Below are 55421 nucleotides of genomic sequence, written 5' to 3' on the forward strand. Positions count from 1 at the left end.
CCCCCCCCCCGGGGGGGGGGGGGGGGGGCCGGCGGCCCCCGCGCCTCCCGTCCGTTCGTGGCCGATTCGTGACTTGCCTGCTGCCGGTCTGCTTGTGCATACTCGGTATGGGCATACGGAGTATGCCTCCGACGGTACGAGGGGGAAGTCATGAGCGTACGGATGGGCGTGCTCGCGCTGCTGGTGGGAGGACCCGGGTACGGGTACCAGCTCCGGGGGGAGTTCGAGCAACGGACCGGGGGGAGCTGGCCGCTCAACATCGGCCAGGTCTACACGACGCTCGACCGTCTGGAGCGCGACGGTCTCGTGGCCCGCGGCGACGCCGACGACGACGGACACGTCGTCTACACGGCGACCGACGCGGGTCGCGAGGCGGTCGCCCGCTGGTTCAGCGAGCCGGTGCCGGCGAAGCGCGGGCGCGACGAGCTCCCGATCAAGTTCGCCCTCGCGGTGACCGTGCCCGGTGTCGACGTCCCGCGGCTGGTGCAGGTGCAGCGTTCCGCCGCCCTCGGCACCCTGCAGGACCTGACGCGGCTCAAGCGCTCCGCCGACCCCGCGACCGACCTCGCGTGGTCGCTCGTCCTCGAGTCGATGGTGTTCCAGGCGGAGGCCGAGGTGCGCTGGCTGGACCACGTCGAGTCGGCCGTCACCCGGCACATGCCGCCACCCGCCTCCGTCACGGACGTCGCATCGGTGCGCACCGCGGAGCAAGCACGATGACCGCCCCGCTCCTCGAGCTCGACGCCGTCAGCGTCCAGTACGGCGGCGGCGCCAACGCGGTGACCGCCCTGGCAGGTGTCGACCTGCGCGTCGCGCGCGGTGAGATGGTCGCGGTCATGGGCACGTCGGGCTCCGGCAAGTCCACGCTCCTCGCCTGTGCCGGGACCCTGCTCCCACCCACCTCCGGCGAGGTCAGGATCGACGGTGAGTGGGTCTCCGACCGCCCGTCCCGCGAGCTGTCCGCGCTCCGTCGCCGGATGATCGGGTTCGTCTTCCAGGACTTCAACCTGATCCCCTCGCTGACCGCCGTCGAGAACGTGGCGCTCCCGCTCGAGCTCGACGGCTGGAAGGCCAGCAAGGCGCGTCGCGCCGCGGAGCTCGCGCTCGAGAACGTCGAGCTGTCCCACCGTGCCACCGCCTTCCCCGACGACCTGTCCGGCGGCCAGCAGCAGCGCGTCGCGATCGCCCGCGGGGTGGTCGGCGAGCGTCGACTCGTGCTGGCGGACGAACCGACCGGTGCCCTCGACTCGCAGACCGGCGAGGTCGTCCTGCGGATGCTCCGCCGGCACGTCGACAACGGGGCCGGCGCCCTGCTCGTCACCCACGACGCACGGCACGCCGCTTGGGCGGACCGGATCGTGTTCCTGCGGGACGGTCGGGTCGTCGACGAGACGGTGTACGCCGGCGTCGAGACGCTCGTCGGTCGAGCGGCATCGTGAGCGGCCGTCGGCGCAGCGCCGGCGACGATCGGGAACGGGTCGAACGACGCGGTCCCCGGGTGTCCCGGACCGTCGTCCGGAGCCGCACGCGCACGCCCGTCGCACTCGGCCCCGCCCTCCGACTCGGTCGTCGACTGGCCTTCGCCAAGGCCGGCCGCGCGGTGCTGATCCTGTCGCTGATCGGCATCCCCACCGCGGGCTTCGCGGCAGCGGCCGTGGTCGTCCAGTCGACGCTGCCCACCGTGCAGGAGCAGCTCCGGTACGACCTCGGCCACGCGGCGGCCCAGATGCGGCTGTCCGGCCCGGACCTGCCCGGGATGCGGCAGGACCCCGTGCAGTGGCAGCTGACCGACTCCGCACCGGACAGCCCGGTGACGACCGCCGACGAGGACTCGCCCTGGGCCGACCTGCTCGACCACGTGCCCGCGGGCGCCGAGGCGATCCCGGTCCGGACCACGCAGGTGGTCGTCGCCGGCCCGGAGGTCCCCGTCGCCGTCTCCGCGGACGAGGGAGCGACGTGGTCGCCCGCCCTCGACGGGCACTGGCACGTGCTCTCCGGCCGTGCACCGACCGCGCCGGACCAGGCGATGGTGACCCCCGCGACGCTCGAGCGCCTCCACCTGACCGTCGGCGACACCCTGACCGTGACCGATCCGGTGCGCCAGCGGTTCACCGTCACGGGCACCATGCGCGACGCCGCCTCCGGACCGGATGCCGAGGGAGTGTTCCTGCCGTCGGGGTCCCTGCCGGCCGAGCTCCCGTACTCGGTGCAGCGCAGCGGGTCAGACACGACCGTGTACCTGCCCGAGGTCGCCCCGACGTGGTCGGAGATCCGCGCGCTCAACGCGCACGGCATCGTCGTCGAGTCCCGTCCGGTCGTGCTCGACCCGCCAGCGGACCGGCTCGAGGGCGTCCCGACCGGGACGACCGTGGACGCGTACCTCGGAGCCATGGCACTGGTCGGGGTGTTCGCCGCCTTCGAGGTCGCACTGCTCGCGGGTGCGGCGTTCCTGGTCGGCACCCGGGCGGACACCCGCACCTACGCGATCGTCACGAGTGTCGGCGGTGGGCGGGGCTTCGTCCGTGCGGTCGTCGCCGGTTCCGGGCTGGTGCTCGGTGCGGCGGGTGCGCTGCTCGGCACCGCGCTCGGTACGGGGCTCGGCGTGCTCGCCTTCCACCTGCTCGACGACGGCAACGTCGGGACCTGGCCGGGGCTGCACGTGCCGACACTCGCCCTCGTGACGATCGCGGCGGTCGCCGTCGCCGCCGGACTCGTGGCGGCCCTGGTCGCGGCCCGTTCGGCGACTCGGGTCGACGTCCTCGCGGCCCTCCGCGGTTCCCTGCGCCCCGCGGCGGCCCGTCCCCGGACGGAACGTCGGCGGCGGGTCTGGGTCCCCGTCCTGGTCGTCACCGGGACGGTGATGACCCTGGCGTGCGGTGCCGGCGTGCTCCTGCTCAACGACCGACCCGTGCAGCAGGACCGTTGGGCGGTGCTCGCCGGCGTCGGGGTCGCGCTCGGGCCGTGCCTGGTGCAGCTCGGCGTCGCCCTGGCGTCGCCGTGGGTCCTGGCCGGCGTCGCACGGCTCTCGGCGCGCCTCGGCCTGTCCGCCCGGATCGCCGCGCGGGACGCCCGGCGCAACCCGGTCCGCACGGTCCCGGTGCTCGCGAGCGTGATGAGCGTCGTGTTCGTCGCCTCGGTCGTGATCACGTGGAGCGCCTCGGAGCACGCCCGGTTCGTCCGGGGGTACGAGTACACGACCGCCGTCGGGGTCGCGACCGCGACCGTCTCGCTGACCGACCCCGACGGGTACGGCGACGGGTACGACGCCGCCGTCACCGACCGGGCGGCGCGCGTGCTCTCCGGAGCGTTGGACGGCGTCCGGCTGCACGTGCTCGCCGTGAACCGCGAGGACGCCGGCCAGGAGTCGACCACGATCACCACGCCGCACGACTTCGTCCGGCGGGACTGCCCGACCTCCGACACGACCGGCTGCGCGACCTTCCTGCAGAGCGTCGGGAGCGGTGAGCCGCACATCGCGGCGGGGACGCTCGACGACTACGCCCTGCTCACCGGGCACCGCCCGTCCGCCGAGGTCCGACGGGCGCTCGCGGACGGCGAGGCCGTGTCGCTCTGGCCCGAGTACGTCCACGACGGGGCGGTCCGGATCGACAGCTTCCGGGACCGCACGATCGACGACACCGCACTGCTCGAGGACACCCGCCCCGACGCCTCGACGACGATCCCGGCCGTGGTCGACGTGCAGACGCCACGGATCAAGATCGGGGTCTTCATGACCCGGGAGACGGCAGCGGCACACGGGGTCCCCCTGGTCGACGGCCTGCTCGCGATGCACCTGCCCCAGGACCTGACCCCGTCCCAGTACGACGAGCTGTCGTCCGCGTGGCAGAGCAACGGCGGCGCGGACCGGGAACGATGGGGTGGTCCGGGCTTCGCCTACGAGCGCGGACCGGTGGACGAGCAGGCGACGGTGCAGGCCCTCGTGCTCGCCCTCGCCGCGGCGGTGACGATCGGCGCCACGGCCGTCGCCGTCGGGCTCGCCCGGTCCGACGGTCGCCGCGACGACGAGGTCCTCGACGCGATCGGGGCCGCCCCGGTCCTGCGCCGACGGGTGTCCGCCTGGCAGGCAGCGATCCTCACCACCGTCGGCGCGGTCGTCGGCACGCTGCTCGGGTTGCTGCCGATCCGGGCGCTCACCCTGCGGTTCGACGGCGGTCCGACGGGGACCACGCACCTGCCGTTCGTAGCCGACTGGCCCGTGCTTGCGCTCCTCGCGCTGGGACTGCCCGTCGTCGTCACGGTGGGCACGTGGCTGGTGTCCGGCCGGGGCCGTCGACCGGCGGTGCGCCGTGCGCACTGACCGCGAACCTGTGAGCCGCCCAGAGGACCCTCAGCCACGCCGCCGGTTCCCCAGGTCGGGGGACTGGTCCGCGCGGTCGATCCGCGGGATACCTGTACCTGTGACCCGCACCACCCGCCTCGCCCTCGTCGCGAGCATCGTCTCCGCCTCCTGCATCGTCGGCGCCGGCGCCTTCGTCCTCTCGTCGACCCACACCGCCAGCGCCGACGACCGCCCGGTCGCCGCGGCGGTGGGCACGCGGGTCGAGCGGAGCGCCGAACTCCCCCGGCCGAGCACGCCGGACCAGGTCGTCACGGGGGCCCTCGACACCCCCGCGCTGTCCGACGCCGTGCCGTTCGCGTACGCCGGGGACTCGATCACCGCCCGACCCGACTCGTGGCTGCACCAGCTCGAGGCGGACGACCGGCTGCACGCGGTCGGCGGCTACGCCCACAGCGGGTACCGCGCCGACCAGGTGCTCGCCGAGATCGGTCCGGTGCCGCAGGCCCGCGTCCTCGTGGTCGAGGTCGGCACGAACGACGTCAACCAGGCGGTCCCGACCGAGCGGACGATCGCGGGCGTCGACGCCATCGTGCGCAAGGTCGGGGCGGAGCGCGTGCTCGTCGTCGCCGGGCCGCCCGCCGACTGGACGTGGAGCCGCTGGGGAGCCGACCGACGCACCGGACAGCTCGTCCTGACCGACGCGCTGCACGCCGACGCCGACCGGCACGGGTGGGCCTTCGTCGACCCCTTCCGGGCGATCCGCGCCGCGGACGGCGCCTACGTGCCGGGCACCTCGCCCGACGGCATCCACCCGACGGCCGAGGCGAACCGCGGCGTCGCCGCGGCGATGGCCGACGCGATCGAGCGCACCGCGCGCTGACCGCGACCACCGACGGACGGAAGGCCCGTGGCGACCCCGCCACGGGCCTTCCGGCCGTACCGGATCACTCGGGCAGCGGCTCGGCGTACGTCCGGAAGTCCCCGCGCTCGGTGTGGATGGTCCAGAGGCGCTCGGCGATGGCCGCACCGGAGTGGTCGTCCTGGCCGTCGTCGATGCCGAACGGGATGATCAACTGGCCGACGTGCACCTGCTCCTCGGCGACGGCGTCGTGCAGGAGCTGCGCGTAGGCGCTCTCCCCGGCGAAGGCGACCGAGGTCCCGGTCACCCGCGCGCCCGGACGGACCGCGCTGCCGCCGTTGACGAACAGGATCGTGCCCTTGCCGATGGCCCGCATGCCGGGCAGCACCTGGCGCACGGCGTTCACCGAGCCGTAGACCGAGAACTCGATCGGGCCGACGAGGTCCTCCGCCGTGGTCTCGAGGACCGGACGCATGTACTCCTTGGCCGGCAGCGGGCTGTACTGCAGCACCTCGATCGGGCCGAGCTGCTCGGTGGCGGCCTCGAGGGCGGCGCGGAGCGAGTCCCCGTCCCGCACGTTCGCGGCGAACCCCTGGGCGCGGTACCCGGAGTCGCGGAGCTCGGCGGCCAGCGAGTCCAGCCGGTCCTGGTTGCGGGAGATCAGTGCGATGTCGAAGCCCTCGCGGCCGAAGCGGTCCGCGACGGCGAGCCCGAGGCCCTTGCCGGCGCCGACGATGGCGATGGTGGTCATGGATGGTCCTCTCCGACCGGGAACGATGTGCTGCCGACGGTAGGCCGGTGCGCGCAGCGGTGAGGGGTTGTGCCGGGAACCCCCAGGGCTTTCCCGACCGCAGCGTGTGGACTCGCACCACGACCCGGGAGGAACACCGTGGACAGCACCCGCACGACCCGCAGCACGCTCCGCAGCCGCCGCACCTGGTCCGCCGTCGGGCTGGCCGCCGTGACCGCCCTCGCCCTGGCCGGTTGCTCGGACGACCGGGGCGCGACCGACTCCGGCGACGCCGCGCAGAGCAGCACCGCCAGCCCGCCGTCCGACCTCGCGGCCGGTCAGGTCGCTCCGGACGGTGCCACCTCCGACGTCGTCAGCGGGCTCGAGTCCCCGTGGTCGGTCGTCCCGGTGGGCGAGGACGGTGACGCGTTCGTCAGCGAGCGGGACTCCGCCCGCGTGCTCGAACTGCGCGCGGACGGCTCCACCCGCGAGGTCGGCACGGTCGCCGGCGTCCGGCACGGCGGCGAGGGCGGACTGCTCGGCCTCGCCCTGCACGACGACGACCTGTTCGTGTACTCGACCGCCGAGGACGGCAACCGGATCCAGCGCTACGAGCTCACCGGGGACACGGGCTCGTGGCGGCTCGGTGACGCCACGACCGTGATCGACGGCCTGCCCGCGAACACCTTCCACGACGGTGGCCGGATCGCGTTCGGTCCCGACGGCATGCTCTACGCGAGCGTCGGGGACGCCGGCAACCGGTCCGAGGCGCAGGACCGCGACTCGCTCGCGGGCAAGATCCTCCGGATGACGCCCGACGGCGCGGTGCCCGACGACAACCCGTTCGACGGCTCCCCGGTGTGGTCGCTCGGCCACCGGAACGTGCAGGGCATGGGCTGGGCGGCGGACGGCACCATGTTCGCCGCGGAGTTCGGCGAGAACCGCTGGGACGAGCTCAACGTCGTCGAACCGGGGAAGGACTACGGCTGGCCCGAGGTCGAGGGCACCGGTGGCGAGGACCGCGGCTTCGTCGACCCCGTGCAGCAGTGGTCCACCGACGAGGCGTCGCCGAGCGGGCTGACCGTCATCGGTGACACCGTCTTCGTCGCGAACCTCAAGGGCGAGTCCGTGCGGGGTGTGCCGGTGTCCGACCCGTCGACCGCGACCGAGTACTTCGCCGGGGACTTCGGCCGCATCCGGACGGTGCTGCCCGGGCCGGACGACACGCTCTGGTTCGTGACGAACAACACCGACGGCCGCGGCGACCCCCGCGACGGTGACGACCGGATCGTCTCGGTCCCCCTGACGACCGGCAGCTGACGACCGGCAGCTGACGGGGGTTCCGGCAGCACCTCGTTGCCGTGGCCGTGCCGTCGTAGCGTGGAGCGCATGGACCACCGTGACGAAGCCCGAGACTTCCTGTCGAGCCGTCGCGCCCGGATCACCCCGGAGCAGGCCGGCATCCGGACCTCCGGGACGCGGCGACGCGTCACGGGCCTCCGGCGCGAGGAGGTCTCGGGCCTGGCAGGGGTGAGCATCGACTACTACACCCGGCTCGAGCGCGGGAACCTGCAGGGCGTCTCCGACAGCGTGCTCGACGCCGTCGCCACGGCGCTGCAGCTCGACGCGGCCGAGCACGAGCACCTGCGCGACCTCGCACGGCACCAGAACGAGGCGCCGCGCCGGGCCGCTCGGAACGTCCGGGTCGCCGCCGTGCGACCGGAGCTGCAGTACCTGCTCGACGTCGTGACCGAGGCCCCCGCGATGATCGTGAACAACCGCCAGGACATCGTCGCCGCGAACGCCCTCGGGTGGGCCCTGCACGCCGCGCTCGTCACCGGGGACCGCCCGATGAACTTCTCGCGCTTCATCTTCCTCGACGCCCGGGCGCGGGACTTCTACCAGGACTGGGACCGCGCAGCGCACACGAACGTCGCGATCCTCCGACGCGAGGCCGGCCGGAGTCCGCGCGACCGGGACCTCGCTGCGCTCGTCGGCGAACTGTCCGTGCGCAGCGAGGACTTCCGTCGGCTGTGGGCCGCGCACGACGTCCGACGGCACTACGCGGGCGTCAAGGCGTTCGACCACCCGGTGGTCGGCCCGATCGAGCTGCACTTCCAGTCGCTCGAGCTGGCGGAGGACCCCGGCCTGAGCCTCACCGTCTACCCCGCGACGCCGGGCAGCCCCACCGCCGACGCGCTCCGGGTCCTCTCCTCGTGGGCGGCGACCGAACGGATCGCCGACCGCGCGACCGGGCGGATCGCCGACCGCGCGACCGGGCGGACCACCGAACGGGAGGACGCGTGAGCGACACCTCGTCGGTCGAGACCGCACGGGCGCTGCCGGCGTCGTCGCGCTGGGACCGTCTCCGCTTCCGCTGGCACGCCGAGCAGGAGATCCACGACCTGACCCGCGACCGGGAGCACGAGGAACGCGTCGTCGCCGAGGCGACCGTCCGCCTGCAGCCCGGACCGTGGAACATCGCGCTGCTGTTCCGTCGGGACGCCGGGTCCCACCGGTGACCGCCGCGATGACGACCGGTCGCACGGTCCTGTTCGCCGTCGCGGGCGGAGCGGCCGTCGGCAACCTGTACTGGGCGCAGCCCCTGCTCGACGACGTCGCCGCCGACCTCGGGACGTCCTCGGCGCTGGCCGGGCTGCTCGTCACCCTGACCCAGGTCGGCTACGCGCTCGGCATCCTGCTCGTGGTCCCGCTCGGCGACGTGCTCGACCGGCGTCGGCTCGTGCCGGGCGTACTGCTCGCCTCGGCCGTCGCACTGGTCGGCGCCGCCGTCGCCCCGGGGTTCACCACCCTGCTCGTCGCGCTCGCCCTGGTCGGCACGACGACGGTCGCCGGGCAGCTGCTCATCCCGCTCGCGGGCGACCTCGCCGACCCGGCGGCGCGGGGCCGGGTGGTCGGGACCATCGCCTCCGGGGTGCTGACCGGCATCCTGCTCAGCCGGACGGTGAGCGGCGTGATCGCCGGGTTCGCCGGGTGGCGCACGGTGTACGTCGTCGCCGCGGTCGCCGCGGTCGTGCTCGCCGTCCTGCTGCGGCGGGCGATCCCCGAGCTGCCCCCGCGCGAGCGGGTGGCGTACCCCCGGCTCATCGGCTCGGTGTTCCGCGCCGTCGGTGCGCACCGTGCGGTCCGCGTCACGCTCGTGATCAGCGCCGCCGTGTTCGCGGTCTTCACGATGTTCTGGACCTCGCTGACGTTCCTGCTCAGCGCCCCGCCGTACGGGTGGTCGACGACCGCGATCGGTGCCGTCGGACTCGTCGGGCTGGCCGGTGCGGTGGCCGCGCAGCGGGTGGGACGGTTGCACGACCGCGGGTGGTCGGTGCCGGTCACCGGCGGTGCGCTGGTCCTGGTCCTCGTGTCGCTCGTGGTCGCCGGGCTCGGTGCCGGGTCGGTCCCGGTGGTGCTCGTCGCCGTCCTGCTGCTCGACGTGGGCGTGCAGGCGACGAACGTTCTGAACCAGACGCGCCTGTTCGCGATCGACCCCGCCGCGCGGAGCCGGCTGAACACGGCCTTCGTCACGAGCAACTTCGTCGGCGGTGCGATCGGCTCGGCCGTGGCCGGGGTGCTCTGGAACGCCGGCGGGTGGACCGCGGTGACGATCGGCGGTGCGGTGCTCGTCGGCTTCGCGACGACCGTCTGGGCCGTCCACCGGCGCCGTGCGCTCGTGGTGCCGGAGCGCACGGCGCCCGCCTGACCCGACCACCGCGATCGCCGTGACCAACGCGCTGCCCCGGCCCGATCCGGCGCCGTCAGGGACGGAAGGACGCGTCGACCCCGAGGTCGCCGTGCTCGGCCTGCCAGCGCAGGGCATCGCGGACCGTCTCGGACGCGGTGTACGCCGGTGCGTACCCGAGCAGCCGCTCCGGCTTCTCGGTGCTGAACACCTGACTGCGCGACAGGTGCTCCCAGCTCGCGTCGGCGTGCTCGGTGGCCGTGGTCTCGCGGAACCGGTCCCAGCTGACGGACTCGAGCCGTGCCTCCCGACCGGACCACGACGCGACCAGCGCGGCGTACCCGCGCACGGTGAGCGCCGTCGGGGCGGTGGCGAAGAAGTCCTCACCGGCGGCGGCGTCCCGCTGCTCGACGGCCAGCTGGAAGAGCTGGGCGACGTCGTCGGCGTGCACGTGCGCCATCGACTCGGCGCCGAGCCCAGGGACCTCCACGACCTCGCCCGCGGACAGCCGGGTGACGACCGTCGGGTCGAGGTTCCCCAGCGGGCCGATCGGCAGCCACCCCGGACCGCTGATGTGCCCCGGGTGGATCGAGGTCGTGACGACACCCCCATCGGCGGTTTCCTGCTTGAGCATCCGGGCGATGGCGTCCTTCTGGGTGCCGTACTCACCGAAGGGCGGTGTTGCCGTCTCCTCCGTGATCGGCAGGACGTGCGAGACGCCCGCGCGCCAGATCGAGCCGCAGTGCACGAGGTGCGTGCCGCTCCCGCGGAGCGCACGGACGAGCTGCTCGGCGGACTCGAGCGTGAAGCAGACGAGATCGACGACGGCGTCCGCGGCGAGCGCCGCGATGCGGTCGCCGAACGTGCCGTCGCGGTCCTCCTGCTCCCGGTCAGCGGTGACGCGCTCGACGCGCTCCCACTCCGGGGCGTCGGCGTACGGGGTGCTGGTGCCGCGCGAGACGGCCACGACGCCGTGGCCGGCGCGGACGAGACGGGGGACGAGGAACGTGCCGATGTGGCCGGTGGCTCCGATGACGACGATGCGCATGGCGCTCACGCTAGGCGCGCGTCCCCGGGAGCGGCAGGCCCTGGTGGTGCCTCCGACGTCACGGACAGGAGGCGCGACGGACGGGAGGCGCGGGTCGTCGCCGACCCGCACCTCCCGTCACGTCGTGGTCGGGTCAGACCGTGCGGACCGCCCGCACCGACCCGGCGATGACCGCCGCGTCCTCGGCGACGGCACCGACTGCGTCCGGGAGCCCGGCGCTGCTGAGGAGCTTGCGCGCGGCCCAGCCCGCGAAGCTGCCGACGATCGCGCCGACGCCGCCGAGGATCGCACCCTCGAGGCGGAGGTCGCGGCTGCCGGTCGTGCCGAGCGCCGCACCGGCGAGCGCACCGGCGCCGATGCGCCCGATCAGCCCGACGGGCGAGATGCGCGCGGGGGCCTTCTTCGACTTGTCACCGATGAGCTCGCCGACCGCCGACGCGACGAGCAGCCCGCGGCCCAGCGGCGTGCTGAAGGCCTTCCACTGCTGCCAGTCGCCCTTGAGGGCCTTGTTGTCGTGGTTCAGGGCGAGGACGGCCAGCGGGGTGCCGCTCCGTCCGCCGCTGAGGACCCCGAGGGCCAGGGTGCGGACCAGGGTGTGCTGTTCGTGCTGCTTGCTCATGGTTCTCCCGTCGTGTCAGGTCGGACGGTACTCGCGCACCGCTCGGGGGACGCAGCGGTCCGCGTCGTTCGGAGCCGCCCCGCGTACCGTCCCGGTCATGAGCAACGTCATCCTGTTCGGCGGCCACGGCAAGGTCGCACTCCTGGCCACCCGCATCCTCACCGAGCGGGGGCACCGCGTCACGTCGGTGATCCGGAACCCCGACCAGCAGGACGAGGTCCGCGCGCACGGCGGGGACCCGAAGGTCGCTGACGTGCAGGAGCAGTCGCTCACCGACTTCGCCGACCTGGTCCGCGGGCACGACGCCATCGTCTGGTCGGCCGGTGCCGGTGGCGGTTCGGCCGACCGCACGTGGGCGATCGACCGCGACGCCGCGGTGCTCTCGGTGCAGGGCGCGGCGCAGGCCGGGGTGGACCGGTTCGTCATGGTCTCGTGGGCCGGGTCGCAGCTCGACCACGGGGTGCCGCAGGACCAGGACTTCTTCGCGTACGCGCAGTCCAAGATGATCGCCGACGCGGTGCTCCGCGACTCCGACCTGCAGTGGACCGTCGTCGCACCGAGCACCCTGACCGACGACGAGCCGACCGGGTCGGTCGACTGGGACGGTTCGGCGTCGCAGGTGCCGCGCGGGGACGTGGCGCACGTGGTGGCCGACGTGCTCGAGGACCCGTCCACCGCGGGGCGCACCATCCGCTTCAACGAGGGGTCGACCCCGATCGCGGACTTCCTGCGGGCGTAGTCACTGCGCTCGAGCTGTCGCGCGACGCGCGTTGCGCCACGCTCGTCGCGCGACGAGCGTCGCTGTGAGCGAACCGGGCGGACGAGGGTCGGGTGGGGTGCCTAGGTTCGGTCCATGACCGCAACCGGCACCGCCCCGACCCTCGTCTTCGTGCACGGCGCCCTCGTCCGTGACGGCTCCTGGTGGTGGCGCCCCACCGCCGACCTGCTCCAGGAACGCACCGGGGTCGCGAGCGTCGCCGTCGCCCTGCCGTCGTGCGGCGAGACCGACGCCGACGGGGGCGACCTGCAGGACGACGCCTCCGCACTCCGGGCGGTGCTCGACGCCCACGACGACGTCGTGCTCGTCGGGCACTCCTACGGCGGCACGGTGATCGCCGAGGCCGGCGCGCACCCGTCCGTCCGGCACGTCGTGCTCGTGTCGAGCTACACGCCGCCGGTCGGGGCCTCCCAGGGCTCGACCATGAGCGGCGAGCCCGACCCGGTCGCCGTCCGGGTCGACGACGGTCGGGTCGTGCTCGACGGGTACGACGAGGCGTCCTTCGGGGCCCGCTTCCTGCAGGACGCCGACGAGCCCCTGCAGCGCGACGCGTTCGCCCGGACGACGTCGCAGGACGCGGCGGCCTTCGGCGCGACGACGACCCGGACCGGGTGGGCCGACGTCGACTCCACCGCCGTGGTGTGCACCGAGGACCGCAGCACCACGGTCGCGCTGCAGCGGTCGCACGCGGCCCGGGCGACCGCCACCGTGGAGCTCCCGACCGGGCACCACCCCTTCATCAGCCGCCCGGACCTCGTCGTCGAGCTGCTCGAGCCGCTGCTCGCCTGATCCGGCTCAGGCGAACTGCGCGTAGAACGCCTCCGGCGCACCCTGCAGCGATGCCTTCACCCCGCGGCTCCACTCGTCGACGAGGACCTCGGCCACACCGGCCTCGACCCCGTCGAGCGACGCACGGGCGACGTCCGCCGGGTCGACCATCGAGCCCTCGTACCCGGCCATGATGTCGGTGTCCGCCGCTCCGAGGTGGAGCCCCTGCACGGTGATCCCGGCGGACGCGAGCTCGAGCCGCACGGCGTTCGTCAGGTTCCACTCGGCGGCCTTCGCGGCCGCGTACCCGCCCGACCCCGGGTACACGAACCACGACAGGGCGGACAGCACGTTGGCGACCGCGCCGCCGCCGTTCCGCTCGATGACCGGCGCGAAGGCCCGCAGCACCGACAGCGTGCCCCAGTAGTGCGTGTCCATCTCGCGACGGGCGTCGGTCAGGTCGCCGCGCAGGAGCGACCCCGTCGTGGCGATGCCGGCGTTGTTGACGAGCAGCGTGACGTCCTGCGCGGCCGCGGCTGCGGCGGCGACCGAGGCCTCGTCGGTGATGTCGAGCGGCAGCACCTCGACGCCCTCGACGTCGACGAGCTCGGGGCGACGTGCGGTCGCGTAGACCTTGCTGGCGCCCCGCTCGAGCAGCTGCGTGACGAACCGGCGGCCGATGCCCCGGTTCGAGCCCGTGACGAGTGCGACGGATCCGGCGATGTCCATGGTGTCCTCCTGCCGAGCGGGCGTCTCCCGCACCGGCTCGGCTACGGTAGGACCTGACATCAGTGTCAGGTGCAAGCACGGATCGGAGCAGGCATGCGCATCGGGGACCTCGCGGCGGCGACGGGGGCGAGCGTCCGCTCGCTGCGGTACTACGAGCAGCAGGGACTGCTCACGGCGACCAGGACGTCCGGCGGCCAGCGCTCGTACGCCGGGACCTCCGTCGAGCGGGTGCAGCTCGTGCAGCAGTTGTTCGCGGCCGGTCTGCCGAGCCGGACCATCGTGCAGCTCCTGCCCTGCGTCGACGCCGGCGTGGCCACGGCGGAGTCGTTCGCGCTGCTCGTGGCCGAACGCGACCGGATCACCGCACAGCTCGCCGACCTCGAGGCCGCCCGAGCCCGCCTCGACGAGGTCATCGCGATCTCCGAGCACCCGACGCCGGAGCACTGCCCGGCCCTGCGCGAGCCGACGACCGCCGCGGCCTGAGCCCGCGTCGGGCCCGACGGGGCTGTCGGTGGCCGGCCGTACCGTGACGGCATGCCCGAGGGTGACTCCGTCCACCGCCTGGCTGCCCGGCTCCGCAGCACGGACGGTGCCCTGGTCGCGCGGGGTGAGCTCCGCGGCGGCCCCGATGCCGGTGCGACCGTGGCCGGTCGACGCATCGTCGCCCACGCCACGCACGGCAAGCACCTGCTGACCCGCTTCGACGACGGCTCGACCCTGCACACCCACATGCGGATGACCGGCTCGTGGACCGTCACCGCCGCCGGACGCCGACTCCCCGTGCACGCCGCGCGCGAGGCCCGGGTCCGGATGGCCCTCGACGACGGCCGGACGGTGTGGGGCATCGCGCTGCCCGTGGTCGAACTGCTCCCGACCCGCGACGAGCACCGCGCCGTCGGACACCTCGGCCCCGACCTGCTGCACGACGACCCGGACCTCGACGAGGCGGTCCGGCGCTGCACCGCCGACCCGGACCTTCCGGTGCGGACGGTCCTGCTCGACCAACGCCGGGTCGCCGGCCTCGGGAACCTCTGGGCCAACGAGCTCGGCTTCATCCGCGGGCTCCACCCCGACCGGCCGATCGGCTCCGTCGACGTGCCGCCCCTGCTCGAGACCGCGCGTCGGATGCTCCGGCACTCGGCGACGACGCCCGACGCGTACCAGGTGACGACGGGCGTCCTCCGCCGCGGCGAGCGCCACTGGGTCGTCGGCCGCGCCGGGCGTCCGTGCCTGCGCTGCGGCACGCGCGTCCGGGCCCGCGACGACGTCGAGGTGGTCGGCTCCCCGCCCCGCCGGGTCTGGTGGTGCCCCCGCTGTCAGCCGGCGGCCGTCTGACGGACCACGCGCCGGACGGGAGGCTCCCCCACCGGCCCGCCCCGCGCCTCCCGTCCGGCGCACCGACCGTTCACCGCGGTGCGGCAGGATGGCCGCGTCCCCCACCCGACGACCCTCCCGGAGCAGACCGTGTCCGACCAGAAGCCCGCCGTCCTGTTCGTCTGTGTCCACAACGCCGGCCGGTCCCAGATGGCCGCCGGGTGGCTGCGTCACCTGGCGGGCGACCGCGTCGACGTGTTCTCCGCAGGGTCCGAGCCCGCGGACCGGATCAACGCGGTCGCGGTCGCGGCGATGGCCGAGGAGGGCATCGACATCGCCGGCGAGCAGCCCGCCGTCCTGACCACCGACGCCGTGCGACAGGCCGACGTCGTCGTGACGATGGGGTGCGGGGACGCCTGCCCGGTCTTCCCGGGCAAGCGGTACGAGGACTGGGCGCTCACCGACCCCGCCGGTCTGCCGATCGAGCAGGTCCGACCGGTGCGCGACGAGGTCCGTCGCCAGGTGGAGACCCTGCTCGGCGAGCTGCTCTAGCGTCCGCCGGCCCGGGTCAACGTCGGCGCGGCCCGACGACGCACGAGCGCCAGCGCCGCCGCGGCGAGCAGGCCGCCGATCACCGCGCCGATGGCGTTCGTGACCAGGTCGCTCGTGTCACAGGCCCGCCCGATGCCGAGGACGAACGCCTGCGCCGCCTCGATCAGGGCGGACAGGCCGATGCCGGCGGCGGTCACCAGCACCGGTCGACCGGAGCGGAGTCCGGCCAGGAACACGACCGGGACGAACAGGAGCACGTTCGCGATCGACTCGACCGCGGTCGGCGCGAGGGACGGCAGGCCCGCCGAGCACACGACGGCGTCCGAGGCGGAGCCCTCCGGGTACAGGGTGAGCCCGAGCACGGCGAGGAGCGCCAGCACCGCGAGCACGAGGGTCAGCCGGGGCGCCCGGGCCAGCAGCACCCCGAGGAACGGGGCGACGACGACGACCACGACGAGGACGCCGAAGACGAGCCAGGGCACCTGGACGAGCAGGGTGGAGAGCAGGGTCAGGTCCTCCGGGGAGCGGGGAGGGGCAGCTCCCGCGCCTCGTCCCACGGCTCCGACCAGCCGAGCCGGTCGAAGAGCGCGTCGAGGAGCATCGCCGTGAACCCCCAGAGCGTGTGGACGCCCTGGTCCGACCGTACCGTGAACGCCGGCCCCCGCCACTCCTGGCCACCGCGCCGCAGCGCGGTCACGCCGCGGTTCGCCGGGTCGAGGAGGTCGGCGACGGGCGTCCGGAACACGGCGGCGGACTCCCGCTCGTCGACGACCCGTACGGGGCTGGGCTCCCGCCACCAGCCGAGCACGGGCCGCACCAGGTGGTTCGAGTGGGCGAGCGGTACGGCCGGCAGGGTCCCGAGGACCTCGACGCCGGACGGGTCGAGACCGGTCTCCTCCCGGGCCTCGCGGAGGGCGGCGGACACGGTGTCCGGGTCGCCCGGGTCGACGCGTCCGCCGGGGAAGGCGACCTCACCGGGGTGCGAGCGGAGGGTCGACGCGCGGGCGAGCAGCAGCACGTCGAGGTCGCGGTGCACGGCCGGTGCCGCGGCGGGGCGCTCGCTGGGCGTGCGGTCGAGGACGCCGAACAGCATGAGGACCGCGGCCGCACGTGGATCGGGCGTGGCCGGCATCGCGGGGACGAGGGGCGCGGCCCCGGGAGCGGCGACGGCGGCGAGCGCTGCACGTGCGGCACGTGCGGTGCCTCCCGCGTCAGCCGGTCCGGCGCCGTCGGCCGGCGTCACCGGTCGGTGCCGTGCTCGGCCGTGTCGGTGCCGTCCGCGCTGTCGTCGGCGGGCACGGCGGTCCGACGGGTGCGCAGGGCGCGGATGCCGACGACGGCGGCGAAGGCGACGACGGCCAGTGCGACGAGCAACAGCAGGACGGTGTGGTGCTGGTGTCCGCCGACCGGGGCGGCTGCCTGCGTCGCGGCGATCTCGTCGGTGGTCCCCGTCACGGCGTCCGCGGTCGCCGTCGCGGTCGCGGTCGGCTCGGAGGCCGCCGTCGTGGGGCCGCCAGTCGGCGTCGCCGCGGTCGCACCCGTCGACGTGAAGCCGTACTCGCCGGAGATCGGGTGCCCGTCGACCGAGACGCTGCGCCACTGCACGCGGTACGCACCGGCGGCGGTGAGGTCGACGTCCTTCGCGATGGTCGTGCCCTCGATCCGGACGTCGCCGACGGTCCGTTCGGTTCCCCCGCCGTCGGTGACGCTGATGACGATCCCGGTCTGCAGCCCGGACAGCGGCGGCTCGGACAGGGTCAGCGTGACGCGGTCGAGGTCACCGGAGACGCTCGAACCGGCCGCCGGGTCCGAGCCGACGAGGGCGTCGTGCGCGGATGCCGGACCGGCGACGAGGACGATCGGTGCGATCGCTGCGATCGCTGCGACGACGACGCTGGCGAGGAGGGCTCGGAGACGCACGGGTGCCTTTCATCGGCTGACGACCCGGCAGGGACCGGACCTCCCGAGCGTACCCGGGCTCCTCCTCGCGGAGCCGCGATGTCAGGCCTTGCTGACGAACTGCACGTCGGACGAGCCCAGCTGCAGCTGCTCCTCGATGCCCTTCTGGTCCGTCGACCCCCACCGCTCGGCGATCTTGCCGTCGACGAACTTCGACACCTGGATGCCGCGCACGGTGAACTCGCGACCGGTCGGCTGGTGTCCCTGGAACGGGCCGGTGTGGGTGCCGTGGATGGTGAAGACGGCGGTGATGAAGTCGTCGGTGACGACGAGCGGGTCGGCCTCGAGCGTGAGGTCCGGGAAGGCCGTCGTGAACTCGGTCCAGAAGTCGACGATGCCGGCGAGACCGGGAGCCTGTCCGGGCGCCGGGTCGTGGTCGACGACGTCCTCGTGCCAGGCCTCGTGCATGCGGCTCCAGTCGCGGGCCTCGAGGATCCCCCCGAGCTGCTCCTGTGTGGCGGCGTTCGCGTCCTTGCTCATCTGTGTTCCTCCCGTGGTCGGACGGTGAGTGTCCTGACTACGCCCGCTCCCCGTGCACGACCGGGGCGTCCGCGGGACGGCTGTCCGGTCGGCGAACGCGGGACGCGACGGACGGGAGGCGCGTGGCGACCCCGCCACGCGCCTCCCGTCCGGCAGTCCGTCCGGCCGCGGTCAGCGACCGGCGGCGTAGTGGTTCGCGACCTGGGTCGCGGTGAGCTCCGTCGTGTACACCGCCGCGAAGCGCATGGTGCCCGTGAAGTAGTAGTTCGCCGGAGCGCCCGGCCACCCGCTGATCGTGTCGTACCCGACGCGGAAGTACCCGGTGTAGTTCTCCGGTGCCGTGAACGCCGTGTTCGAGGCGACGAGGGTACCGTCGAGGTACAGCCGCATGCCGTTCGCGGGCGACATCGTCGACACGACGTGGTGCCACGCACCGTCGGTCACGGCCCGCGGCGAGGTGATCACCTGCGTGGTGCCGTTGTACGAGCCGAACACGAGCTGCCCGGCGGTGTTGACGTAGATCTGCCGGTCGTGCTGGCCCGAGGTGGCGACCTGGTTGCTGCCGAAGCCGATGAGCAGCCCGCCGGCGACCGTGGTGCGGAACCAGACCTCCTCGCTGAAGGTCGTCGGGTTCACGACCGACTTCGGCGTCGACACGAAGCTGTTCGAGCCGTTGAGCTGGTAGGACGAGCCGGTGTCCCGGACGCAGGCGTTCGGGCTCGGCGTCGTTGCGGTCATCGTGCCCTGGTAGGTGCCGTTCGCGGCCTTGCCCGAGGCGTCGACGGCGGTGGTCGATCCGGACGCCTCGCCGAGTCGGTACGCGAAGAGGGCACCGGAGGCGTCGGACGCGACGGCGGCCGAGCACGTGAAGTACGGCGCCGTCGCGGCGGAGTTGCCGCTGTTCGTGACCCGCGCGCTGTAGGCGGAGCGGGTCGGCGCGAACTGGTTGAGCATGACGACCACGGCGAGGGCGAGGACGAGGAGGGCGGCGACGACGCGGCCGTCGCGCAGGGAGCGGGTGATCACGAGGCGCGCACCGGTTCGATGCGGCCGACCGACAGGCAGAGGACGAGCGGCACCAGGCAGACGGCGACGAGCGCGGCCCAGCCGACCGGGTCGAGGTCGATGTTCGACGTCAGGTGGTAGTACCCGTTCCGGCTGAGCTCGTCGATGACGACCCGGCCGACCTGGCCGTCGACGAGGTGGACGGTGTTGCCGCCGTGCGCCTCGACGCGGACCGGGAAGATGCCGGACGACACGATCGTCGCCTGGACGCCGTCGGGGCTCGAGGTGTTCGTGATCGTGGTCACGTTGACGAAGGGCTTCAGCACGAAGGCTGCGTACGAGGTGGTCAGGGCGCCGCCGGCGATGCGCAGGCAGGTGCGGGTGACCCGGTCGGTGAACGCGCTCGTGAGGGTCCAGATGAGCAGGGTGCCGACGAGCAGGATCGGTGCGGCGCGGAACAGCCAGCCGAGGTGCGGCACGAGCAGCGCCGGCGTGCCGATGACGTCGGCCTGCGTGAGCGTCCACGGGTCGGTGGCGCCGTTGATGTCGCCGCGGGTGTGGATCCCGCCGTCGGCGTCGACGGCGATGATGCGGTGCGTGTAGACCACGCCGGGGTTCGCGTCCGTCGAGAAGGTCACGACGTCCCCGACGCGCAGCGTTGCGACGTCGACCGGCATGTCGAGCACGAGGGTGCCGACCGGGGCGGCCTGGCCCATGGACGGCGTCTCGACGACGAACCAGCGGCCGCCGGCGGAGAGGAACAGGACCGCGGCGGTGAGCAGCACGGCGGCGATCGCGGCGACGGCCCAGGCGAGGGCGGTCTCGGTGCGGCTGGTGGCCCGCCCGCGCAGGATCGGCAGGTCGAGCGTGCCGCTGAGCGGGATCGCTGCGGTCTGGCTCATGTGCTGCTCCGGTGGGGGTCGGCCGCTCGGGGCGGCTGCAGGTGCGTGGTGCTGTGTGTGGGGGGGGGAGGCGGCGCTCGACCGATGGGGGGCGGGTCGAGCGCCGCCGGGGTGGACGTCACCCGGCCGGAAGGGGGGAGGCCGGTCGGGGGGCGTCGGTCCTGGGGGGTGGGGTGGGGGTGGTGCTCGCGCACCGGCGGATCGGGATCAGGGGCGACCCACCGGTGCGCCGTCCGGTGATCAGGCCGTGAAGGTCCAGGTCATCGGGACCGAGGCCGCGAGGCCCTGGTAGGTGTTGCCGGCGGACGGGTCGAGGGTCACCGCGAAGTTGAACGGGACGGTCGCACCGGCGGCCGGGGCCGCGGGCATCGTGAAGGCCGAGGCCGCCGCGCCCTTGAAGCTGGCGAGGGTGCCGCTGAAGACGGTGGTCGAGCCCGAGGTGATGACGAGGTTCATCTTGGCGCAGAGGTCGGTCGCGGTGCCGTTCTGGGCGCCGTTGTTCGACTGCGTGCAGGTGGCACCCGGGGTGAGCGTGAAGGTCGCGGCGTTCGCGGTGCCCGTGTTCTTGATCGAGATCGCGGTGTTGACGGTGTTGCCCGGCGTCATCGTCGTGCTGCCGCCGAACTTGTTGATCGTCGAGCAGGTCGCGGCGTTGGTCGAGACCGAGCCGCCGTCGGTGCTGAGGCAGGTGACGGTCGCGCCGGCGTTCTGCTCCTGCATGACGAGGGTGCCGGTGGCGGCCGAGTTGGCGTTGTTCGTGATGCTCGCGGCGAACCCCGACAGCGTGCCGGTGAGGGAGAGCGAGAGCAGGACGGCCGCGAAGATGCCGGCGAGGAGCGCCACGGGGGCGAAACGGATCCGCTTCAGCGCGGAGGTGCGGAGCTTGGTGGACACGGTGTACCTCATCGTTCGGTGGTTTGTCGGGAGCGTGGGGAGCAAGTCGTTCGGGCCGACTTGCTTCAATGATCAAGATAGTCACTCGTTCACCAAGTTGACCACTCGTATACTCACCCCAGAGCGGGGGACGCCCCGTGCCCCCCCCTCCGACGGAAGCAGACCAGTGACCCAGATCGACGACGCCGACCTGATGACCGCGTTCGCCGCCGTGGTGCGGGCGAACGCGAGCCTGGTCGGGCAGTTGAGCGCGCGTGCCGGCATCCACGAGAACGCCCTCCGCGCCCTCGTGCTGATCAGCGACACGGGGTACTCGACCCCCACCGAGGTCGCCGGGTACCTCGGGCTCACGTCGGGCGCGGTGACGAACATGGTCGACCGCATCACCACCGCCGGCCTGGTCGAACGGGCGCCCAACCCCGACGACCGCCGCGGCTCCCTGCTGCGCCTCCTGCCCGCGGGCGAGGCCGTGGTCGAGGACTACCGGACCCGGTACGGCGCCATGCTCCGCGCCGTCGACGGCTCGCACGACGGAGCGTTGCACGAGGTCCTCAACGCGCTGGCGACGAGCCTCTACGAACAGGCGGCCGACGCGCTCGGCGAGCGCGCGTAGACGGCGACCAGCAGGACGGCCTGGAGGCGCGTGGCGGAGTCCGCCACGCGCCTCCAGGCAATTCTGCACTCCCTTGTTGCTTCGAACTCGAAGCAGGTGTAGCGTCTCCCCCAGATGCTTCGAACTCGAAGCACACGACGGAGGAGCACATCATGAAGGCAATCCGGTTCCACGAGGTCGGCGGACCCGAGGTCCTGCGCACCGAGGACGTCGAGCGTCCCGAGCCCGGCGCGGGCGAGGTCCGGGTGCGGGTCGCCGCATCGGCGTACAACGCGGCCGACGGCGGCATGCGCGGCGGCTTCCTGCCGATCCCCGTCGTCCTCCCCCACGTCCCCGGCTACGACGTCTCCGGCACGGTCGACGCGGTCGGCGAGGGCGTCACGGACCTCGCGGTGGGCGACCCGGTGGTCGGGTTCCTGCCGATGGAGCACGACGGTGGCGCGGCCGAGTACGTCGTCGCCCCGTCCGACGCACTCGTCGCCTCCCCGACGAGCATCCCGCTCGTCGACGCCGCCGCGCTGCCCTCGGTGGCCCTCACGGCGTGGCAGGCCCTGGTCGACGACGGCCACCTGACCGCCGGGCAGCGTCTGCTCGTGGTCGGCGCCGGCGGCGTCGTCGGGAAGTACGCGGTCCAGCTCGCGAAGCGGCTCGGCGTGCACGTCGTCGCGACCGCGAGCCCGCGCAGCGCCGAGGCGGTGCGGGCGGCCGGGGCGGACCAGGTCGTCGTCCACACCACCACCGACCTGCACGACGTCGTCGACGAGCGGGTCGACGTGCTCCTCAACCTCGCGCCGATCGAACCCGAGGCGTTCCGTGCCCTCGTGTCGCTCGTCCGCGACGGCGGCGCGGTCGTCAGCACGACGGCCTTCATGGCGACGCCCGGCGACGAGGACCGTGCCGTCCGTGCGGCCACCGTCTTCGTGCGACCGGACCGCGAACGCCTCACGGAGCTCGTGTCCCTGGTCGACTCCGGCGCGCTGCGGGTCGAGGTCACGCGGCGCATCACGCTCGACGAGCTGCCGGCACTGCACGCCGAGGCCGAGGCGGGACGCATCGCGGGGAAGGTCGTCGTGACGGTCTGACCGCGCGTCGTGGCCGACGGGGTCCAGCGGTGCACCGCTGGATCCCCGCATGCCCCAGACTGGAACGATGCCCCAGCTCCCCGTCGTCTTCGAGGTCGGCTCCATCATCGCGCTGGTCGCGATCCTGCTCGTCGACCTGCTCATCGTCGCCCGGCGGCCGCACGTGCCGTCGCTGCGGGAGTCCGGAGCGTGGGTCGGCGTCTACGTCGGACTGGCGCTCGTGTTCGCCGTCCTCATGCTCGTGTTCGCGGGCGGGGACGCCGCCGGGCAGTTCGTCGCCGGCTGGCTGACCGAGTACAGCCTGAGCATCGACAACCTGTTCGTCTTCGTCATCATCATGGCGCGCTTCTCGGTGCCGAAGCAGATCCAGCAGGAGGTGCTGATGCTCGGCATCATCATCGCGCTGGTCCTGCGGGGCATCTTCATCCTGGTGGGCGCCCAGCTCATCGAGGACTTCTCCTGGATCTTCTACCTGTTCGGCGCCTGGCTCATCTGGACCGCGATCCAGCAGCTGCGCGAGGACGACGACGCGGAGCAGCAGGACAGCGCGCTCGTGCGACTGCTCCGCCGGCGGGTGCGGATCACGGACGACTTCGACGGCATGAAGTTCCGGGTGACGCACGACGGGGCGAAGCACTTCACGCCGCTGCTCATCGTGCTCATCGCGATCGGCACGACCGACCTGCTGTTCGCCCTCGACTCGATCCCGGCGATCTTCGGCATCACCGAGAGCGCGTTCATCGTCTTCACCGCGAACGTCTTCGCCCTGATGGGGCTCCGGCAGCTGTACTTCCTGCTCGGCGGGCTGCTCGAGCGCCTGGTCTACCTCAAGTACGGGATCGCGCTCATCCTGGCGTTCATCGGCGTGAAGCTCGTGCTGCACGCCCTGCACGAGAACGAGCTGCCGTTCCTGAACGGCGGCGAGGGCTTCGCCTGGGCACCGGAGATCCCGACGTGGGTGTCCCTCGTGGTGATCCTCGTCGCCATGGCGGGTGCGACCGGGGCCAGCCTGGTGCGGATGCGGCGCGACGGGGAGCTCAGCCGGCGCTGATCGCGCGGACGGCGAGCGCGGAGCCGAGCATCATCTCCATCGCCTCGCCGACCAGGCGGTCGCCGTCGCCGCGGGCGATGCGCCGCGAGGACACCAGCGACGCGATCCCCTGCACGGTGGCCGCGAACAGCATCTTGAACGCATCTCGGGCACCTTCATCGAGGTCGTCAGAGCGTGGACCCATCGCACTGTCGAGCACCGTGAACAGCTCCGCGGCCGCCTCGGCGACCCGGGGTGGACCGCCACCCGCCTGCGCCTTGGCCTGGAACATCAGGTCCATGAGGGCCGCGTCGTCGATGGCGAAGTCGACGTAGGCCCCGGCCACGCGGAGGAAGCGTGCGCGCACGTCGTCACCCGGCTCCCCGAGCGCCGCGCGCACGTCGGCGGTGAGCCGCTGGAAGCCGGCCTCGGCCAGGGCGTCGAGCAGCGCCTGCCGGTCGACGAAGTGGCTCCGAGGTGCGCCGTGGCTGACCCCGGCCCGCCGCGCGAGGTCGCGCAGGGAGAGTCCGTCGACGCCGGACTCGCGCAGCACCGCCGTCGCCTCGTCGAGCAGCACCGTGCGGAGGTTCCCGTGGTGGAACGGTCGCTCGGCCATGCGGTCATCCTACCGACATCTAGCCATTGACTACATTCTTGTCAGTGTCTAGATTGAATGCATGACCACGACACAGACCCTGCTGGTGTTCGGCGCGACCGGCCAGACCGGCCAGCACTTCACCCGACTCGCGCTCGAGGCCGGCCACCGCGTGCGCGCCGTCGCCCGGACGCCCGCCAAGCTCACGGCCCGGCACGACGCCCTCGAGGTCGTCCAGGGGAGCATCGACGCGGACCTCGACCTCGACGCACTGCTCGACGGCGTCGACGGCGTCGCGCTCATGATCGGCGACCGGGTGGCGCAGCAGGAGCGGCTCGTGAACACCGAGTTCGTCCGCCGACTCGTCCCCGCCATGCGCCGTTCCGGCACGCGCCGGCTGCTCTACCAGGCCGGTGGCCTCAGCGCCGCGCCGGGCAAGCGGCTCATGCCGGTGCTCCGTCTCGTCCGCTCGACGATCGCGCGGTCCTTCGACGGGCAGCACCGGGACAACGAGGCCGTGATGCGGTACCTCGACACCGAGGCCCGTGACCTCGCATGGGTGGCGCACCGCGCGGGCATCGGGTCGGACGGACCCTCGAAGGGTGTGCTCCGGCGGTCGGCGACGTGGATCAGCATCGGGACGTTCGTCGACTGCGCGGCGTACAACCTGCGGCTGCTGTTCGACGACGATGCGGTGCACTCGTGCGACGGGAGCGCCTACCGACGGGGCCGGTGAGCCACGGGGGCTCACCCGTCCACCGCTCCCCGGTCCGTCCGGTCAGCGGGGCTCGTCCACCAGGGCGACGAACCGGCTGCCGACGCCGTAGACCGCACGGCGCTCGGTGCCCGCGGCCGGGCGGGGTGCCTCGTCGAGGTCGTGGTGGTCGCAGACCAGGACCGTCCAGTCCGGCCACCACTTCTTCGGCCGCTCGGCCTCGGAGAACCCGCAGACCGCGCACTCGAGGTCGGCCCACACCCGCTTCGCGCCCGTCCGGTTCGCCCGCGACTGCACGAGCCACGCGGGCGGGTCCTGCTCGATCCGCTCGAGCTCGGCCTCGCTGACGTGCGACGGGATCCCGTGGCGGGCCGCCATCTCGAGGGGGATGTCGAGCCGTACGGCGGCGTCACGTCGGGAGAGCATCCGCCCAGGGTAGGTCGTCGCGCACGCCCGTGCCGACCACGACGGCGGGCCAGGCGGGTGGATCGGGCCGGTGGATCGGGCCGGCGGATCAGGCCGGCGGTGCGGACCGGTCCCCCGGCAGCTCCACGGCGGAGCCACCCACCGCACGCCGACGCTGCGGCGGAGCCGACGGCCGGTGCGCCTCCGGCATCGCGAGGGCACGGCGACGAGCTGCCTCCGCCCGTCCGGCACCCGACACCGCCGCGACGAACGTCGCCGACTGCAGCACGGCGAACACGGGCGGGACCAGCAGCAGCGTCAGTCGGTCGGTGGTCGCGGCCCCGGCGACCAGGAGCCCCAGCCCCCCGAGCACCCACGCGACGGGCAGCCAGACGAACCGCTCGGCGAGGACCGTCGACGGACCGATCGACCGCTCCGCGCGAGCGATGACCTCGTCCCGGTCCTCGGGCGCCATCGCCGGCGGCCGTGCGGCGAACTGGCGGTCGATGCGCTCCTGCCGGCGCCAGTCCCCCGTCAACCCCTCGGGCGGCACGGGACCCATCGCGGCCACCCGAACGAACGGCGCGACGAGGCACCCCGCGGCGCCGGCGAGGAGGACCACGGCGAGCAGGTCACGGATGCCGGACCCGGTCGACAGCGACCCCCGGACCACGTCCGCGACCACGAGGAACGCACCGACGACCACGGCCGTCGCGCCGCACACCACCGTCCGCCGTCGGAGCCTCCCCGCATCGACGAACTCCGCACGCCGCGAGCGCACCACGCGCCATCCGACCATGAAGCCACCGTCACGCACGGACCGATCTTGTCCCCCGACCCCGAACATGCGCACGGCCCGAGTGGTACAAGTAGTTAGTCGAACTAGTCAGCGGTCGAGACGAGGACGCCGATCCGGCGTCACTCCCGACTGCGGCTCCCGGGCAACACCGGCGGGCTGCGTCCCCCACACGGCACTCCAGTGCCCGACCGTCCACAACGACCAACACTGCAAAGGACTTCCCATGAGCTTCCTCGGCTTCATCCTCCTCGGCCTCATCGCCGGCGCCATCGCCAAGCTGATCCTCCCCGGCCGTCAGGGCGGCGGCTGGCTCGCCACCCTCGTGCTCGGCGTGATCGGCGCCCTCATCGGCGGCTGGATCGGTGGCGCGGTCTTCAACGTCGGCTACGACGGCTTCTTCAGCATCCAGTCCTGGATCATCGCGATCCTCGGCGCCCTCGTCGTCCTCGTCATCTGGGGCTTCATCACCGGTCGTCGCGGCAGCCGCGCCTGACGCGACAGCACGACGGACGGGAGGCGCGGTGCCAGCTGGCACCGCGCCTCCCGTCCGTTCTGTGATGACCAGGAACGGGACGCCGTCAGGACGGCGCCTCCCAGAGCTCGATCGGCAGCCCCTCCGGGTCGTGGACACGCACGAAGCGCCCGTACTCGGTGTCCCACTCCGCGCGCCGCTCAACCGGCACACCGGCCGCCTCCAAGCGCGCGACGAGCGCGTCGAGGCCGGTGACCCGGAGGTTGAGCATGACGGCCTGGTCGGCGGCGAAGGAGTCGGTGTCGGCGGGGAAGGGTGCGAAGACGGTCGCGCCCGCCTCCTGGAGCCAGGCCCTGTCGCTCCCGGCGTCCACGCCGAGGTGCTGCCGGTACCAGGCGGCACGCGCCTCCGGGTCCCGACTCCGGAAGAAGAACCCGCCGATGCCCGTCACGGTCATGGCGGCACGCTACCCCCGGGAACGGCGTGCCGGCGAGCGCACTCGCAGGTCCGTCCGGAGCAGGACGTGGGAGCATCGGTCACGTGAGTCCCGTGCAGACCGACGTCCGTCAGGTCGTCGAGTCGTCCGGGAACGACCTCGACGCGGCGCGCGCACTGTTCGAGTCCGCCTACGACGCCTCCGGGTTCCTGCCCGAACGCTCCGACCGGGCGTTCGGCTACCGGTTCCGCTCGGTCGGCGACGCCTCGCTGACGCTCGACGCCAAGCGGTTCGACGCGCGCATGGTCGGCGAGGTCGACGCGACCAGCCACTACTTCGTCAGCTGGGTGAGCGACGGTGGCGGGGTCATGGACACCGGACGCGACGAGGTCGCCCTCGTCCCCGGTCGCCCGGTGGTGTTCCCGAGCGCCCGTCCGTTCGGCTTCGACCTGGCCGACGTCCGGCAGAACGTGGTGCAGTTCGACCGCCGGCTGCTCGAGCGGGTGGCGGCGGAGATGTACGGGACCGAACCGGCACCGCTCCTCTTCGACCACGCCGCCGTCCCACGGCCGGCGGCGGTCCGGGCCTGGAACGCCGAGCTCCGGGCGACCGCGCAGGTCGTGCTCGGTCCGGTGCCGCTGACGCCGCTCGCCATGGCCGAGGCGACGCGGCAGACCGCGGCGGTGATGCTCCGCACGTTCCCGCACGTCACGGTCGTCCCGGCCGTGCCGGACGTGCCCGGCGCACGCGGCCGGGTGCAGGAGGCCATCGAGTACATGCACGCGAACGCGGAGTCGCCGATCACCACCACCGACGTCGCGCGGCACGTCGGGCTCAGCATCCGCGGCCTGCAGCAGGGGTTCCAGCGGCAGGTGCAGGTGTCGCCGAACTCGATGCTCCGCGGGATCCGCTTCGACCGGGTGCGCGCCGAGCTCCGGTACCACGCGGTCGGCGAGGCCACCGTGTCCGAGGTCGCGCGGCGCTGGGGCTTCGCCCACGCTGGGCGCTTCTCGGCGGCGTACGCGAAGCGGTTCGGGGAGCTGCCGAGCGAGACGCTGCGGCGGCGGGGGTAGTCGGTCGGCGGGCCGGTCACCCGTCCTGCGGCCCGCGGTCAGCGGTCAGCGGTCAGCGGGTCGGGCGACCTGCAGGACGACCCGTCCCACGCGGCCCGCGTCGACGTCCTCGTGGGCCTGGGCGATCCGCTCGAGCGGGAGCACCTCGCCGACCTCCAGGCGCAGCGCCCCCTCGGCGACCGCGGCCACCAGGTCGTCCATCGCTGAGCGCTTCGCCTGCTGCGGGAAGTCGTCACTGCCGAGGAACCGGACGGTCACGTTCGCGAACAGCAGGGGCGGGAACGGCAGCGTCACGCGCTCCGCGTGTGCGAAGTACGTCGCGATCACGCCGTCGTCGGCGATGACCGCCGCGTCGAGGTCGGCGTTGGCGTCGAGCGCCACCTCGACCACCCGGTCGACGCCGTCGGGAGCGATGCGCCGGATCGTGGCCGCCGGGTCGTCGTCGAGAGCGACGACGTGATCGAGCCGGGGCAGCCTGGCCGCGCCGAGGTCGGAGGACCGGCGCACCGTCCCGATGACGGTGGCACCGCCCCACCGCGCGAGCTGCGCGGCGATCCCGCTCACGGCACCGCGGACCCCATGCACGAGGACGATCCTGCCGGTGACGGGTCCGTCGCCGAAGACGGCCCGGTGCGCGGTGATCCCGGGGATGCCGAGCAGCGCCGCGACGTCGTCCGGGACCGCGTCCGGGAGCGGGGTGACGAGCGCCTCCGGGACGACCGTGTACTCCGCCGCCGTACCGGACGGCCGGTAGGACTGTGCGCCGTGCACAGCGACGCGGACGCCCACGAGGTCCGGATCCGCGCCCGCGCCCACCTGGTCGACGATGCCGGCGCCGTCACTGTGCGGGACGACCTCGGGGTGGGGCATCGCCGACCCCAGCCAGCCCTCGCGCTTCTTCGTGTCGCCCGGGTTCACGCCCGAGAAGGTCAACCGGACGCGCACCTCGCCGGGGCCCGGCACCGGGTCGGGACGTTCGCCGACGCGGAGTACGTCGGCTGCGGGTCCTTGCTCGTCGTACCAGGCAGCTCGCATGCTGTCGCACCCTTCGTCGGCGCCAGCCTACGTCCGGGTGGTCGGTCCGGTGGCGACCCCGAACCGTCCCCGCTGGTCAGTGGTCGTCCCGTGTCAGGGCCCGGTGCGCGTACGCGAGGCGTGCCACGGACCGGTCGGCAGGTAGGCGCTTGCTGATCTCGAGGGTGGCGAGCCCGTGGACCGTCGCCCATGCGACCTCGGCCGCGGTGTCGTCCTCGTCGGGGAACGCCGCACGGACGGCGGCGAAGGCACGCTGCAGCGGACCCGGTCCGTCGCCGGTCCCGAACGACAGCCCGGACGGCAGCGAGAACATGGCCTCGTAGACGTGCGGCTGTGCGGCGGCAAAGGCGAGGTAGGCCTGCAGTCTCGGGAGCGGCTCGGCCGGGACGGCCTCGAGCGCGGCCGCGATCGCGTCGAACCCCCCGAGGGCCACGGCGTCGATGAGCGCCTGTCGTCCCCCCGGGAACGCGGAGTAGATCACCGGTTGCGTCGCCCCGAGCTCAGCGCCGAGCCGTCGCATCGTGACCGCCTCCCACCCGTCGGTCTCCGCCACCGACCGAGCGGCTCGGGTGATCTGGTCACGCCGCTGGTCGAGGTCTGGAGCAGGCCGTGGAGTCATGGAGGAAGTCTAACCGTGCGCGTTAGGTAACAACGGTAGACAACGACAGCCCATCGTCGTACGCTCGTAGGAGAACAACGTTATCCAACGAAGGAAGAGCACCATGTCCACCGCCGCCCTCATCGTCGCCATCGCCGGATGCCTGTTCATCCTCTTCATCGGAGCCCGCTTCCTGATCGCGCCGAGGGTCGCGACCAACGGCTTCGGTGTCGCCGAAGACCGCCGACGCGCGTTCACCTCGATCAAGGGCGTCCGCGACATCACCTCGGGCGTCGTCCCCCTGGTGGTGCTGCTGGTCGCCGGGCCGCACGTCTTCGGCTGGGCACTCGTCGCAGCGGCGATCACGCCCGTCGGGGACGCCGTCATCGTCGTCACGAACGGCGGGACGGTCCGCCAGGCGATCGGCGTGCACGCATCGACCGCGGCCGTCCTGGTCATCGCCGGTCTCGTCCTCGCGCTCGCCTGAGACGCAGCTCGAACGTCGCCCCCGTCCACATCCGCACGACCCGCTTGGAAGGCCCACACCGATGAACACCACGCACGACACCACCGACTCCGCCGACTCCGCCGAGGACCTCGTTCGCGCTTTCTACGAACCGTTCCGCACCGGAGACACCAGCGTCCTCGACGACGTGCTCGCCGCGGACTGGATCGACCTGCCGCTCGCCCCCGGGCAGGAACAGGGCCCCGCCGGCATGGCCGCACAGATCGCGCAGTTCCGCCACGCCATGCCGGACTACACCGTCGAGCACCAAGACATCATCGTCCAGGGCGACAAGGTCGCGGTGCGGAACACCGTGTCCGGCACACACCGGGGCGCGTTCATGGGTCTCGAACCGACCGGCAAGCGCATCGAGATGCGGACGATGGACGTCCACCAGGTCCGCGGCGGCAAGATCGTCGCCACCTGGCACCTCGAGGACTTCGCGGGCCTCCTGCACCAACTGAACGCACCGGTCGACGCGCCGGTCCCGGCGGCCTGGGGCTGACACCGGAGGCCTCCCCGACGACTCAGCCATGTACATCCCAGTTGCGACGCGTCGCGCTGGTCACACACTGGCAGGTAGCCGGGCGTCGATGCCTGCCCCCGAGCGATGCGGGGGCAGGCACCAGTGTCGTCCTGGGCCGCGAGTTCGTCGTGCGAGACCTCGACGTCCGCGACGTCGCTGCCCATCCCCGCGAACATGCGCACGTGGTCCTCGCCGAGGTAGACGTCGTGAGGGACGGACCGATGACCATGTGGGTCGCGCCGTGGACGCGGGCAGGAGACGGACGGGAGGCTCCTGCCGCGGCCCCGCCACGCGCCTCCAGTGGGGGCTCAGAGCCGACGGTAGGTCGTCATGGTCTGGTCCGGCCGGTCAGCGACGTCGAACGAGGTGTACGCGAGGCGTTGCACCTGCCCGTCGGCCTGCCTGACGCGCTTGATGCCGGCCCCCGGTGTGCCGACGTCGTACCGCGGCCACCACCGGTCGGCCTCCGGGCTGGCCCCGCGGAGATCGGCCTCGAGTTCCCGGTAGACCGCGACGCCCGGATGCCGCCCGGCTCGCGCCCGGAGCCGTGCGAGGAGCCCCTGGGCCACGTCGGTCCAGTCCGGCAGGACGTCGCGTGCACCGGGGGCCAGGAACACCCACCGGACCAGGTTGGGGTGCTCGCCGTGGTCGAGTGCGCCGCGGAACAGCTCGGCCGCCGCCGTGTTCCACGCCAGCAGGTCGAAGGTCCCCCCGGTCACGTAGGTCGGGGCGGGGTCGAGGAGGTCGACGACCCGGGCAACCTCCGGATCGAGGACCTCGTCGGGGGTCGTCGGTACGGGCTCGTCGACGGCGATGGCGAAGAGGTGTGTCCGCTCCGCTCCGGCGAGTCCGAGGGCGCGCGCGATCGCGTCGAGGACCTGACGGGAGGGGCGGACGTCCCGGCCCTGCTCGAGGAAGGTGTACCAGGTGGCGCTGATCCCGGCGAGCATCGCGAGCTCCTCGCGGCGGAGGCCCGGGGTGCGACGGCGGGACGATCCCGGCAGCCCGACGTCGACCGGGCTCACCCGTTCCCGTCGCGCACGCAGGAACGCGCCGAGTTCCCGACGCTGCTGCTCGGTGACGTCGCTCACGCCGTCCCTCCCTGGTGGTCCGGGTACCAGTATGCGGCGGCTCTGGATGGTCTCCCGCTGCCTGCGGAGACTCGGGGGCATGCAGGCATGGACACTCGACGGATCCGGTTCGACACTCAGCGTCGAGGAGGTGCCGGACCCGCGCGTCCGCAGCGGCGGCGTGGCGCTGCGCATGCTCGCAGTGCAGGTTCCCGCCTACACGCGGGTGCTCGTCGAGGGAGGCCGCGGCGGCATCGCGACCCCGACCGTGCTCGGCATCGGCGGCATCGGCATCGTCGAGGAGGTCGCTGACGACGTCACGACCGTCCGGCCCGGCGAGACGGCGCTGTGTACCGGGTTCCTGCGGAGCGGTCGGGTCGCCGAGCCGGAGGAGGTCCTCCTCGGGTGGACGGGGATCGGCGGCCGCGGGGCGACGACGGCGACCACGGACCGGATGCGCCGGGTCTGGCGGACCGGCACCTTCGCGGAGCGCACCGTGATGCCCGGATCGGCCGTGCTCGCGCTCCCCGGCGCCGAGACGTACGGCGACCCGACGAAGCTCGCGTTCCTGCCCTGGTTGAGCGTCGCGGCCGGGGCGGTCGAGCGCAGCGGGATGACGGCCGGGGACCGCGTCGTCGTCCTCGGTGCCAGTGGACAGATGGGCGGCGCAGCCGTCCTCCTGGCGCTCGCCCGGGGCGCGGCGAAGGTCGTCGCGGTGGGACGGGACGCCGGGAGCCTCGACCGCCTCCAGGCACTCGACGGACGCGTTGGGGCGGTCCGCTCCGTGGGCACACGCGACGCCGACGCGGCAGCGATCGCCGCGGCAGCCGGCGGCGACGCCGACGTCGTGATCGACGCCCTCGGACCGACCCCGACCCCGGACCTCACCATGGCCGGGTTCGACAGCGTCCGGACCGACGGCACGATGGTCCTCCTCGGCGGCGTCCGCCAGGCGCTCCCGATCCCCTACGACCAGCTCATGCGCCGACGGATCACCCTGCGTGGCTCGTGGATGTGCTCCGAGGAGACCGCGTACCGGGTCTGGCGTCAGGTGGAGGCGGGCATCATCGACCTCGGCGCCCTCGAGGTGACCACCGTCGGCATCGAGGACCCGGCCGCAGCGCTCGCCCAGGCCGAGCAGATCCGGGGGCTGTCCGTCCTGGTGCTGACGCCCTGACAGCTGCTCGGTCCACGTGTGTCGTCGGTGCGGACTCGCCCCTTTCGGCGGACGCTCACCTGTCCGGGGACCCGTCCTGTCGTCCACCCGGCCAGGAGACGGACGGGAGGCTCCTCCCGCGGCCCCGCCACGCGCCTCCAGGCCGAGACGGCGCCGCCGTGGTGACCGTCCTGCTGTGATCCGGGCCGGTCGTCGTCTGATGCGCTGTGCCAGCGGACCTGCAGCGAAGCGCGTGCAAGCAGGGTGCGGCAACCACATCGGCCGGACGGACGAGGGATCACGGCTCCGCTCGGAGGGCGTCGAGGATCAGCGTAGCGAAGCGGCGTGCGGCAGCCTCTCGCGACGATGCGCCCATCGCGGCGAGGCCTCGAGCGGCGACCAGCGCCAGGATGACGTCGTCGGTCGTGCAGTCGGCGCGGATGCTCCGCCCACTCCGTACCCGCTGCACGAGGTCCTGCAGCATCGCGACGAGCTGTCGACGATACGCAGCCGCTCCGACCGAGTTCGACGTGATCGTCGACATCGCAGGAGGACCCGCTGTCCCTGACTTCATCGACCGTCTCGCGCCCAACGGCCGGATGGTGATCGTCGGCGCCGTCTCCGGGTTCCCGCCCGCAGACTTCGGGACGAGGCTGATGCAGTCGTTCCAGAAGTCACGGTCCGTCGGGACCTTCAGCCTCGCATCGATCGACCCCACCGAGCGTGATGCGGTGCGATCCGCCAGCTTCGAGGCGGCCGTGCGCGGAGCGCTGCACCCGGTCGTCGATGCGGTCGTGCCGCTCGCGGAAGCAGCGACTGCGCACCGACGGATGGACGACGGTGACGTCTTCGGCCGGATCGTCCTCCGCCCGTAGCCTGCCCCCGCATCCGGCTTCACCGCCCCGGTCACCCTGAGCTACGCCTGGACCGCGGGCTGCACTCCCGTGAGCTAGCCCCGACGCACGTCGCCAAGGCGGCCGATGCGGACAAGTCCTCACCGTCACGGTGTCGCAATGGACGGGAGGCTCCTCCCGCGGCCCCGGCACGCGCCTCCAGGCCGTGACGGGGTCGCTGTGGTGACGGCGCTGCTGGTCACGGCGACGCGCGCTCGTGCCGCGAGGCCGAGCCGACGCTCCACGCCGGGCTGACCTGGGTAGCATCGCGTCGTGGGGTCGACCGTCCGGACCGAGCCGCCCGGGACCGGCTGGTACACCGCAGCACTGGTCCTGCTCATCTGCTCTGCGTCGGGGTTCGTGGTCCTCTGGGCGACCCTGTGGGTGCCCGTGCTGCTCACCGGCGGGCAGGGCAGTCTGTTCCAGTACCCGGTCGTGTTCCTGTTGGCCGTGGGGCCGTGGCTCGGTGGCTGGGCGGCCCTCGTGATGGCTGCTCGCTCCCGGAAGGAGGGTGGGGGCCGCCGCAGCGAAGCGGTCTCCGCCGCCAGTGCGATCACGCTCGTCCTGGGTCCGGTCCTGCTGTGGTTCGGGCCGGTCGTCGTCTGAGGCCCTGTGTCAGCGGCCCTGCCAGCGGAGGTCGTGCAAGCAGTGTGCGGCAACCACATCGGCTGGACGGACGACGGATCACAGCTCCGGTCAGAGGGCGTCTAGGATCAACCCTGCGGAGCGGCCCCCGTCCCAAGGTGGCCGCTTCCGAGGGCGCGCCGCCACAGCGCTCAGAACATGCCGTCCCAGAAGACGCGCCACAACGGCGCGGGGGGTCCGGAGACCAGTGCTTGGCCAGCGGGATCGAGATCGCGGACGGCTGCGTCCTGGCCGGTGACTTCGAGCGGCGCGGAGAGCCCACGGACTTCGACCACCGAGGTCCGCACCGGTGCGACGGCAGCGAACGGCACGTCCTCCGACCGGAAGCGTGTCGAGCTCGTGAGGTCCGCCTCCACGTCACCGTCGTGCAGGAACAGACCGTTGCTTCGCAGGACGACGTGGGCCGGACGGGCAACGGAGTCATCGTCGGCGCCGATGGGGAGCACGAGTCGGACGTCCTGACCGTCGCGCACGTACCCGCTCACGGTGACCGACGGAGCCGTGACGAGGGTCCCCGCCGCTACGACCGACCCGAGGAGCACGACCGCCGCCGTCCCGGCGCCGATGACGTGCATGCCGGCGTCCACGGCGGTCCGGAGTACCCGTCCCACCTCACGACCGACCGCAACGACGAAGGCGAGGACAGCCACCAGCGCGATCACCCCACCGACGGCGCCGAACGCGCGGAGGTCACCCAACCACAACCACATCGCCGACGCGACCAGGTAGCCCGGGAAGAGGATGCAGCCGAGACCGTACCAGCGCATCCAACGCTGCTCCGGGAAGGCGTACGTCACCCTGCGGGAGAGGAAGGACCGCGCGAACAGTCGACGTCCCTCGGCGATGGCGTCCCGTCGTAGGAAGTTGTGGTTGGTGAGGGCCATGAGCGCGATGTACCCGTCGAACTTCACGAACGGGATGGCGTTCACCAGTGCTGCGAGGAAGGACACGGCTCCGAAGGCGGCGAGCACCTCGGTCCACGCCTCGCCGAACGGGAGCAGCGCGGCCATCTCTGCCAGGCCTGCGAGGGTGACCTGCACGAGGACACCGCTCGCGGCAACGAGCGCCCGCTGTCGCCGGTCACCGACCCGCCAGGCGTCCGACACGTCACAGAAGAACGCGGGCATCAGGTAGAAGAGCATGACGCCGACGCGTCTTGGGCGGCCGCCGAGCCGAGCAAGTGCTGCGGCGTGCCCGGCTTCATGCAGCGCTGTCGCAGCGGTGAGCATCACCACGAGCACCACGTACTCGAACAGTCCGAGCGGGTGCGTGACGCTACTGAGTACGACATCCCGGTTGACGACCGCTGCGAGCAGTCCAGCAGCGACCACCGTGGCGACCACGGTGAACACCGTCCAACCACTGACCCGCTGCAACGACCGCTGCAGGAGCGAGAAGAGCCGCTCGGGGTTGGCGAGCGTGACCTGCACCGTCAGGGGCGGGACGTACCGCACCCGCCGCTTCCGCGATGCCGCGGATCCAGCGTCGTGCTCGAGGAATCCGAGTGTCGCGAGTTGGCCCCGTGCAGCGTCGAGGTCCGCTGGGGTCCACTCCTGACCGGTGTCGCTGCGCAGTCGGTCCCGCAACTCGTCGTCGGTTCTCGCGGTCTCCAGCGCGAGCGCGTAGAGCGCAATCGCCCCGCCCAGCGTGTAGGCCTTGCCGTGCGGGTTGACCCCGATCCAACCCTCGGCCGTCTGCGTGATCGATGACGCCGGCGAGAGAGTCGGTCGGGAATCGAGGAGCTTGGTCAACGAAGGTCCTTGTTGCGGGTGAGCAGGAACGCGCCGAGCCCGAGCACCACCAGCCAGCCGACGATGACGGCGCTCGCTCCGGGCACGGGCAGTAGGTGGTCCTGCTTGTCGAGGTAGACCGACGCCATCGCGTTGGTCATGAAGAACCTTCCGACGTCGGGGAGGAACGCCTGGAGCGCCGGCTCGACCAACATGCACAACGCGAACACGACGACGATCGCCACGATCCCGTTGCGGGTCAACAGGCCGATGAAGGTACCCCAGACCCCTGCGACCGTGTTCACCACGGCACAGCCGAGGACGATCAGCCAGGCTTCCTTCGACATGTGGAGGCCCGAGTCGTTGATCGACAGCAGAATCGACGCGAAGCCGATCGACGCGGCCGCTCCGAGCAGCGCGCCGATGAAGCCGACCAGGATCCCGTTGGTCGCCTTGCCGATGAAGTACGAGGTCCTGCTGCCGACCGCGGTGATGACTCGACTCGCGACGCCAGCGCTGACCTCCCGAGCCGAGTCGAACGCGGTCGCCATCCCGATGAACAGTGAGAGCGCGAACCACGTTCGGACCATCGTGACGGTCGTTTCGAAGTCGCCGTTCGGAGCACGGAGCTGCGCGGTCAGTCCGGAGAAGGTGCCACCCGCCGACACCGCGGTGAGGAGCACGCCGAACACCAGGAAGTAGGGCACCGCCCGACCGAGCCACGCACGACGGACCTCGGAGCGCAGCGCGAGCGTGGCCACCGCGCTCATCGTCCGGCCCCCGCCGCGACGGGGGTGGGCACGAGGTCGAAGAACCTCTCCTCGAGCGAGGCGCCGTTGCCCGTGAGGTCGGCGAGCGAGCCGGAGTACCGGATCGTCCGGTCGAGGATGACCACGTCGTCGACCGTGTGCTCCACCTCGGCGAGCATGTGGCTCGAGATCAACACGCTGTTCCCCTGTCCTGCGTAGTGACGGATCAGTTCACGGAGCCACCGGATGCCCTGCGGGTCCAACCCGTTCGTCGGCTCGTCGAGGATGAGCAGGCGCGGCTGCGCGAGAAGGGCGATGGCGAGTGCATGACGTTGCTTCTGGCCCGTCGACAGCTTCTGAACCCGTGTGCGTCGGTGCTCGGTCATCCCGACCAGGTCGAGGAGTTCCTCGACGCGGGCTCTCGATGCGCCGACGAGGTTCGCCCACGTCGAGAGGTCGTCAGCGACGCGGGCGTGTTGCAGCGACTGGACGCCGTCCACGCTGTAGCCGACGATGCGGGCGGGGTTCGACAGCGATGAAAACGGCTTTCCCTCCACGAGCGCGCGTCCGGACGTGGGACGGACCAGTCCGAGCAGGCCGCGCAGCGCAGTGGATTTACCTGCTCCGTTCTTGCCGAGCAATCCGACGACACGTCCCTCCGGCACCGCGAAGGAGAGGTCCTCGACAACTTGTTTGCTGCCGTAGGTCTTGCTGAAGCCGTTGAACTCGGCCAGGTTCATGATTCGTACCTCTCGATGATCGAGCGGGAGTGCTGATTGCGTGGCGACGTCGTGGATCGAGGGGCGGTCCCGTGACCGCGACCGCCCCTCGACGGTCATCACGTGAGGATCAGAACCCCACCTGCAACCAGGGCGCCGCCGGCGACGACGCCGGCCGCGAAGCCCGCGGCCGTGTCCCAGAAGCCGGGTGCCTCGAGGTCCTCGAGCTCGCTCACGGCGAAGTCGAGGGTGCCCACCGAAGTGATTGTCTCGGTCATGTCACACTCCTTTCGTTGTCAGGTTCTTGCGGGTGCGAAGACGCGCTTCCGCGTCACTCGTCGGTGCGCGGACGTCTGTCGGCGCACCGACGAGCGACGGATCAGGTCAGCGCCACGATTCCGGCGGCTGCGCCGGCAGCGCCGATGGCCGCGCCGATGCCGACCACGAAGCCACCCCAGAAGTCCGGTGCTTCCATGTCCTCCAGCTCGGTCGCGCCGAGGTCGAGCATGGTGTTCGTCTTGAGTTCCTGCATGTTTGTCCCTCCCTTCAAACAGTCATCGGTCACACGGTGTCTGCGACCGTTCTCCCTAGAGCGAGTGCTGCGGCGACGACCTCACGGACGTCGTCTCGACTCGCCTCCCCCGTGAAGGGAAGTCCGGCACCCCAGCGTTCAGTGACGCGCGCAGCGAGCGCGTCGTCGCTGAACCGGGTGAGTTCCTCGGCGGTTGGCCGCGCCAGCCGGTCGCCGGTGATGGTGCCCAGCGCCTCGGCCGGCGTCGCTGCCGACGGAAGTGCTGTCGCCCAGAGTTCGCAGAGCCGCTCGTGCGACCCGAGCCTGCCGTCGCGCTCCTGCATGAGAGACCAGTAGGCGGGCAGGACGAGCGAGGCGGCGACCGCCTTCGTGCACGCCCATGCCAGCGATGCCTCCGTCGTGATGATCCACGGCAGGGTCGTCATCGGAGGTCGGTCCCGGCTCAGCCAGCCGGAGTGGCTGAATGCACTGATCGAGGCGAGGGTGCGGAGGTCGGACGTCGCATGCTCACCGCACCCGAGTCGCGGCGCCAGCTCGACGACCTTTCGGAGCGCGGCCCGCGTGAGCGTGTCCGCCAGCGGCGCCGGTGCGCCCGATGCGTAGACGGTCGTCAAGCGGAGGGCCACTTCGATCAGCCCCTCCGTCATCTGCTCGTCGTCAAGGCTGACGAGCAGATCCGGCCGGGCCAGGACGATGTCCGCCCCCAGGGCCGTGCCGGACACCAGGCGCTTCCGCCCTCGCGTGGTCAGGCATGCCGACAACGACTGCTCCGAACCGGTACCGAACGTCGTCGGGACCAGGGCGAGCCGCGCCGTCCGCGCTCTGTCCGGCAGCACGACGCGGCTCGACCTACCCGGGGCGGTGGCCCTACGGAGGTCGTCGGACCGCAGCGCGACCAGCTTCGCGACGTCGAGCGTGACGCCGCCGCCGACTCCGATCACGACGTCCCACGGGCCGGCTCCGGCGATGCTCGCGACGAGCTCCTCGCTGTCGTCCTCCGCGGCGTGGACCTCTGCGTCGAAGCGTTCAACGAGCTCGCCGACGAGGCCACTGATGGCCGGGATCGCAGCCTGGTGGCGGTCTGCGACGATGCAGACGCGGCTCACGGCGGTCGCGCCGGCGACCCGGCGTACGAACTCGCCGAACGAGTCGATGCTCAGCGGACCGGGCTGAACGGCCCAGCCCAGGCCGTCAGCCGCGGAGCGCATCGTCGTACTCCTCGAGGCCGGAACGGACAGCAGCGAACAACGTCTGAACGTCGTCGTCCGTGTAGGTCAGTGCGGGCACGAGCTGGAACCCATCGGGCCCAGGGTGGACGATGGCGCCTGCTCGCCGGATCGAGTGCCGGATGCCGGCCAGAACCGCTTGCTCGCGCTGCGGTTCGCCCTCCCGATCGGCCAGCGCGACGGCTCGGAAGTTCCCGAGACCTCGAGTCTCGAGCACCGACGGGTACGCGCCGCGGATCGCGTCGAGTTCCGCATCCAGGGTGCGACCCAGGTGACGGGCTTGGTCGACAACGCTCGACCGCTCGAACTCGTTGATCGTCGCACTGATCGCTGCTCCGACGACCGGGGTCCCTGCTTGCGTCTCGGCATGGACGAAGACACTTTCGTTCCCGCGGAACCGCTCCGTGACCCGCGCAGCGACGAGGATCGCTGCGGCCGCCTGCGTGCCGTTCGTCAGCCCCTTGGAGGCGATGAGGAGGTCGGGCGAGCCCGGCCAGGACTCCGAGGCGAACATCTGCCCGGTCCGTCCGAAACCGGTGGCGACCTCGTCGGCGACGAGGAGGAAGCCGTGGTGGTCACGGAGCGCGCAGAGGCGTTCGACGTACTCATCGTTGAGCGGGAAGGCGCCGGACCCCAGGACCGGCTCGACGATGACAGCGGCGACCCGGTCGCCGGTCGCGGCGAGCAACCGTTCCAGTTCGTCGATGTCGTTCGGAGTCACGTGACGAATCTGCCGTGAATCGACCCCGTAGAGCGGCTGACCGAGGTCGTCACCGCTGAGCGCGTGCGCTCCGTAGGTGAGACCGTGGTAGCTCCCCGTCAGCCCGACGATGGTCTTCCGGGCCGACTGACCGTCCAGGATCGCGAAGTGCCGGGCCAGCTTCATGACGGCGTCGTTGGCGGAACCCCCGGACGTCGTGAACAGCACACGAGCGTAGCGTTCGGGCCCGGCGGCCTCGCGGAGCTGAGCCGCTGCGGCCTCGATGTCCTCGCTCCAGTAGCGGAACAGCGACACGTAGGACGCGCGCAGCATGGCCTCGTGCACCGCGTCCGCGATGTGCTCGTTGCCGTAGCCGAGGTTGACGTTCCACAATCCGCTCGTCCCGCAGAGCGACTCGGTCCCGTCACCGAACGTCAGTCGCGTTCCTGAGGCCGCGACGATCTGCGTGCCAGGGTCGTTGTGCGTGGCGAGGGGAACGAGTGCGGGCCAGACGCTGTTCGCTCGCAGTGCGGTCATGCCCACACCGCTTCAAGGATGACGATCGGGTGTGCTCCGTCGGGCGTCGCGACCGGGCGCACGGCACGGACGCGCAGACCGGCATCGGCGAGTTCCGCCTCGAGCACGGCGGGGGCGATGGCGCGCACATGTGTCAAGAAGACCGTCACCGGGTCGCTGCGTAGCTCGTCGAGGTCGACGACCCCGACGTGACGGACCGACTCGAGCAGGTCAACTTCCTCGAACAATCGGTACCGCTGGCCCGAGAGTCCCGGGAAGTCCTGGTACTTGCCGGTGGTGTCGCCGAGCATCGTCGTGTCCGTCGTGGACATGAGCAAGACGCCGTCGGGGGCGAGCCACGCGGATGCGCCACGGAAGAAGCGCGCGCGCTGGTCCTTGTCGAGGAGCGAGATGGAGATGCACCCGAGCACCGCGGTGGAGTACTGGGTCCCGTCGTCGTACGTGGTCATGTCGGCGACGACCGTGCGGATCGACGAGCGGAGTGCCGCATGGCGCCCGGCGAGCTTGTCGTCGAGGAGCGCAATCATCGACGGCGAGGAGTCGACGCCGACGATCCGCCTTCCGGCGGCGGCAAGGGGCAGCGAGAGACGGCCCGAGCCCGCTGCGAATTCGAGGACCTCGGAATCGGCCCCTCGTGTCGCCCGTATGAGTTCGCGTATCTCGTGCGTGTCGTGGACCGCAGCGGCCTCGTACACGTTCGAGCCCTGATCGCCGTAGAGATCAGCGATCACGACGTCACCGGCGTGGTCGCCGAGGGCTTCGGTCAGCGCGGCGGGAAGGACTGGCGAGCTGACGCGGCTCACGCGTTGACCCGCTCGGCCTCGCCGACGGAGAGCCGAGACCCGATGAACTTCCGCACCTGCTCCAGGGCGGAGGCTCGTTCGTCCTCCGCAAGCCGGCGAAGAGTGGTCGACTCGTGCGCGTGCTCGAGCGCTTGGTCGCCGAACCGGAGTTGCAGCTCGACGAGGGAGGCCAGGTCGCGGGTGAGTGAGTACGTCTTGTGCTGGTCGGAGATGTGGAGCAGGTGGTGCTCGGCGCTGAACAGGAGCACCGCGCCCCTCATCGTCTGGGTACGCACGGACTCGGGGAACGAATCGCTGTCGAGGAACGATCCGTAACCGGAGGCCGACAGGCTGCCGAGGCCACGCGCTGCGGCGTATCGCAGCGCTTCCAGCGTCTGCAGGAAATGCAGCGCCGCTTCGTCTAGAGGACCGTCCTGCACGCCTGTGTCGGCAGCGAACTGGCCGTCCGTCATCCGGCCGTACACCGCCCCCCATGGCGACGACAACACGGTCCCGTCCTCGCCGACGAACACGAAATCGGGGTTGGCAGGAACCGGTCCGCCCACCCAGGCGTGACGATCGCCGACGACAACCTGCGGATCGGTGAGGACGGCCGGGAACATGCCGGTCGAACGGGCCGCGGCCAGGTGCGCCGCGAAGAAGTCACGGTCGTGGCTCGTCTGCGGCACCAGCACCGTCGGACCGGGAAAGCTCAGGAATTCGGCGACCGCGTAGTTCTGGAACTGGATGATGAGGTCGTCGTCGAGCCGCACCTCGCCGTCCTCGGCAAGTTCTCCGTCGAAACCGACGAGCGGGGCTCCGTCGGTCGTACGCCCTTCGACGTCCGGCACGAAGACGGCGTCGAAGTCGCGGCCGAACCACGACGTCGCAAATGCTTCTGCGCCTTCGATCGTCGCCGCGAACGCCACGCGCTGACGCGTCCGAGTGGCCTGTGCCCCCTGCATCCAGCTCATCGCCAAGCCGTGGATGTCTCCCCCAAGAAAACTCACGGGGCGACGATAACAGGTTTCGCGGCGGTACGTTCTACCCCTCGAACGGGGCGCGGATCTGAGCAGATGTCATCGGCGAGTCGAGTCCTTCGATTCAGGTGGAACGGGTCGCGTGAAGTACACCCACGGGAACGTCCCCCCGGGAACCTCCATCCAGCCCTCCATCGGCAGGCGAGACGACTTCCGGCCCCCCTGCAGCACCCGAACATGCTCCCACGGGCGGGTGTCCTGCACGAGCTCGTGGGACTGCAGCCCGACACGGATCGCGTGCCAGCCATCGGCGCCGAGCTTCGCGAGCTTGCCCATTTCGTCGAACGCGGTCACCGGGTAGAGCGTCCGAACCGCTGGCGCGGCGTCGACCGCGGACGGAGCAGCGTCGGCCAGCGCCGACCCGTACATCTGTTGCGCGGCTTGACGAGACGAACCGAGGATCTCCCCGATGGCTGCCCAGGAAGCCCCGTTCCGCCTTGCCCCGTCGACGGCCGCCTGGGTGACCTCACGGAGCGACGAGCGCATCGCCAGGCACAATTCAACCGCTCTCAGCGACTGCTCGCGGAATACCTCCGGACCGAGACCAGGATCGTCGTCGTCCAGCTCGGGGAGGGCGCGGGCGATCAGCTCCCTCAGCTGTGCAGTGATGGCGGAGTCGGTCATGCTTCTCAGCGCTGGGCTCGCGCCGCACTCACGGCGAACACCGCGAAGACCAGTCCGAAGACGATGGCTCCGATGGTGACAGCGAGCAGCATGCCATCGCGCCCGACGCCCCAGGCGTAACCGCTCCCGATCGCGAGGAGCCCGAAGGCGACGGCGATGAGTCCGAGGATCATGGTGTTCCGCATGGAGACATGCTCCCGCCGCCGCGGTCTCGTGTCAATCCTGAATTGACAGCGGCTCGCCTCCGCGGGGTCAGCCGCACCGCAGCCGCGCACTATGAACGAGACACATCCTCCCGGCTTCGCCACCGACCCGCTGGGAAATGTCGCCAGACGGTGTCGACATCGAGTGCCGCGGAACAGTACGAGGTCGCAATTCAGCGTCCCGCCCGCTCTGCCGACCGGCCACCGCCGTCATCCTGCCGACTGACATTGCTTGAACGATCGTTCAGCCCACCGTGGAACGACCGGTCCTGACCAGGGGTTTCCCATATGCCCCCCGACCGAGGGAGCAGCGCGGTTCCCAGCGTCCTCTTAACCTGCGCGGACCGACAGTTTCCCGGACTGTCGCCTGACCCAGGGGGAACCCGTGCGCCGTAGCAACTCCACCGTCCGACGCGCCTGCGCCGTCGGCACGACCATCGCCCTCGTCGGCCTGTCGACCGGTCTCGGCATCATGACCGCGACGTCGGCCTCCGCCGTCGAGCCGACGTCCAGCACCACCGTCGCGGACAGCGGGACCACCGCTGTCGACACCACGCCGAGCCCGTCCGCCGAGGCACCGTCGGCCGACGCCCCGGCGACCGACCCGTCCTCGACGGCCACCCCGCCCGCCGACTCCCCCGCGGAGCCTGCAGTACCGGCGACCGACGCTCCCGCCGCCCCGGAACCGACCGTCCCGACCACCGACGCCCCGAGCACCGCTCCGGAGTCGACCCCGCGCATCGCCGCAGCCGCCGGGACGGTCACGATCGACGGCGACGCCTCGGTCGGCTCGAAGCTCACGGCCGAACCGTCCGGCTTCACCGCCCCGACCACCCTGAGCTACGCCTGGACCGCGGACGGCACCCCCGTGAGCCAGGCCCAGACGTACGTCGTCAAGGCGGCCGATGCGGGCAAGGTCCTCACCGCCACGGTGACGAACACGCAGAACGGCGTCCCGGTCGAGTCCGAGTCGGCGCAGACCGCCCCCGTCACGCAGGCGCCCGTCTTCGTCGACGAGGCCGGCACCCCGATCACCGCGGGCACCACCGAGGAGGACGACCTCACCGTCTCCGCCACCGCGGGTGAGCGGTTCTCGTACACGTTCCGTGCGACCGGCTCCCCGAAGCCCGTGCTGAGCCTCGACTACTACTACACCGGGGACGAGGACGACCACGAGGGCGAGACCCCGGCCGACCAGCTGCCGGAGGGCGTCTCGTTCGACCCGGCGACCGGGGTGCTGAGCGGCTCGACCGAGGACGCATCCGCCTACGACTTCGCCGTCACGGCCACGAGCGGCACCCAGACCGTCACCCAGACCGTCGAGCTCGACGTCGTGGCAGCTGCGCCCGTCGGCCTCGAGGCCTACGCCCTCGACCGCGCGACGTACCTCGAGTTCGTGAAGAGCGGTCTGCCGACCGAATGGTTCGACGAGGAAGCGCAGCAGCACTCGGGCTCGTTCCGCTCCTGGATCATCAAGGCCGACGGCTCCGTCGTCACCGAGAAGACCGACTGGGAGACGGACGGCTCGTTCGGTTCCGGCTTCACGACCACCGACACGGACGGCGGTACCCCGACCGTCCCGCAGGGCGGCACGCTGCTCCTCTCCGGCAACCTGGTCGACCAGTACGGCAACCCCGTCGTCGACGAGGAGACCGGCGAGGGCGCCGACATCAGCGTCCGCTCGAACGTCGCCTCGGACGTCATCGCTGCGGACCCGGTCGCCGACGGCTCGTTCCTCGGCGGCTCGGGCTTCGTCGGCGTCACCTTCCCGCACGCCTCGGTCCACCGCCTGACCGTCAGCGCCGCGGACTTCAGCACCGCGTTCGACGTGCAGGTCACCCCGACCGCAGCGGTCACCGTCCCGACGGCGTCGACCCCGATCGGCACCGTCCAGCACGGTACTAAGGCACCCGCGCAGGCGAAGGGTCGGCTCGCGTACACGGGTGCCGACGAGACCTCGCCGCTCGCGTGGGCCCTCGGTCTGCTCGTCGCCGGCGCCGGCCTGATCGGCGCCCGTACGGTGCGTCGCCGGCGCGCCCAGCGCTGATCCCTCGTCTCCCGTCCGCCTCGTACTCGCGCGTCGGACGGGAGGCTCCTCCCGCGGCCCCGCCACGTCCCTCCCGGACGTGGCGGGGCCGTTGGCATCGGCTCTGGTCCCGACCAGGTGCCGTGCGCCGGTCCTCGCGGCACGAGGGCTCCCCACATCGGGTACGCCCGCGTCTCGATCTCCGAACGAGTCCTCACCGCTCACCGCGTCGCGCTCGAACGACTCGGAGTCCTCCCGCGCAACGACCAGGTCTCCGCGAAGCGCTTGCTTCCTGCCGTGCCGGGTCACCGTGGTGATCGCACGTCAAACCTGATCCGAGGGAGCACGACCCAAAGCAGAGCGGGCGTCTGCACCGTTACCGGCCGAAACGCGCGAACCGGCAGTACCGCGGAACTGGCCGAGCGGCCACGTCGGTGTGGCCATCACAGATCCCACTGCTGACGAGTGCATCGAGGTCACCATCCACGGCGTGCGTTACTTACCTGCACTCGACGACCGCGCGCGAGCTGAGCAACATGCTCGGCGGTCGGCTCGACGAGTGGGACGAAATTGCCCGTAAGCGGGGCTTCCCCGGCGCCTGAGCGCCCGCGCCAGGGCACTGGACCCGACCACCGAACGGTGATCCGGTCCTGCTGTGAGGGAACGTTCGGGTCAGCCCTTCACGATCCGCGGGTCGTTGCCTGGTGCGATTGTGTCCTTCGCCCGCACCTGACCCTGCCGATCGTGGACGGAGAGTTCCCCGCTACCCTGGTTGCCGATGATCTGCCGCGCGCGGTCAATTGCCTCAGCCTGGGTGTCGGTGTGTGCCGAGGCGCGGTCACCGCCGCCTCGCACGTGCCAACCGCCGTTTGGGTTGTGGGTCACGTCCCTGTTCGTGCTCACGTTCACCTCCTTCGTCAGAGGCGAGGTAGCCCCAACCACCGACACTCACATATGACACGCCGCGTGGCAGATCACGGTTGTTGAACGGGCCGAATCCTGAGATGCGAGACGCCCTCCCGACCGAGGTCGGGAGGGCGCTCGGGTTACCTCACGGCTTCGAGGAGAAGTACTGCCGACTGATCAGGGGTACTTCCGCGTTCTATGCGGCCTTGGCGAGTGCCTTGGTAACGCGGTCGTAGACGAATTCCACGACCTTCGCGTCGATGCCCTTCACATGCCCAGTGACCTTCAACGACTCTCCGAAGGCAAGGGAGACTTCGAATCCACCTCCGCCCTTCCAAGAGAAGACGCGTCCACTCTCGGGCTCCTGGTGGAGCGCGTCCCAGGCTTTCCCAACTTCCTCGTCCTTCGCGGTGCGCTCACCCTTGGTGATTGCGGCGGTGTGGTGGATATCAGGCTGATTGGTGATGACGACAGTCTGCGCCTCGATGAGACCAGCTCGCAGGCTCGTGAGGTCCTGGAACTGCTGTTCGACGGGCTTGTTCAACTCGATGGAGACCATGTGAGGCATCTTCGCATGCGCCACTGACACGCCGTTCCGATTTGTCAGCTCGCGTCGCTCTTTTCCTTCTCGATTTGAAATACGCGCTGCTTGCTGATTCCGAGCACCCGGCCGGTGTCGTCAGCGGTGAGTCCTCGACTGCGGAGCCCCATCACCACAGCGCGTTTGCGCTCGCTGGCATGCGCCTGCGCCGCTGCCAACTCGGCGTCTGCCTGCTGCCATTCAGTGCGGGCATCCTCGGTCGCTTTCACCGTCACGGACACATCTATGGAGTCGATGTCGATGTGCTCCCAAGCGCTGATGATGCCGCGTGCTTCGTCAGCGACCTCGGCGAGATTGCGCGCCTGGCCTGCGGTGTCGAGTTTGGAAATCTCGAACACCCACCAGCGCCCCTCGCGCTCGACGGTGACGTCATACGTACGCTTGTTTTCGGTGGACGGTGTTCCACCACTCTTGATCACGACGGACCGCTCGCCGCCGTTCTTGCCGACAACGGATCGACCCGAACCGTTCTTGCCGACAACGAACTCACCGCCGCCGGTGCCGTTACGGACGATTCGCCGGGCGCGGTCGATCGCCTCAGCCTGAGTGTCGGTGTGCGCCGAGGCACGTTCACCTCCGCCTCGCACGTCCCAACCGCCACCCGGCTTGCGAACCACCTTCTTGTTGCTCATCACTTCCATCCCTTCGGGACGTTCGCGCCCGCCTTCTTGCTGAACTTCTGGAGGACCCCCGCGGACACCTCCTTGTGCCCGAACGGGAACGAGAACTTCACCGATTCGTCGGGCAGGCCCCAAATTTCGTGACTGCCCGGAGCGTCGGAGAGAAGCACCCAGCCGATGGTCCCGAGGTGCTTGATCACGTCCCGTGACTTCTGCGGCTTCATAAGCCTAGTCTAGGCGGGCTTGCCCTGCAAGGCAAGTTACACTTGCCTTTTCCATGATGGAGATGTCGTGTAGGCGGTGCTGCGCGGCGTCGGGGCTGCGTCGCCTCCGCTTCGCTGCGATGACGCACGGGGAGTGGTCACTCTTCCGAGGTGGTCGCGGTACTGGCTGGTCTGGGGCGGCGGCAACCCATGATGGCAGGGTGATCGGTGGCGGGCTGTGGCACCAGGGCAGGGCTTACGGGAAGTCGCCTGGCGGAGGGTGACTAACTGCGGGAACGTTGGGGGCGCTCCGAGGGTAGTAGAGCGGGGTTCTCGTTGACGGACGGCCGACGACGGTACGTGGTAGCGCGCCGCACACCTGCCACACCAACTCGACGTCCCCGTCCGCGACGAACACGACGCTGAGGTACCAGGAAAGCAGCGCACCGGATCCTCCTCGTCACCCGCAGTCGACGCCCCGCCATGCTCCGGGACAAGCGTGTCGAAGGAGGCTCGTTCGGTGGGATGGGGCACGTGGCTGCGGGTCCGGACCGAATCTGTCGTGGCGCCGCTGGTGCTGCCGAGCTCGGGGAGGACACCCGACGCGATTCTGTCGGAGTTCGAGCAGTCCCTTCTGGGTTCAACTCGCGCGGCGAACGGACAGCTAGCCGCGAGCGTCATACTCGACTGCGTCTCACTCGAGTTGGCAATCGAGGACACGGCTCGAAAAAGAGAGCTGACGCGCCGCAAAGTGTCAGATCCGACCACTACGCTGCAAAGATGAAACTAGTTCAGGCACGGATTCGTCGGTACCGGAGCATCGAGGACGCGACCGAGTTCGCGGTGGAACCAGACGTGACCTGCCTGGTGGGAAAGAACGAGTCGGGTAAGACAGCCACGCTGCAAGCCCTTTACAAGAGTCGGCCCATCGCGACCGCTCCGTTCGACGAAGGGCTGGACTACCCGAGTCACAAGTCCCGAGAGCTCCTCCGCAGCGACGGGCCGATCGAAGTCACCGTCCTTCAGTACGCCCTCGAGGACGGCGACGTTGCAGCTGTGGAGGCAGAGCTCGGCGAGGGCGCTCTGAAGCGGAGGCAGATCACCGTCACAACTGGGTACCGCTACAGCGGATCCACTTGGGATGCGCCAGTCAACGAAGACCGTATCGTCGCCCACTTGCTTGGCTCGATGGAGCTTCCCCCAACCGTCGCGGCCGCTGCTCAAGCGGCCACAACAGTGACCGAGCTGGTGGCCGCGCTGGAATCAATGGAGGGGCCGACAACCGCCTCAGGGGCGGCCCTTGCGAAGGTGCGGTCGTGGCGGAAGCAGGACCCCGCGCTGCAAGCGATCGACATCCTGAACGCCCGGCGACCCATGTTTGTGTACTTCGGTGACTACGACAACATGCCCGGAAAAGTGTCCATCCCACGGTTGATCACCAAACGGGACGCTGACGACCTCACGCGCGGAGAGCGCGCTCTGCTTGCGCTACTCGATCTCGCCGGGGTTGCGCTCGAAGATTTCTCCAACCCTGAAAGCCATGAACACCTGATTCGTCGGCTTGAAAACGCCTCCAATTCCATAAGCGACGAGGTCTTCGAGTACTGGAGTCAGAATAAGAATCTACAAGTCCAGCTAGCTGTTATCCCGGAGCCAGAGGCTGGCGCGGCGGCGCCACTTGACCGCGGGCCGCTCCTTCAAATCCGCGTTCAGAACCTTCGTCACCGCGTCACGGTACCCTTTGATGAGCGGTCGCGCGGTTTTGTATGGTTTTTCTCTTTTTTGGCTTATTTCTCGCAAATCGAACAGGAAGCTGCGCAGCCCCTCATCCTGTTGTTGGACGAACCTGGACTGAGCCTGCATGCGACCGCGCAGCACGACCTTCTACGATTTATTGACGATCGCCTCGCGCCCGATCATCAAGTCCTCTTCTCAACGCACTCGCCCTTCATGGTCGACGCCGGTCGATTCAATCGGGTGCGAACCGTCGTTGACGAAGAATCTGCAGGAACACGTGTGTCCGCGGACGTCCTGCGCGTAGACGGGGAGTCCGCGTTCCCGCTTCACGCCGCCCTAGGAATCGAACTCACCCAGACGCTCTTCGTTGGGCCAAATGTTCTATTCGTTGAGGGCCCATCTGACGTCGTCTTTCTTCAGTACTTGTCGGATGAGCTCCAGCAGGCCGGTCGCGACGGACTGGACGAGCGCTGGGTTATCGTCCCAGGCGGGGGAATCAGCAAACTTCCCGCCTTCCTGACGCTATTCGGCGCGAACGAACTACGCGTCGCGGTACTGACGGACTCATCCTCCGCTAACACGCGCACGATTTCCGAGCTCCGCAGCGCCGGCAAGCTATATCAGGGTGGCATCGTCGAGGTGGGACATGCACTTGGCCGGTCCGAGGCAGACATTGAAGACATCCTGGATCGTAGAACCTACCTCGAACTTGTGAACGCCGCTTTTGCAGGAGTCCTGAGTGGCAGTCCGATCACATTGGATGAATTGAATGGCTCAGACCGAGTCGTTCACGACGTCGACGCCGTGTTCGCAGCACGCGGCGTGAATGGCGGCCGGTACAACCACTTCTCTCCCGCCGGTGCTCTGCTGCGATCTCGCTCCCGCCGAAAGCCCAATAAGGCAGTGCTCGACGCGGCAGAGAAGCTCGTGCACGCCATTAATCGCAACCTTGACTGAGGGTCGCAAGTAGCCGAGGTGACACTGAGGCCGTAGCCTCGGCTGGCCGTGATTTTCCGGATAACGACGACCTCGGTCAGAACGGCATGGCTCTTCCGCAAGGGGAGGATTCGCAAGCAATCCCGAGCCGCCGCGTAAGGCGCAACCAAAGCCGCTGCCCATCGCCGACCTTTGGACCGCCACGGCGCGGATGAGTGATGGCTGGGTTCGCCTGGCCGGTAAGTCTGTGTCCGATTGCCGGTGCGCCAGCGGGCCCCGGGTTGCCTCCGGAGGCTTCGGACTCCTGATGCCCTGCTCCGGAGCGATCCCCATCTTACATAGATGGTCCGCGAATCATCTCGGTGCACGCACGCCGGACGGACGCCCCAAGGCACACGAAGGCTGCGCTGTGCCCTCGTCGAGGGAGCGGCTCCGCGCTGCCGCAATACGTGTCCAGATCCGTACTCCAGACACGTCGAGTGGCAGTCGGACGAGTCAGCTGGCGGACGACGACGAGTCCCCTACTGCGGCATGTCCACGAACCTCGAGAACATCCCGTGGAACGCCACCGTGATCGTGTCCGTCGGCCCGTTGCGGTGCTTCGCCACGATCAGGTCCGCCTCACCCTGCCGCGGGTTGTCCTTCTCGTACGCCGACTCACGGTGCAGCAGGATCACCATGTCGGCGTCCTGCTCGATCGACCCCGACTCGCGCAGGTCGGAGATCATCGGCTTCTTGTCCGCACGCTGCTCGGGTCCACGATTCAGCTGCGACAGCGCGATGACCGGCACGCCGAGCTCCTTCGCCATCAGCTTGAGGGCACGCGAGAACTCCGAGACCTCCTGCTGGCGGCTCTCGACCTTCTTGCCCGACGTCATCAGCTGCAGGTAGTCGATGACGACGAGCTTCAGGTTGTGCTGCTGCTTGAGTCGGCGGCACTTCGCCCGGATCTCGACGAGCGTCATGTTGGGGGAGTCGTCGATGAAGAAGGGTGCGTCGTTGATCCGACCGCGGGTCTGCGCGATCGTGGTCCAGTCACGGGAGTCGACGGTGCCCTTGCGCATGTTCTGCAGGGGCACGCTCGACTCGGCGGACAGCAGGCGCATGGCGATCTCGGCGCGGCCCATCTCGAGCGAGAAGAACGCGGCGGTCTGGTCGTGCTTGAGCGCGGCGGCGCGGCACAGGTCGAGCGCGAGCGTCGACTTGCCGAGTGCGGGTCGGGCAGCGACGATGATGAGCTGCCCGGGGTGGAAGCCGTTCGTCAGGGCGTCGAGGCCGCTGAACCCGGTCGGCACGCCGGTCATCTGCCCGTCGCGGCCCTTCGCGGCCTCGATCTCGTCGATGGCCGCGCCGATGGCGTCGGTCAGGGGGACGTAGTCCTCGGTCTGCACGCCGCCGGCGACGTTGTAGACCTCTGCCTGGGCGCTGTTGACGAGGTCGGTGACCTCACCCTCCGACGCGTAGCCCATCTGCACGATGCGGGTGCCGGCGTCGACCAGGCGGCGGAGCACCGCCTTCTCGGCGACGATGGCGGCGTAGTACCCGGCGTTCGCGGCGGTCGGCACCATGCTCGTGACGCTGTGCAGGTACTCGGCGCCGCCGGCGCGGGACAGCAGGCCGGTCTTGGTGAGCTCGTCGGTCACGGCGATGACGTCGGTCGGCTCGCCGTGCGAGTAGAGCGACAGGATCGCGTCGAAGATGACCTCGTGCTTGGGGATGTAGAAGTCCACGCCGCGCGCGGTCTCGATCACGTCGGCGACGGCGTCCTTCGACAGCAGCATCCCGCCGATCGTCGACTGCTCCGCCAGCAGGTCGTGCGGCGGGGTCCGGTCCACCCCGCGGTCGGCCAGGTCCTGCGGGGACGGATCGAGATGCGCGATCGACACACGGACTCCCTCTTGTCGGTACTGGCACGGACCGCGGTCCGCACCGGCTGTTCTACCCCGGACGACCGACACCCCTGCTGTCGCCGAGTCGCTGGGCCAAGCTACGGGGACAGAGTTATCCCCAGCAAACGCACCTGTGGATAACTCTGTGGACTGTCTGCGGAACACGCCGGACCGGCGTGTGGACAACTGTGGACGAACATGTGGACAACCACCCGTGGGAACACATGTTCGACCGCTTGACCTGGGGTTTCCTGTTCCACACGATGTGTGGAAAACCGGGCTTCAAGTGCACCTTGAACCTTGGTGGATCGGCCCCGAGAACTGTGCAGAACCGCTTGACAACAGCGATGGTTGTCCTGGGCGTTCTCGGGCTGCTCCCAGGATCAGCGGACCGCCGCGACCGGTAACCCGCCAGGTCAGACGAGCGACCCGGAGCAGCAGCCCGCCGCCCGGACGAGCGAACCGACGAGGTCAGACGAGCGCGCCCGACTCGGACCCCGCCCGCGTGCCGGCCGGCACCATCGGCACCTGCAGGGTCGACGCCAGCCCCGTACCGAGGTGCACGAACGCCGCTCCCGGCACGATCCGCGACGAGATCGACGACCGCGCGATCCGCACGCCGATCAGGTCCCCGGCCAGGGTGTCCTGCGGCGAGAGCAGGGCACCGCGGCGGTTCTTCTTCGCGTCGACCTGCCACCCGCCGAACCCGGCCGCCAATCCGGTCGTGTTGCCGCCGAGCAGCATCCCCTGCCGGTTGTCCGCGGCCGCCCGACCCCAGTCCCGCAGCCACCGCGCCGCCGAGCAGTCGATCAGGAGCTCCCCGTCGTCGACGACGAGCACCAGGGGCGTCCCGTCCGCCGCCAGGACCGGCTCGAGCTGCTCCTGCGTCACGTCGTCCCCGCTGAACACCGCGCGGACGCCCGGCAGCCCCTCGAGGTCCCGCACCGGCCCCGGCCGCGGCGCGAGCACGACGAGCGACGTCCCACCCACGAGCAGCGACCGCGCCATGGCGGCGAGCATCGTCGACCGTCCGGAGCGCGAGGGCCCCGCGACGACGAACGTGCCGCCACCGGTGGACAGGTCGACGGTCTGCAGCTCCATGTCGTCGCCGCCCACACCGGTCACGGCGACCATCGGCTGCGGCTCCGGCGCGGACGACAGCGCGAGTGCGGCGTCCAGGTCCAGGTCCTTCGGCATCGCGTCGACCCGGAAGGGGCGCGGCGACGGCGGCACCGGCGACGCCGCGCGCAGCTCCTCCGCCAGGTTCCGGACAGCGGTCGTCTGGCCCTGCCCGGAGACGTCGGTGCCGAGGGTCGCGAAGTGCACCTCGGTGCCGGACTCGGCCCGGAACCCGCGACCGGGTGGGATCGACGCGGGCAGCTTCCGGTGGTTGATGCCGGCGAGCGAGTAGTCGAGCCGGTCAGTCAGGCGGAGCACGACCTTGTCGTCGGTCAGCGTCGACATCCGCGACGCCAGCAGTGACCGGTCGCCGGACACCACGACGTGGATGCCGGCGGCCGCGCCGTCGCGGAGCATCGACTGCACCGCGTCGGTCAGGGCGCCACCGTCGACCTCGCCGAGCGAGGTCGTGAAGTTCTCCCACCGGTCGATGAGCACGAGCACGTGCGGCAGGCGTTCGCGCTCGGGCGCGAGCAGCCGCTGCTCGGTGATGTCCGCGGCCGACGCCGCCGCGATGAGGTCGTGCCGACGCGCGGTCTCGCGCGTCAGGCGGTCGATCAGCCGCGTGGCGCGCTCGACCTGCGTGCGCTGGACGACGGCGCCGCAGTGGGGGAGTTGCTGCAGCGACGCGAGCGCCCCGTTCCCGCAGTCGATCGCGTAGAGGTGCAGGTCGGACGACGGGACGGCCCGCGCTGCGGACGCCGCCAGGCTGCGGAGGGCCGACGACCGCCCGGAACCGGGGGCGCCGACGACGAACTGGTGGGTGAAGCGGCTGAGGTCGACCTCCGCGGCGCGCTGCTCCTGCGTGTCCGGCAGGTCCTCGAGACCGACCGCGAAGCGCAGCCCATCCTCGGAGGACGCCACCGCACGACGCGTCCCGACGGCGGCCGACGCCACCTCGGCGAGCGGCAGCAGCTCGGGCAGCGGCGGCAGCCACGGACTGTGCACCCGCCCGATGCCGAGGCGGTCGCGGGCGTCGCCCATCGCCTGCACCAGCACCGACAGGTCGGTCGCGGCGGTCGTGCTGTCGCTGCGCGACGGGCGGGTGGGCGGTGCGGTGGCGAAGTCGCGCCAGTCGAGCACGCGGACGAACGGGAGGCCCGTGGCCGGGTCCTCCTCACCGGCCCACCGACCGCCGACGCGCGCCGACTGGAACGGCACGACCGACGAGTGCCCCAGGCGCGCGTACGCGCGCCCCGGCACGCTCTTCGGGATGCGCGCGGCGTCCGCGACGTCGATGACGTCGGTGCTCTCGCCCGAGTCGGTCATGCGCAGCGCGACGCGCAGGTTCGTGTTCGCGCGGATGTCCGGGCCGACGACGCCGCCGGGGCGCTGGGTCGCCAGGATCAGGTGCACGCCGAGCGACCGGCCCCGCTGGGCGATGCCGATGAGGCCCGTGACGAAGTCCGGCAACTCGGTGACCATCGCCGCGAACTCGTCGATGACGAGCACGAGCCGCGGCATCTGCTCGCCGGCACCGCCCCGGGCGAGGTGCGCCTCGTGGTCCTCGATGTCCTTCGCGCCGGACGCCGCCAGGATGTGCTCGCGGCGGGTGAGCTCCGCGCGGAGCGAGCGCAGCGCCCGTTCGACCAGGTGCTGGTCGAGGTCGGTGACGAGCCCGACGGTGTGCGGCAGGTCCGACGCGACGCTGAAGGCCGCACCGCCCTTGTAGTCGACGAGCACGAACGTCATCCGGTCCGGGCGGTTCCGGAGCGCGAGCGATGCCACGAGGGTCTGCAGGAACTCGGACTTGCCCGAGCCCGTGGTCCCGGCGACGAGCCCGTGCGGACCGTCCTTCACCAGGTCGAGCTCGAACGCGCCGTCGATCCCGACGCCCACGACCGCGGCCGTGCTCGTGCCGGACCCGGCCCACCGCTCGGCGACGGTCGCGCCGTCCGGCTGCGGCAGGTCCACGACGTCGAGCAGCCGCGCTGCGTCGGGCACCAGCCCGTCGCCGTCCGACCCGCTGGTGTCGCGCAGCGGCGAGGTCCCGCGCGCCACGTCGTCGAACCAGTCGTCCCCGACACGGTCCGCGAGCACGAGCTCGACCGGGGCGGCGAGCTGCCGGCGGAGCACGAGCTGCGTCGGGCTCCGGTGCGCCACGGTCGCGACGCACTCCTCGGGGAGCTGCCACTCCTCCTCGTCGATGCACACGAGGCGGATGCCGCACGCGGGCCCGTCGCGGAGCAGCCCGACGACGCCGGGC

At 71.3% G+C, this 55421-nt stretch carries 62 protein-coding genes (1 of these 62 running past the window's edge); 26 read left to right on the plus strand and 36 right to left on the minus strand.

The genetic code is table 11. The annotated features are described in order from the left end of the window. Window positions 1-150 precede the first annotated feature (150 nt). The 4 genes from AB0N84_RS10835 to AB0N84_RS10850 all read left to right on the plus strand — a co-directional run bounded on the left by AB0N84_RS10835 (window position 151) and on the right by AB0N84_RS10850 (window position 5180). Window positions 151-720, plus strand: a complete 570-nt coding sequence (locus AB0N84_RS10835; protein WP_363546077.1) for a PadR family transcriptional regulator — start codon at window positions 151-153, stop codon at window positions 718-720. Next, a complete protein-coding gene (locus AB0N84_RS10840; protein WP_182045259.1) occupies window positions 717-1439 on the plus strand; it encodes an ABC transporter ATP-binding protein in 723 nt (240 codons plus the stop codon). Before AB0N84_RS10835 ends, AB0N84_RS10840 begins: the two co-directional genes overlap by 4 nt. A gap of 59 nt (window positions 1440-1498) precedes the next feature. Next, window positions 1499-4318 (plus strand): hypothetical protein, encoded by a 2820-nt coding sequence (locus tag AB0N84_RS10845; protein WP_363546081.1) that lies wholly within the window; start codon window positions 1499-1501, stop codon window positions 4316-4318. Between the two features lie 100 nt (window positions 4319-4418). Continuing rightward, entirely contained in the window at window positions 4419-5180 is a 762-nt protein-coding gene (locus tag AB0N84_RS10850; protein ID WP_289458080.1) for an SGNH/GDSL hydrolase family protein, read from the plus strand. A gap of 64 nt (window positions 5181-5244) precedes the next feature. Here AB0N84_RS10850 and AB0N84_RS10855 read toward each other — a convergent pair whose 3' ends face one another. Further along, window positions 5245-5910 carry an SDR family NAD(P)-dependent oxidoreductase gene (locus AB0N84_RS10855; protein WP_289458081.1) on the minus strand — a complete coding sequence of 222 codons (666 nt, stop codon included), beginning with the start codon at window positions 5908-5910 and terminating at the stop codon, window positions 5245-5247. Between the two features lie 138 nt (window positions 5911-6048). Between AB0N84_RS10855 and AB0N84_RS10860 the strand changes: the two genes are divergently transcribed. The 4 genes from AB0N84_RS10860 (at window position 6049) to AB0N84_RS10875 (ending at window position 9601) form a co-directional block, all read left to right on the plus strand. Continuing rightward, window positions 6049-7209, plus strand: coding sequence for a PQQ-dependent sugar dehydrogenase (locus AB0N84_RS10860; RefSeq protein WP_363546085.1), 1161 nt, complete (start codon window positions 6049-6051; stop codon window positions 7207-7209). A gap of 69 nt (window positions 7210-7278) precedes the next feature. Further along, on the plus strand, window positions 7279-8196 hold the full coding sequence (locus AB0N84_RS10865) for a helix-turn-helix transcriptional regulator (protein WP_363546088.1): 918 nt from the start codon (window positions 7279-7281) through the stop codon (window positions 8194-8196). After that, window positions 8193-8411: a hypothetical protein gene (locus AB0N84_RS10870; RefSeq protein ID WP_363546090.1), complete on the plus strand. Its 219-nt coding sequence runs from the start codon at window positions 8193-8195 to the stop codon at window positions 8409-8411. The genes AB0N84_RS10865 and AB0N84_RS10870 overlap by 4 nt, the downstream gene beginning before the upstream one ends. Continuing rightward, the gene (locus AB0N84_RS10875; RefSeq protein WP_363546093.1) at window positions 8408-9601 is read left to right on the plus strand and encodes an MFS transporter; all 1194 of its coding nucleotides are present in this window, start codon (window positions 8408-8410) and stop codon (window positions 9599-9601) included. The genes AB0N84_RS10870 and AB0N84_RS10875 overlap by 4 nt, the downstream gene beginning before the upstream one ends. Before the next feature lie 55 nt (window positions 9602-9656). On the opposite strand, the gene AB0N84_RS10880 is transcribed toward AB0N84_RS10875, so the two are convergent. Continuing rightward, window positions 9657-10628 carry an NAD(P)-dependent oxidoreductase gene (locus AB0N84_RS10880; protein WP_363546096.1) on the minus strand — a complete coding sequence of 324 codons (972 nt, stop codon included), beginning with the start codon at window positions 10626-10628 and terminating at the stop codon, window positions 9657-9659. 133 nt (window positions 10629-10761) lie between these two features. Further along, window positions 10762-11247 (minus strand): hypothetical protein, encoded by a 486-nt coding sequence (locus tag AB0N84_RS10885; protein ID WP_363546098.1) that lies wholly within the window; start codon window positions 11245-11247, stop codon window positions 10762-10764. 97 nt (window positions 11248-11344) lie between these two features. Here AB0N84_RS10885 and AB0N84_RS10890 point away from each other — a divergent pair, with 97 nt between their 5' ends. Next, a complete protein-coding gene (locus tag AB0N84_RS10890) occupies window positions 11345-11986 on the plus strand; it encodes an SDR family oxidoreductase (protein ID WP_363546101.1) in 642 nt (213 codons plus the stop codon). Window positions 11987-12100: 114 nt separating this feature from the next. Beyond that, the gene (locus AB0N84_RS10895; RefSeq protein ID WP_363546104.1) at window positions 12101-12814 is read left to right on the plus strand and encodes an alpha/beta hydrolase; all 714 of its coding nucleotides are present in this window, start codon (window positions 12101-12103) and stop codon (window positions 12812-12814) included. Between the two features lie 6 nt (window positions 12815-12820). On the opposite strand, the gene AB0N84_RS10900 is transcribed toward AB0N84_RS10895, so the two are convergent. Then, window positions 12821-13522, minus strand: a complete 702-nt coding sequence (locus AB0N84_RS10900) for an SDR family oxidoreductase (protein ID WP_363546107.1) — start codon at window positions 13520-13522, stop codon at window positions 12821-12823. A 93-nt stretch (window positions 13523-13615) separates the two neighbouring features. Here AB0N84_RS10900 and AB0N84_RS10905 point away from each other — a divergent pair, with 93 nt between their 5' ends. The 3 genes from AB0N84_RS10905 (at window position 13616) to AB0N84_RS10915 (ending at window position 15388) form a co-directional block, all read left to right on the plus strand. Further along, the gene (locus tag AB0N84_RS10905) at window positions 13616-14005 is read left to right on the plus strand and encodes a MerR family transcriptional regulator (RefSeq protein WP_182045250.1); all 390 of its coding nucleotides are present in this window, start codon (window positions 13616-13618) and stop codon (window positions 14003-14005) included. Between the two features lie 51 nt (window positions 14006-14056). Beyond that, window positions 14057-14857, plus strand: a complete 801-nt coding sequence (locus AB0N84_RS10910; protein WP_182045249.1) for a DNA-formamidopyrimidine glycosylase family protein — start codon at window positions 14057-14059, stop codon at window positions 14855-14857. 129 nt (window positions 14858-14986) lie between these two features. Beyond that, on the plus strand, window positions 14987-15388 hold the full coding sequence (locus AB0N84_RS10915) for an arsenate reductase ArsC (protein WP_363546111.1): 402 nt from the start codon (window positions 14987-14989) through the stop codon (window positions 15386-15388). Here the strand turns inward: AB0N84_RS10915 and AB0N84_RS10920 are convergent. From AB0N84_RS10920 to AB0N84_RS10950, 7 genes are all read right to left on the minus strand, one after another. Beyond that, the gene (locus AB0N84_RS10920; RefSeq protein WP_363546114.1) at window positions 15385-15945 is read right to left on the minus strand and encodes a VanZ family protein; all 561 of its coding nucleotides are present in this window, start codon (window positions 15943-15945) and stop codon (window positions 15385-15387) included. The genes AB0N84_RS10915 and AB0N84_RS10920 overlap by 4 nt on opposite strands. Next, window positions 15897-16520, minus strand: coding sequence for a CoA pyrophosphatase (locus AB0N84_RS10925; RefSeq protein WP_363546328.1), 624 nt, complete (start codon window positions 16518-16520; stop codon window positions 15897-15899). The genes AB0N84_RS10920 and AB0N84_RS10925 overlap by 49 nt, the downstream gene beginning before the upstream one ends. Before the next feature lie 107 nt (window positions 16521-16627). Continuing rightward, complete coding sequence (locus AB0N84_RS10930) at window positions 16628-17308, minus strand: copper resistance CopC family protein (protein WP_363546117.1); 681 nt, start codon at window positions 17306-17308, stop codon at window positions 16628-16630. 81 nt (window positions 17309-17389) lie between these two features. Next, a complete protein-coding gene (locus AB0N84_RS10935) occupies window positions 17390-17827 on the minus strand; it encodes an ester cyclase (RefSeq protein ID WP_363546120.1) in 438 nt (145 codons plus the stop codon). Between the two features lie 171 nt (window positions 17828-17998). Continuing rightward, window positions 17999-18853 carry a LamG domain-containing protein gene (locus AB0N84_RS10940; RefSeq protein WP_363546123.1) on the minus strand — a complete coding sequence of 285 codons (855 nt, stop codon included), beginning with the start codon at window positions 18851-18853 and terminating at the stop codon, window positions 17999-18001. Next, entirely contained in the window at window positions 18850-19734 is an 885-nt protein-coding gene (locus AB0N84_RS10945) for a S26 family signal peptidase (RefSeq protein ID WP_363546125.1), read from the minus strand. Before AB0N84_RS10945 ends, AB0N84_RS10940 begins: the two co-directional genes overlap by 4 nt. 240 nt (window positions 19735-19974) lie before the next feature. After that, on the minus strand, window positions 19975-20628 hold the full coding sequence (locus AB0N84_RS10950; RefSeq protein WP_182045243.1) for a hypothetical protein: 654 nt from the start codon (window positions 20626-20628) through the stop codon (window positions 19975-19977). 166 nt (window positions 20629-20794) lie between these two features. Between AB0N84_RS10950 and AB0N84_RS10955 the strand changes: the two genes are divergently transcribed. From AB0N84_RS10955 to AB0N84_RS10965, 3 genes are all read left to right on the plus strand, one after another. Then, window positions 20795-21241, plus strand: coding sequence for a MarR family winged helix-turn-helix transcriptional regulator (locus AB0N84_RS10955; protein ID WP_363546129.1), 447 nt, complete (start codon window positions 20795-20797; stop codon window positions 21239-21241). Between the two features lie 152 nt (window positions 21242-21393). Continuing rightward, on the plus strand, window positions 21394-22323 hold the full coding sequence (locus AB0N84_RS10960) for an NADP-dependent oxidoreductase (protein WP_363546132.1): 930 nt from the start codon (window positions 21394-21396) through the stop codon (window positions 22321-22323). A gap of 67 nt (window positions 22324-22390) precedes the next feature. Next, window positions 22391-23374, plus strand: coding sequence for a TerC family protein (locus AB0N84_RS10965; RefSeq protein WP_069712603.1), 984 nt, complete (start codon window positions 22391-22393; stop codon window positions 23372-23374). Here AB0N84_RS10965 and AB0N84_RS10970 read toward each other — a convergent pair. Next, window positions 23361-23969 (minus strand): TetR/AcrR family transcriptional regulator, encoded by a 609-nt coding sequence (locus AB0N84_RS10970; protein WP_363546135.1) that lies wholly within the window; start codon window positions 23967-23969, stop codon window positions 23361-23363. The genes AB0N84_RS10965 and AB0N84_RS10970 overlap by 14 nt on opposite strands. 61 nt (window positions 23970-24030) lie before the next feature. On the opposite strand from AB0N84_RS10970, the gene AB0N84_RS10975 reads away from it, so the two are divergent. Then, window positions 24031-24684 (plus strand): NAD(P)H-binding protein, encoded by a 654-nt coding sequence (locus AB0N84_RS10975; protein ID WP_182045240.1) that lies wholly within the window; start codon window positions 24031-24033, stop codon window positions 24682-24684. 42 nt (window positions 24685-24726) lie between these two features. Here AB0N84_RS10975 and AB0N84_RS10980 read toward each other — a convergent pair whose 3' ends face one another. Both AB0N84_RS10980 and AB0N84_RS10985 read right to left on the minus strand, forming a co-directional pair. After that, window positions 24727-25089 (minus strand): hypothetical protein, encoded by a 363-nt coding sequence (locus AB0N84_RS10980; protein ID WP_069712607.1) that lies wholly within the window; start codon window positions 25087-25089, stop codon window positions 24727-24729. 88 nt (window positions 25090-25177) lie between these two features. After that, window positions 25178-25867, minus strand: coding sequence for a hypothetical protein (locus AB0N84_RS10985; protein ID WP_363546139.1), 690 nt, complete (start codon window positions 25865-25867; stop codon window positions 25178-25180). Between the two features lie 223 nt (window positions 25868-26090). Between AB0N84_RS10985 and AB0N84_RS10990 the strand changes: the two genes are divergently transcribed. Next, window positions 26091-26360, plus strand: coding sequence for a GlsB/YeaQ/YmgE family stress response membrane protein (locus tag AB0N84_RS10990; protein ID WP_069712609.1), 270 nt, complete (start codon window positions 26091-26093; stop codon window positions 26358-26360). Between the two features lie 85 nt (window positions 26361-26445). Here the strand turns inward: AB0N84_RS10990 and AB0N84_RS10995 are convergent, their stop codons facing one another. Then, complete coding sequence (locus AB0N84_RS10995; RefSeq protein WP_363546142.1) at window positions 26446-26796, minus strand: VOC family protein; 351 nt, start codon at window positions 26794-26796, stop codon at window positions 26446-26448. Window positions 26797-26879: 83 nt separating this feature from the next. Between AB0N84_RS10995 and AB0N84_RS11000 the strand changes: the two genes are divergently transcribed. Further along, entirely contained in the window at window positions 26880-27848 is a 969-nt protein-coding gene (locus AB0N84_RS11000; RefSeq protein ID WP_363546145.1) for an AraC family transcriptional regulator, read from the plus strand. A 45-nt stretch (window positions 27849-27893) separates the two neighbouring features. Here the strand turns inward: AB0N84_RS11000 and AB0N84_RS11005 are convergent, their stop codons facing one another. Further along, entirely contained in the window at window positions 27894-28883 is a 990-nt protein-coding gene (locus tag AB0N84_RS11005) for an NADPH:quinone reductase (protein ID WP_363546148.1), read from the minus strand. 76 nt (window positions 28884-28959) lie between these two features. Next, window positions 28960-29502, minus strand: a complete 543-nt coding sequence (locus AB0N84_RS11010; protein WP_363546151.1) for a TetR/AcrR family transcriptional regulator — start codon at window positions 29500-29502, stop codon at window positions 28960-28962. A gap of 103 nt (window positions 29503-29605) precedes the next feature. On the opposite strand from AB0N84_RS11010, the gene AB0N84_RS11015 reads away from it, so the two are divergent. Continuing rightward, window positions 29606-29968, plus strand: coding sequence for a DUF4267 domain-containing protein (locus tag AB0N84_RS11015; protein ID WP_363546154.1), 363 nt, complete (start codon window positions 29606-29608; stop codon window positions 29966-29968). A 61-nt stretch (window positions 29969-30029) separates the two neighbouring features. Continuing rightward, complete coding sequence (locus AB0N84_RS11020; RefSeq protein WP_363546157.1) at window positions 30030-30491, plus strand: ester cyclase; 462 nt, start codon at window positions 30030-30032, stop codon at window positions 30489-30491. Window positions 30492-30820: 329 nt separating this feature from the next. Here the strand turns inward: AB0N84_RS11020 and AB0N84_RS11025 are convergent, their stop codons facing one another. Further along, on the minus strand, window positions 30821-31603 hold the full coding sequence (locus AB0N84_RS11025) for a helix-turn-helix transcriptional regulator (protein WP_363546160.1): 783 nt from the start codon (window positions 31601-31603) through the stop codon (window positions 30821-30823). Between the two features lie 79 nt (window positions 31604-31682). Here AB0N84_RS11025 and AB0N84_RS11030 point away from each other — a divergent pair, with 79 nt between their 5' ends. Next, complete coding sequence (locus AB0N84_RS11030) at window positions 31683-32759, plus strand: zinc-binding dehydrogenase (protein ID WP_363546163.1); 1077 nt, start codon at window positions 31683-31685, stop codon at window positions 32757-32759. A gap of 277 nt (window positions 32760-33036) precedes the next feature. On the opposite strand, the gene AB0N84_RS11035 is transcribed toward AB0N84_RS11030, so the two are convergent. Continuing rightward, window positions 33037-33282, minus strand: a complete 246-nt coding sequence (locus AB0N84_RS11035; protein ID WP_363546166.1) for a hypothetical protein — start codon at window positions 33280-33282, stop codon at window positions 33037-33039. Between AB0N84_RS11035 and AB0N84_RS11040 the strand changes: the two genes are divergently transcribed. After that, a complete protein-coding gene (locus AB0N84_RS11040; RefSeq protein WP_363546169.1) occupies window positions 33269-33613 on the plus strand; it encodes a zinc-binding dehydrogenase in 345 nt (114 codons plus the stop codon). The genes AB0N84_RS11035 and AB0N84_RS11040 overlap by 14 nt on opposite strands. A gap of 291 nt (window positions 33614-33904) precedes the next feature. Beyond that, window positions 33905-34237, plus strand: a complete 333-nt coding sequence (locus AB0N84_RS11045; protein WP_363546172.1) for a hypothetical protein — start codon at window positions 33905-33907, stop codon at window positions 34235-34237. Window positions 34238-34407: 170 nt separating this feature from the next. Here the strand turns inward: AB0N84_RS11045 and mpaP are convergent, their stop codons facing one another. From mpaP to AB0N84_RS11100, 11 genes are all read right to left on the minus strand, one after another. After that, window positions 34408-36027: a daptide biosynthesis intramembrane metalloprotease gene (gene mpaP, locus AB0N84_RS11050; RefSeq protein WP_363546175.1), complete on the minus strand. Its 1620-nt coding sequence runs from the start codon at window positions 36025-36027 to the stop codon at window positions 34408-34410. Then, window positions 36024-36767, minus strand: coding sequence for a hypothetical protein (locus AB0N84_RS11055; protein ID WP_363546178.1), 744 nt, complete (start codon window positions 36765-36767; stop codon window positions 36024-36026). Before AB0N84_RS11055 ends, mpaP begins: the two co-directional genes overlap by 4 nt. Before the next feature lie 5 nt (window positions 36768-36772). Continuing rightward, window positions 36773-37594, minus strand: a complete 822-nt coding sequence (locus AB0N84_RS11060) for an ATP-binding cassette domain-containing protein (RefSeq protein WP_363546181.1) — start codon at window positions 37592-37594, stop codon at window positions 36773-36775. Beyond that, the gene (locus tag AB0N84_RS11065; protein WP_363546183.1) at window positions 37594-37752 is read right to left on the minus strand and encodes a daptide-type RiPP; all 159 of its coding nucleotides are present in this window, start codon (window positions 37750-37752) and stop codon (window positions 37594-37596) included. The genes AB0N84_RS11060 and AB0N84_RS11065 overlap by 1 nt, the downstream gene beginning before the upstream one ends. A 101-nt stretch (window positions 37753-37853) precedes the next feature. Continuing rightward, complete coding sequence (locus AB0N84_RS11070; RefSeq protein WP_363546186.1) at window positions 37854-38006, minus strand: daptide-type RiPP; 153 nt, start codon at window positions 38004-38006, stop codon at window positions 37854-37856. A gap of 29 nt (window positions 38007-38035) precedes the next feature. Further along, window positions 38036-39214, minus strand: a complete 1179-nt coding sequence (gene mpaC / locus AB0N84_RS11075) for a daptide-type RiPP biosynthesis dehydogenase (protein WP_363546189.1) — start codon at window positions 39212-39214, stop codon at window positions 38036-38038. Next, on the minus strand, window positions 39198-40469 hold the full coding sequence (gene mpaD / locus AB0N84_RS11080; protein WP_363546192.1) for a daptide-type RiPP biosynthesis aminotransferase: 1272 nt from the start codon (window positions 40467-40469) through the stop codon (window positions 39198-39200). Before mpaD ends, mpaC begins: the two co-directional genes overlap by 17 nt. Beyond that, window positions 40466-41272: a daptide-type RiPP biosynthesis methyltransferase gene (gene mpaM / locus AB0N84_RS11085; RefSeq protein WP_363546194.1), complete on the minus strand. Its 807-nt coding sequence runs from the start codon at window positions 41270-41272 to the stop codon at window positions 40466-40468. The genes mpaD and mpaM overlap by 4 nt, the downstream gene beginning before the upstream one ends. Then, window positions 41269-42261: a hypothetical protein gene (locus AB0N84_RS11090; RefSeq protein ID WP_363546197.1), complete on the minus strand. Its 993-nt coding sequence runs from the start codon at window positions 42259-42261 to the stop codon at window positions 41269-41271. Before AB0N84_RS11090 ends, mpaM begins: the two co-directional genes overlap by 4 nt. 69 nt (window positions 42262-42330) lie before the next feature. After that, window positions 42331-42915: a hypothetical protein gene (locus AB0N84_RS11095; protein ID WP_363546200.1), complete on the minus strand. Its 585-nt coding sequence runs from the start codon at window positions 42913-42915 to the stop codon at window positions 42331-42333. 5 nt (window positions 42916-42920) lie between these two features. Next, window positions 42921-43100 carry a hypothetical protein gene (locus AB0N84_RS11100; protein ID WP_363546203.1) on the minus strand — a complete coding sequence of 60 codons (180 nt, stop codon included), beginning with the start codon at window positions 43098-43100 and terminating at the stop codon, window positions 42921-42923. Between the two features lie 403 nt (window positions 43101-43503). Here AB0N84_RS11100 and AB0N84_RS11105 point away from each other — a divergent pair, with 403 nt between their 5' ends. Further along, window positions 43504-45165 (plus strand): putative Ig domain-containing protein, encoded by a 1662-nt coding sequence (locus AB0N84_RS11105; RefSeq protein WP_363546206.1) that lies wholly within the window; start codon window positions 43504-43506, stop codon window positions 45163-45165. A 651-nt stretch (window positions 45166-45816) separates the two neighbouring features. Here the strand turns inward: AB0N84_RS11105 and AB0N84_RS11110 are convergent. From AB0N84_RS11110 to AB0N84_RS11125, 4 genes are all read right to left on the minus strand, one after another. Continuing rightward, window positions 45817-46047, minus strand: coding sequence for a DUF2188 domain-containing protein (locus AB0N84_RS11110; protein WP_363546209.1), 231 nt, complete (start codon window positions 46045-46047; stop codon window positions 45817-45819). Window positions 46048-46246: 199 nt separating this feature from the next. Next, window positions 46247-46609, minus strand: a complete 363-nt coding sequence (locus AB0N84_RS11115; RefSeq protein WP_363546212.1) for a hypothetical protein — start codon at window positions 46607-46609, stop codon at window positions 46247-46249. 44 nt (window positions 46610-46653) lie between these two features. After that, the gene (locus tag AB0N84_RS11120) at window positions 46654-47283 is read right to left on the minus strand and encodes a DUF2188 domain-containing protein (RefSeq protein ID WP_363546215.1); all 630 of its coding nucleotides are present in this window, start codon (window positions 47281-47283) and stop codon (window positions 46654-46656) included. After that, window positions 47283-47495: a type II toxin-antitoxin system HicA family toxin gene (locus AB0N84_RS11125; protein WP_363546218.1), complete on the minus strand. Its 213-nt coding sequence runs from the start codon at window positions 47493-47495 to the stop codon at window positions 47283-47285. The genes AB0N84_RS11120 and AB0N84_RS11125 overlap by 1 nt, the downstream gene beginning before the upstream one ends. A gap of 759 nt (window positions 47496-48254) precedes the next feature. Between AB0N84_RS11125 and AB0N84_RS11130 the strand changes: the two genes are divergently transcribed. Continuing rightward, window positions 48255-50168 (plus strand): AAA family ATPase, encoded by a 1914-nt coding sequence (locus AB0N84_RS11130; RefSeq protein ID WP_363546221.1) that lies wholly within the window; start codon window positions 48255-48257, stop codon window positions 50166-50168. A gap of 500 nt (window positions 50169-50668) precedes the next feature. Here the strand turns inward: AB0N84_RS11130 and dnaB are convergent, their stop codons facing one another. Beyond that, complete coding sequence (dnaB, locus tag AB0N84_RS11135; protein ID WP_069712620.1) at window positions 50669-52033, minus strand: replicative DNA helicase; 1365 nt, start codon at window positions 52031-52033, stop codon at window positions 50669-50671. 474 nt (window positions 52034-52507) lie between these two features. Then, window positions 52508-55421 carry the 3' portion of an FtsK/SpoIIIE domain-containing protein gene (locus AB0N84_RS11140; protein WP_363546224.1) on the minus strand. Its footprint extends 1517 nt past the window's final position, so the window shows 2914 of its 4431 coding nt (coding positions 1518-4431); its start codon lies off the right edge, out of view; the stop codon is at window positions 52508-52510.

The organism is Curtobacterium sp. NPDC089185 (assembly GCF_040685235.1).
GTDB lineage: Bacteria > Actinomycetota > Actinomycetes > Actinomycetales > Microbacteriaceae > Curtobacterium > Curtobacterium citri.

Coding starts and splice junctions, on each gene's coding strand:
- AB0N84_RS10835 (WP_363546077.1), top strand. CDS start 151: ATGAGCGTACGGATGGGCGTGCTCGCGCTGCTGGTGGGAGGACCCGGG.
- AB0N84_RS10840 (WP_182045259.1), top strand. CDS start 717: ATGACCGCCCCGCTCCTCGAGCTCGACGCCGTCAGCGTCCAGTACGGC.
- AB0N84_RS10855 (WP_289458081.1), bottom strand. CDS start 5,910: ATGACCACCATCGCCATCGTCGGCGCCGGCAAGGGCCTCGGGCTCGCC.
- AB0N84_RS10865 (WP_363546088.1), top strand. CDS start 7,279: ATGGACCACCGTGACGAAGCCCGAGACTTCCTGTCGAGCCGTCGCGCC.
- AB0N84_RS10880 (WP_363546096.1), bottom strand. CDS start 10,628: ATGCGCATCGTCGTCATCGGAGCCACCGGCCACATCGGCACGTTCCTC.
- AB0N84_RS10885 (WP_363546098.1), bottom strand. CDS start 11,247: ATGAGCAAGCAGCACGAACAGCACACCCTGGTCCGCACCCTGGCCCTC.
- AB0N84_RS10890 (WP_363546101.1), top strand. CDS start 11,345: ATGAGCAACGTCATCCTGTTCGGCGGCCACGGCAAGGTCGCACTCCTG.
- AB0N84_RS10895 (WP_363546104.1), top strand. CDS start 12,101: ATGACCGCAACCGGCACCGCCCCGACCCTCGTCTTCGTGCACGGCGCC.
- AB0N84_RS10900 (WP_363546107.1), bottom strand. CDS start 13,522: ATGGACATCGCCGGATCCGTCGCACTCGTCACGGGCTCGAACCGGGGC.
- AB0N84_RS10905 (WP_182045250.1), top strand. CDS start 13,616: ATGCGCATCGGGGACCTCGCGGCGGCGACGGGGGCGAGCGTCCGCTCG.
- AB0N84_RS10910 (WP_182045249.1), top strand. CDS start 14,057: ATGCCCGAGGGTGACTCCGTCCACCGCCTGGCTGCCCGGCTCCGCAGC.
- AB0N84_RS10925 (WP_363546328.1), bottom strand. CDS start 16,520: ATGCCGGCCACGCCCGATCCACGTGCGGCCGCGGTCCTCATGCTGTTC.
- AB0N84_RS10935 (WP_363546120.1), bottom strand. CDS start 17,827: ATGAGCAAGGACGCGAACGCCGCCACACAGGAGCAGCTCGGGGGGATC.
- AB0N84_RS10945 (WP_363546125.1), bottom strand. CDS start 19,734: ATGAGCCAGACCGCAGCGATCCCGCTCAGCGGCACGCTCGACCTGCCG.
- AB0N84_RS10960 (WP_363546132.1), top strand. CDS start 21,394: ATGAAGGCAATCCGGTTCCACGAGGTCGGCGGACCCGAGGTCCTGCGC.
- AB0N84_RS10965 (WP_069712603.1), top strand. CDS start 22,391: ATGCCCCAGCTCCCCGTCGTCTTCGAGGTCGGCTCCATCATCGCGCTG.
- AB0N84_RS10970 (WP_363546135.1), bottom strand. CDS start 23,969: ATGGCCGAGCGACCGTTCCACCACGGGAACCTCCGCACGGTGCTGCTC.
- AB0N84_RS10975 (WP_182045240.1), top strand. CDS start 24,031: ATGACCACGACACAGACCCTGCTGGTGTTCGGCGCGACCGGCCAGACC.
- AB0N84_RS10980 (WP_069712607.1), bottom strand. CDS start 25,089: ATGCTCTCCCGACGTGACGCCGCCGTACGGCTCGACATCCCCCTCGAG.
- AB0N84_RS10985 (WP_363546139.1), bottom strand. CDS start 25,867: ATGGTCGGATGGCGCGTGGTGCGCTCGCGGCGTGCGGAGTTCGTCGAT.
- AB0N84_RS10990 (WP_069712609.1), top strand. CDS start 26,091: ATGAGCTTCCTCGGCTTCATCCTCCTCGGCCTCATCGCCGGCGCCATC.
- AB0N84_RS10995 (WP_363546142.1), bottom strand. CDS start 26,796: ATGACCGTGACGGGCATCGGCGGGTTCTTCTTCCGGAGTCGGGACCCG.
- AB0N84_RS11005 (WP_363546148.1), bottom strand. CDS start 28,883: ATGCGAGCTGCCTGGTACGACGAGCAAGGACCCGCAGCCGACGTACTC.
- AB0N84_RS11010 (WP_363546151.1), bottom strand. CDS start 29,502: ATGACTCCACGGCCTGCTCCAGACCTCGACCAGCGGCGTGACCAGATC.
- AB0N84_RS11015 (WP_363546154.1), top strand. CDS start 29,606: ATGTCCACCGCCGCCCTCATCGTCGCCATCGCCGGATGCCTGTTCATC.
- AB0N84_RS11020 (WP_363546157.1), top strand. CDS start 30,030: ATGAACACCACGCACGACACCACCGACTCCGCCGACTCCGCCGAGGAC.
- AB0N84_RS11030 (WP_363546163.1), top strand. CDS start 31,683: ATGCAGGCATGGACACTCGACGGATCCGGTTCGACACTCAGCGTCGAG.
- AB0N84_RS11035 (WP_363546166.1), bottom strand. CDS start 33,282: ATGTCGACGATCACGTCGAACTCGGTCGGAGCGGCTGCGTATCGTCGA.
- AB0N84_RS11060 (WP_363546181.1), bottom strand. CDS start 37,594: ATGACCGTCGAGGGGCGGTCGCGGTCACGGGACCGCCCCTCGATCCAC.
- AB0N84_RS11065 (WP_363546183.1), bottom strand. CDS start 37,752: ATGACCGAGACAATCACTTCGGTGGGCACCCTCGACTTCGCCGTGAGC.
- AB0N84_RS11070 (WP_363546186.1), bottom strand. CDS start 38,006: ATGCAGGAACTCAAGACGAACACCATGCTCGACCTCGGCGCGACCGAG.
- mpaC (WP_363546189.1), bottom strand. CDS start 39,214: ATGCGCTCCGCGGCTGACGGCCTGGGCTGGGCCGTTCAGCCCGGTCCG.
- mpaD (WP_363546192.1), bottom strand. CDS start 40,469: ATGACCGCACTGCGAGCGAACAGCGTCTGGCCCGCACTCGTTCCCCTC.
- AB0N84_RS11095 (WP_363546200.1), bottom strand. CDS start 42,915: ATGACCGACTCCGCCATCACTGCACAGCTGAGGGAGCTGATCGCCCGC.
- AB0N84_RS11100 (WP_363546203.1), bottom strand. CDS start 43,100: ATGCGGAACACCATGATCCTCGGACTCATCGCCGTCGCCTTCGGGCTC.
- AB0N84_RS11115 (WP_363546212.1), bottom strand. CDS start 46,609: ATGGTCTCCATCGAGTTGAACAAGCCCGTCGAACAGCAGTTCCAGGAC.
- AB0N84_RS11120 (WP_363546215.1), bottom strand. CDS start 47,283: ATGAGCAACAAGAAGGTGGTTCGCAAGCCGGGTGGCGGTTGGGACGTG.
- AB0N84_RS11125 (WP_363546218.1), bottom strand. CDS start 47,495: ATGAAGCCGCAGAAGTCACGGGACGTGATCAAGCACCTCGGGACCATC.
- AB0N84_RS11130 (WP_363546221.1), top strand. CDS start 48,255: ATGAAACTAGTTCAGGCACGGATTCGTCGGTACCGGAGCATCGAGGAC.